The 54,531-nt window shown below is 73.3% G+C and carries 56 protein-coding genes (1 of these 56 only partly in view); 29 read left to right on the top strand and 27 right to left on the bottom strand.

The annotated features are described in order from the left end of the window. From VQ02_RS13200 to VQ02_RS13210, 3 genes are all read left to right on the top strand, one after another. The coding region (locus VQ02_RS13200; RefSeq protein WP_048444665.1) for a DNA translocase FtsK at window positions 1-346 on the top strand (346 nt) is incomplete at its 5' end. 148 nt (window positions 347-494) lie between these two features. After that, on the top strand, window positions 495-1,445 hold the full coding sequence (locus tag VQ02_RS13205; protein WP_048444666.1) for an outer-membrane lipoprotein carrier protein LolA: 951 nt from the start codon (window positions 495-497) through the stop codon (window positions 1,443-1,445). Between the two features lie 29 nt (window positions 1,446-1,474). Then, a complete protein-coding gene (locus VQ02_RS13210; protein WP_048444667.1) occupies window positions 1,475-2,284 on the top strand; it encodes an exodeoxyribonuclease III in 810 nt (269 codons plus the stop codon). Between the two features lie 639 nt (window positions 2,285-2,923). Here VQ02_RS13210 and VQ02_RS13215 read toward each other — a convergent pair. After that, the gene (locus VQ02_RS13215) at window positions 2,924-3,472 is read right to left on the bottom strand and encodes a ferritin-like domain-containing protein (protein ID WP_048444668.1); all 549 of its coding nucleotides are present in this window, start codon (window positions 3,470-3,472) and stop codon (window positions 2,924-2,926) included. A 311-nt stretch (window positions 3,473-3,783) separates the two neighbouring features. On the opposite strand from VQ02_RS13215, the gene rpsO reads away from it, so the two are divergent. From rpsO to VQ02_RS13235, 4 genes are all read left to right on the top strand, one after another. Then, complete coding sequence (gene rpsO, locus VQ02_RS13220; RefSeq protein ID WP_048444669.1) at window positions 3,784-4,053, top strand: 30S ribosomal protein S15; 270 nt, start codon at window positions 3,784-3,786, stop codon at window positions 4,051-4,053. Between the two features lie 229 nt (window positions 4,054-4,282). Continuing rightward, window positions 4,283-6,454, top strand: a complete 2,172-nt coding sequence (pnp, locus tag VQ02_RS13225) for a polyribonucleotide nucleotidyltransferase (protein ID WP_048444717.1) — start codon at window positions 4,283-4,285, stop codon at window positions 6,452-6,454. 343 nt (window positions 6,455-6,797) lie between these two features. Further along, on the top strand, window positions 6,798-7,436 hold the full coding sequence (locus tag VQ02_RS13230) for a glutathione S-transferase family protein (RefSeq protein WP_048444670.1): 639 nt from the start codon (window positions 6,798-6,800) through the stop codon (window positions 7,434-7,436). A 90-nt stretch (window positions 7,437-7,526) separates the two neighbouring features. Next, window positions 7,527-7,769, top strand: a complete 243-nt coding sequence (locus VQ02_RS13235) for a YgaP-like transmembrane domain (RefSeq protein WP_048444671.1) — start codon at window positions 7,527-7,529, stop codon at window positions 7,767-7,769. 140 nt (window positions 7,770-7,909) lie between these two features. Here VQ02_RS13235 and VQ02_RS13240 read toward each other — a convergent pair whose 3' ends face one another. Beyond that, window positions 7,910-8,182 (bottom strand): GlsB/YeaQ/YmgE family stress response membrane protein, encoded by a 273-nt coding sequence (locus VQ02_RS13240; RefSeq protein ID WP_048444672.1) that lies wholly within the window; start codon window positions 8,180-8,182, stop codon window positions 7,910-7,912. Between the two features lie 195 nt (window positions 8,183-8,377). Here VQ02_RS13240 and VQ02_RS13245 point away from each other — a divergent pair, with 195 nt between their 5' ends. The 3 genes from VQ02_RS13245 (at window position 8,378) to VQ02_RS13255 (ending at window position 10,458) form a co-directional block, all read left to right on the top strand. Then, complete coding sequence (locus tag VQ02_RS13245; protein WP_048444673.1) at window positions 8,378-8,725, top strand: RidA family protein; 348 nt, start codon at window positions 8,378-8,380, stop codon at window positions 8,723-8,725. Window positions 8,726-8,727: 2 nt separating this feature from the next. After that, complete coding sequence (locus VQ02_RS13250) at window positions 8,728-9,858, top strand: polyamine ABC transporter substrate-binding protein (protein ID WP_048444674.1); 1,131 nt, start codon at window positions 8,728-8,730, stop codon at window positions 9,856-9,858. A gap of 105 nt (window positions 9,859-9,963) precedes the next feature. Beyond that, window positions 9,964-10,458, top strand: coding sequence for a hypothetical protein (locus tag VQ02_RS13255; RefSeq protein WP_157080614.1), 495 nt, complete (start codon window positions 9,964-9,966; stop codon window positions 10,456-10,458). A gap of 42 nt (window positions 10,459-10,500) precedes the next feature. On the opposite strand, the gene VQ02_RS13260 is transcribed toward VQ02_RS13255, so the two are convergent. Beyond that, complete coding sequence (locus VQ02_RS13260) at window positions 10,501-10,908, bottom strand: DUF3597 domain-containing protein (protein ID WP_048444676.1); 408 nt, start codon at window positions 10,906-10,908, stop codon at window positions 10,501-10,503. 288 nt (window positions 10,909-11,196) lie between these two features. Between VQ02_RS13260 and VQ02_RS13265 the strand changes: the two genes are divergently transcribed. Together VQ02_RS13265 and VQ02_RS34730 are read left to right on the top strand one after the other, a co-directional pair. Continuing rightward, window positions 11,197-12,231, top strand: a complete 1,035-nt coding sequence (locus VQ02_RS13265; RefSeq protein ID WP_083469195.1) for an aromatic ring-hydroxylating oxygenase subunit alpha — start codon at window positions 11,197-11,199, stop codon at window positions 12,229-12,231. Window positions 12,232-12,356: 125 nt separating this feature from the next. Further along, window positions 12,357-12,863, top strand: coding sequence for a BLUF domain-containing protein (locus tag VQ02_RS34730; protein ID WP_053080357.1), 507 nt, complete (start codon window positions 12,357-12,359; stop codon window positions 12,861-12,863). 110 nt (window positions 12,864-12,973) lie between these two features. On the opposite strand, the gene VQ02_RS13275 is transcribed toward VQ02_RS34730, so the two are convergent. Further along, window positions 12,974-14,050, bottom strand: coding sequence for a hydantoinase/oxoprolinase family protein (locus tag VQ02_RS13275; protein ID WP_048444678.1), 1,077 nt, complete (start codon window positions 14,048-14,050; stop codon window positions 12,974-12,976). A gap of 38 nt (window positions 14,051-14,088) precedes the next feature. Between VQ02_RS13275 and VQ02_RS13280 the strand changes: the two genes are divergently transcribed. After that, a complete protein-coding gene (locus VQ02_RS13280; RefSeq protein ID WP_048444679.1) occupies window positions 14,089-14,787 on the top strand; it encodes a HisA/HisF-related TIM barrel protein in 699 nt (232 codons plus the stop codon). Window positions 14,788-14,938: 151 nt separating this feature from the next. Here VQ02_RS13280 and fae read toward each other — a convergent pair whose 3' ends face one another. The 7 genes from fae to VQ02_RS13315 all read right to left on the bottom strand — a co-directional run bounded on the left by fae (window position 14,939) and on the right by VQ02_RS13315 (window position 21,934). Then, window positions 14,939-15,454 carry a formaldehyde-activating enzyme gene (gene fae / locus VQ02_RS13285; RefSeq protein ID WP_048444680.1) on the bottom strand — a complete coding sequence of 172 codons (516 nt, stop codon included), beginning with the start codon at window positions 15,452-15,454 and terminating at the stop codon, window positions 14,939-14,941. Between the two features lie 213 nt (window positions 15,455-15,667). Continuing rightward, window positions 15,668-16,600, bottom strand: a complete 933-nt coding sequence (locus tag VQ02_RS13290) for a triphosphoribosyl-dephospho-CoA synthase (protein WP_048444719.1) — start codon at window positions 16,598-16,600, stop codon at window positions 15,668-15,670. Then, entirely contained in the window at window positions 16,600-17,520 is a 921-nt protein-coding gene (locus tag VQ02_RS13295) for an ATP-grasp domain-containing protein (RefSeq protein WP_048444681.1), read from the bottom strand. Before VQ02_RS13295 ends, VQ02_RS13290 begins: the two co-directional genes overlap by 1 nt. Window positions 17,521-17,540: 20 nt before the next feature. Beyond that, window positions 17,541-18,530 carry a methenyltetrahydromethanopterin cyclohydrolase gene (gene mch / locus VQ02_RS13300; protein WP_048444682.1) on the bottom strand — a complete coding sequence of 330 codons (990 nt, stop codon included), beginning with the start codon at window positions 18,528-18,530 and terminating at the stop codon, window positions 17,541-17,543. A gap of 175 nt (window positions 18,531-18,705) precedes the next feature. After that, window positions 18,706-19,899: an ATP-grasp domain-containing protein gene (locus VQ02_RS13305; RefSeq protein WP_063838479.1), complete on the bottom strand. Its 1,194-nt coding sequence runs from the start codon at window positions 19,897-19,899 to the stop codon at window positions 18,706-18,708. Window positions 19,900-19,909: 10 nt separating this feature from the next. After that, window positions 19,910-20,809, bottom strand: coding sequence for an NAD(P)-dependent methylenetetrahydromethanopterin dehydrogenase (locus VQ02_RS13310; RefSeq protein WP_048444683.1), 900 nt, complete (start codon window positions 20,807-20,809; stop codon window positions 19,910-19,912). Between the two features lie 156 nt (window positions 20,810-20,965). Next, entirely contained in the window at window positions 20,966-21,934 is a 969-nt protein-coding gene (locus VQ02_RS13315) for a beta-ribofuranosylaminobenzene 5'-phosphate synthase family protein (protein WP_048444684.1), read from the bottom strand. A gap of 305 nt (window positions 21,935-22,239) precedes the next feature. Between VQ02_RS13315 and VQ02_RS13320 the strand changes: the two genes are divergently transcribed. The 4 genes from VQ02_RS13320 to VQ02_RS13335 are packed head-to-tail and all read left to right on the top strand — an operon-like array spanning window position 22,240 to window position 26,745. Continuing rightward, complete coding sequence (locus tag VQ02_RS13320; RefSeq protein ID WP_063838480.1) at window positions 22,240-23,397, top strand: molybdopterin-binding domain-containing protein; 1,158 nt, start codon at window positions 22,240-22,242, stop codon at window positions 23,395-23,397. After that, window positions 23,391-25,031 carry a formylmethanofuran dehydrogenase subunit A gene (locus VQ02_RS13325; RefSeq protein WP_048444685.1) on the top strand — a complete coding sequence of 547 codons (1,641 nt, stop codon included), beginning with the start codon at window positions 23,391-23,393 and terminating at the stop codon, window positions 25,029-25,031. The genes VQ02_RS13320 and VQ02_RS13325 overlap by 7 nt, the downstream gene beginning before the upstream one ends. Next, complete coding sequence (gene fhcD / locus VQ02_RS13330) at window positions 25,019-25,951, top strand: formylmethanofuran--tetrahydromethanopterin N-formyltransferase (RefSeq protein ID WP_048444686.1); 933 nt, start codon at window positions 25,019-25,021, stop codon at window positions 25,949-25,951. The genes VQ02_RS13325 and fhcD overlap by 13 nt, the downstream gene beginning before the upstream one ends. Next, window positions 25,948-26,745 carry a formylmethanofuran dehydrogenase subunit C gene (locus VQ02_RS13335; protein WP_048444687.1) on the top strand — a complete coding sequence of 266 codons (798 nt, stop codon included), beginning with the start codon at window positions 25,948-25,950 and terminating at the stop codon, window positions 26,743-26,745. The genes fhcD and VQ02_RS13335 overlap by 4 nt, the downstream gene beginning before the upstream one ends. Window positions 26,746-26,991: 246 nt before the next feature. Here the strand turns inward: VQ02_RS13335 and VQ02_RS13340 are convergent, their stop codons facing one another. The 7 genes from VQ02_RS13340 to VQ02_RS13370 form a co-directional block, all read right to left on the bottom strand. Continuing rightward, window positions 26,992-27,600 carry a hypothetical protein gene (locus VQ02_RS13340; protein ID WP_048444722.1) on the bottom strand — a complete coding sequence of 203 codons (609 nt, stop codon included), beginning with the start codon at window positions 27,598-27,600 and terminating at the stop codon, window positions 26,992-26,994. A gap of 32 nt (window positions 27,601-27,632) precedes the next feature. After that, entirely contained in the window at window positions 27,633-28,490 is an 858-nt protein-coding gene (locus tag VQ02_RS13345) for an ABC transporter permease (RefSeq protein ID WP_048444688.1), read from the bottom strand. 10 nt (window positions 28,491-28,500) lie between these two features. Then, entirely contained in the window at window positions 28,501-29,268 is a 768-nt protein-coding gene (locus VQ02_RS13350) for an ABC transporter ATP-binding protein (RefSeq protein ID WP_048444689.1), read from the bottom strand. After that, entirely contained in the window at window positions 29,265-29,504 is a 240-nt protein-coding gene (locus VQ02_RS13355; protein ID WP_048444690.1) for a hypothetical protein, read from the bottom strand. The genes VQ02_RS13350 and VQ02_RS13355 overlap by 4 nt, the downstream gene beginning before the upstream one ends. A gap of 67 nt (window positions 29,505-29,571) precedes the next feature. Next, entirely contained in the window at window positions 29,572-29,991 is a 420-nt protein-coding gene (locus VQ02_RS13360) for a cupredoxin domain-containing protein (RefSeq protein WP_048444691.1), read from the bottom strand. Window positions 29,992-30,081: 90 nt separating this feature from the next. Next, a complete protein-coding gene (locus VQ02_RS13365) occupies window positions 30,082-31,065 on the bottom strand; it encodes a YVTN family beta-propeller repeat protein (protein WP_048444692.1) in 984 nt (327 codons plus the stop codon). 99 nt (window positions 31,066-31,164) lie between these two features. Further along, complete coding sequence (locus VQ02_RS13370; RefSeq protein ID WP_048444693.1) at window positions 31,165-32,415, bottom strand: ABC transporter substrate-binding protein; 1,251 nt, start codon at window positions 32,413-32,415, stop codon at window positions 31,165-31,167. Between the two features lie 149 nt (window positions 32,416-32,564). Here VQ02_RS13370 and VQ02_RS13375 point away from each other — a divergent pair, with 149 nt between their 5' ends. From VQ02_RS13375 to VQ02_RS13405, 7 genes are read left to right on the top strand one after another with little or no spacing between them, the layout of a single operon-like run. Further along, window positions 32,565-33,074 carry a DUF3280 domain-containing protein gene (locus VQ02_RS13375; protein ID WP_048444694.1) on the top strand — a complete coding sequence of 170 codons (510 nt, stop codon included), beginning with the start codon at window positions 32,565-32,567 and terminating at the stop codon, window positions 33,072-33,074. Continuing rightward, window positions 33,071-33,778: a (5-formylfuran-3-yl)methyl phosphate synthase gene (locus VQ02_RS13380; protein WP_048444723.1), complete on the top strand. Its 708-nt coding sequence runs from the start codon at window positions 33,071-33,073 to the stop codon at window positions 33,776-33,778. Before VQ02_RS13375 ends, VQ02_RS13380 begins: the two co-directional genes overlap by 4 nt. A gap of 26 nt (window positions 33,779-33,804) precedes the next feature. Next, window positions 33,805-34,422 carry an amino acid kinase family protein gene (locus tag VQ02_RS13385; RefSeq protein WP_048444695.1) on the top strand — a complete coding sequence of 206 codons (618 nt, stop codon included), beginning with the start codon at window positions 33,805-33,807 and terminating at the stop codon, window positions 34,420-34,422. Beyond that, window positions 34,419-35,810, top strand: a complete 1,392-nt coding sequence (locus VQ02_RS13390; RefSeq protein ID WP_048444724.1) for a DUF6513 domain-containing protein — start codon at window positions 34,419-34,421, stop codon at window positions 35,808-35,810. The genes VQ02_RS13385 and VQ02_RS13390 overlap by 4 nt, the downstream gene beginning before the upstream one ends. 3 nt (window positions 35,811-35,813) lie before the next feature. Continuing rightward, window positions 35,814-36,407, top strand: coding sequence for a DUF447 domain-containing protein (locus VQ02_RS13395; RefSeq protein ID WP_048444696.1), 594 nt, complete (start codon window positions 35,814-35,816; stop codon window positions 36,405-36,407). A gap of 26 nt (window positions 36,408-36,433) precedes the next feature. Beyond that, window positions 36,434-36,967, top strand: coding sequence for an SRPBCC family protein (locus VQ02_RS13400; RefSeq protein ID WP_048444697.1), 534 nt, complete (start codon window positions 36,434-36,436; stop codon window positions 36,965-36,967). Then, the gene (locus tag VQ02_RS13405) at window positions 36,967-37,920 is read left to right on the top strand and encodes a YVTN family beta-propeller repeat protein (RefSeq protein ID WP_083469199.1); all 954 of its coding nucleotides are present in this window, start codon (window positions 36,967-36,969) and stop codon (window positions 37,918-37,920) included. Before VQ02_RS13400 ends, VQ02_RS13405 begins: the two co-directional genes overlap by 1 nt. Before the next feature lie 132 nt (window positions 37,921-38,052). Here the strand turns inward: VQ02_RS13405 and VQ02_RS13410 are convergent, their stop codons facing one another. The 3 genes from VQ02_RS13410 to panE form a co-directional block, all read right to left on the bottom strand. After that, the gene (locus VQ02_RS13410) at window positions 38,053-38,295 is read right to left on the bottom strand and encodes a BrnA antitoxin family protein (protein WP_048444698.1); all 243 of its coding nucleotides are present in this window, start codon (window positions 38,293-38,295) and stop codon (window positions 38,053-38,055) included. Between the two features lie 414 nt (window positions 38,296-38,709). After that, window positions 38,710-39,198, bottom strand: coding sequence for a hypothetical protein (locus tag VQ02_RS13420; protein ID WP_048444700.1), 489 nt, complete (start codon window positions 39,196-39,198; stop codon window positions 38,710-38,712). A gap of 145 nt (window positions 39,199-39,343) precedes the next feature. After that, on the bottom strand, window positions 39,344-40,282 hold the full coding sequence (gene panE, locus VQ02_RS13425) for a 2-dehydropantoate 2-reductase (RefSeq protein WP_048444701.1): 939 nt from the start codon (window positions 40,280-40,282) through the stop codon (window positions 39,344-39,346). Between the two features lie 86 nt (window positions 40,283-40,368). Here panE and VQ02_RS13430 point away from each other — a divergent pair, with 86 nt between their 5' ends. Continuing rightward, window positions 40,369-41,703 (top strand): chloride channel protein, encoded by a 1,335-nt coding sequence (locus VQ02_RS13430; protein ID WP_048444702.1) that lies wholly within the window; start codon window positions 40,369-40,371, stop codon window positions 41,701-41,703. Window positions 41,704-42,112: 409 nt separating this feature from the next. Here the strand turns inward: VQ02_RS13430 and VQ02_RS13435 are convergent, their stop codons facing one another. Next, window positions 42,113-43,981 carry a GumC family protein gene (locus VQ02_RS13435; protein WP_048444703.1) on the bottom strand — a complete coding sequence of 623 codons (1,869 nt, stop codon included), beginning with the start codon at window positions 43,979-43,981 and terminating at the stop codon, window positions 42,113-42,115. 551 nt (window positions 43,982-44,532) lie between these two features. Here VQ02_RS13435 and VQ02_RS13440 point away from each other — a divergent pair. After that, window positions 44,533-45,012 (top strand): acyltransferase, encoded by a 480-nt coding sequence (locus VQ02_RS13440; protein ID WP_048444726.1) that lies wholly within the window; start codon window positions 44,533-44,535, stop codon window positions 45,010-45,012. A 92-nt stretch (window positions 45,013-45,104) separates the two neighbouring features. On the opposite strand, the gene aqpZ is transcribed toward VQ02_RS13440, so the two are convergent. Together aqpZ and mutL are read right to left on the bottom strand one after the other, a co-directional pair. Beyond that, window positions 45,105-45,836 carry an aquaporin Z gene (gene aqpZ / locus VQ02_RS13445; RefSeq protein WP_048444704.1) on the bottom strand — a complete coding sequence of 244 codons (732 nt, stop codon included), beginning with the start codon at window positions 45,834-45,836 and terminating at the stop codon, window positions 45,105-45,107. A 419-nt stretch (window positions 45,837-46,255) separates the two neighbouring features. Then, a complete protein-coding gene (gene mutL, locus VQ02_RS13450) occupies window positions 46,256-48,280 on the bottom strand; it encodes a DNA mismatch repair endonuclease MutL (protein ID WP_048444705.1) in 2,025 nt (674 codons plus the stop codon). A 75-nt stretch (window positions 48,281-48,355) separates the two neighbouring features. On the opposite strand from mutL, the gene VQ02_RS13455 reads away from it, so the two are divergent. From VQ02_RS13455 to VQ02_RS13465, 3 genes are all read left to right on the top strand, one after another. Further along, complete coding sequence (locus tag VQ02_RS13455) at window positions 48,356-48,925, top strand: GNAT family N-acetyltransferase (protein WP_048444706.1); 570 nt, start codon at window positions 48,356-48,358, stop codon at window positions 48,923-48,925. A gap of 189 nt (window positions 48,926-49,114) precedes the next feature. Then, window positions 49,115-50,695 (top strand): outer membrane beta-barrel protein, encoded by a 1,581-nt coding sequence (locus VQ02_RS13460; RefSeq protein WP_053080358.1) that lies wholly within the window; start codon window positions 49,115-49,117, stop codon window positions 50,693-50,695. Window positions 50,696-50,906: 211 nt separating this feature from the next. Continuing rightward, on the top strand, window positions 50,907-52,286 hold the full coding sequence (locus VQ02_RS13465) for a TAXI family TRAP transporter solute-binding subunit (protein WP_048444707.1): 1,380 nt from the start codon (window positions 50,907-50,909) through the stop codon (window positions 52,284-52,286). A gap of 4 nt (window positions 52,287-52,290) precedes the next feature. Here the strand turns inward: VQ02_RS13465 and VQ02_RS13470 are convergent, their stop codons facing one another. The 3 genes from VQ02_RS13470 to VQ02_RS13480 form a co-directional block, all read right to left on the bottom strand. Then, a complete protein-coding gene (locus VQ02_RS13470; protein WP_048444708.1) occupies window positions 52,291-52,911 on the bottom strand; it encodes an AprI/Inh family metalloprotease inhibitor in 621 nt (206 codons plus the stop codon). A 207-nt stretch (window positions 52,912-53,118) separates the two neighbouring features. Further along, entirely contained in the window at window positions 53,119-53,901 is a 783-nt protein-coding gene (locus tag VQ02_RS13475; RefSeq protein ID WP_048444709.1) for a succinate dehydrogenase iron-sulfur subunit, read from the bottom strand. Window positions 53,902-53,922: 21 nt separating this feature from the next. Further along, window positions 53,923-54,531 carry the 3' portion of a class I SAM-dependent methyltransferase gene (locus VQ02_RS13480; protein WP_245239721.1) on the bottom strand. The gene runs 180 nt beyond the window's last position, so 609 of the gene's 789 nt are visible here — the last part of the coding sequence; its start codon lies beyond the right edge, outside the window; its stop codon occupies window positions 53,923-53,925.

Consider the following 54,531-nt stretch of genomic DNA (forward strand, 5'->3'; position numbering starts at 1 on the left):
GGTGGTGGCCCACCTCAAGCGGCAGGGCCGCCCCTCCTACCTCGACGCCGTCACGGCGGACGAGGAGGCCGAGGAGGCGGCAGCCGCGCCGGACACCCCGGTCATGGACCAAGGCGGCTTCGGCGACCCGACGGCCGACCTGTACGACCAGGCGGTGGCGGTGGTGCTGCGGGACAAGAAGGCATCGACGAGCTACATCCAGCGCCGGCTGCAGATCGGCTACAACCGGGCGGCGTCGCTGATGGAGCGGATGGAGCGCGAGGGCATCGTCGGCCCCGCCAACCACGCCGGAAAACGCGAGATCCTGATCGAGCCCGCGCCCCAGCCCGGAGGGGACGAGGCGTGAGCGGCCCCGCCGTCGCATATTCGCCACAGGGGGCGGCTCTATGGCGGGAGCGGCCCCTCGCGGCACACCGTCGTTCCGGGCCGGCGCGGCGTCGGCGTGCCGGCGCGGGCCCGTCCCTCCCCGTTCGCCCACACGGAGAACCCTGCCGATGAACGGCCGTCCCCGCTCCGGCCCGCTCCGCGCGGTGTCCCTCGGCGCCGCGCTCTCGGTCGCCGCCCTCGCGGTGCCGGCCGTGCTCGCCGCCTCGCCGGCGCAGGCGCAGGTGTCGTCGTTTCTCGACGGCCTGTTCGGCCGCAAGGACCCGGCCCAAGAGGCGCAGCAGGCGCCGCAGCCGGAGGCCGCCCCGGCGCCGGCCGGTCCCTCCACCGCCAAGGCGCCCCTGCCGCCGCGCCGGCCGTCCTCCCTCGGCGGCGGCAAGGCCGCGCCGGAGCCCGTCGAGACCGCGGCCGTCCCGGCCCCGACCGAGGCAGGGCGGCCGGCCCAGCAGGTTGCCGCCGTCACTCCTGCCGCGGCGGTCGACCCCGCCAACCCGGCGGCGGTGATCGAGCGCGCCAACGCCTACTTCAACGGCGTCTCGACGCTGACCGGCAACTTCGTCCAGATCGGTGCCGACGGGCGCAAGATCGGCGGCAAGCTCTACCTCGCCAAGCCCGGCCGCCTGCGCTTCGACTACGACCAGCCCTCGACCCTTGAGGTGATCGCCGACGGCACGTCGGTGGCGGTGCGCGACCGCAAGCTCGCCACCCAGGACCTCTACTTCATCTCGCAGACGCCGCTGAAATTCCTGCTGCGCGAGAAGATCGACCTCGCCCGCGACCTCACCGTCACCGACGTCGCGGCCGAGCCCGGCGGCATCCGCATCGTCCTCGACGACCGCTCGACGCTCGGCGGCACCTCCCGCATCGCGCTCTACTTCGACGACGCGATGAAGACCCTGAGCCAGTGGCGGATCACCGACCCGCAGGGCTACCAGACCACCGTGCTGCTCTCCAACCTCCAGCGCGGCCGCGCGGTCGACGGCATGATGTTCGTCATCAATTACGGCCGGGCGGTCGACAAGGAGCTCGAGGCCAAGATGCAGCAGGCCCGCCCCAACTGATCACTTTCGAGTTCGCGAGTACCCGACCGTTGCGCCTCACCGTCAGCACCTGGAACATCAACTCGGTCCGCCTGCGCATCGACCTCGTGCGCCGCTTCCTCGACGAGGCGAAGCCCGACGTGCTCTGCCTCCAGGAGACCAAGTGCCCGGACGACCGCTTCCCGCTGAAGGAGCTGCAGGGCTTCGGCTACCCGCACGTCGTCTTCGCCGGGCAGAAGGGCTATAACGGCGTCGCGATCCTCTCGCGCCTGCCCCTCGTCACCCGCGACGTGATGAGCTTCTGCGAGCGCCAGGACGCGCGCCACATCTCGGCGGTGCTCGGGCCCGAGGCCGGGCCTGCGGCCGGCATCGTGCTGCACGACTTCTACGTCCCGGCCGGCGGCGACGTGCCGGATCCCAAGCTCAACGACAAGTTCGCCCACAAGCTCTCCTTCATGGACGAGCTGCGCGCCTGGGGCGGCCGGCGCCCTTCCGGCCCGGCGATCCTCGTCGGTGACCTCAACGTGGCGCCGCTCGAGCACGACGTCTGGTCGCACAAGCAGCTCCTCGACGTGGTCAGCCACACCCCGATCGAGACCGAGCGCCTCGAGACCCTGCGGGGCGAGGCCGGCTGGATCGACACGATGCGCCACCTGCGCCCGCCGCCGGAGAAGATCTACACTTGGTGGAGCTACCGCTCCCCCGACTGGGCCGCCGCCGACAAGGGCCGGCGCCTCGACCACATCTGGGTCACCCCGGACCTCGCCGGCACCGTGAAGGCGGTGACGGTCGCGCGGCACACGCGCGCCTGGGAGAAGCCGTCGGACCACGTGCCGGTCACGGTGGAGCTGGAGCTGTAGGGCCGGCACTCGCACTCGGGCGTGTCCCGGCGGTGCCGCTCCCGCCTGTGAGCAGATCTCCGGCTCGGCGCGGCGGGATCGCGGCCGGGATGGTGCGGCGGCGGGAGCCTTCGGCGTCCCGTCCCGGTTAGTCTCCGGGCTGCGATCGTCATCTGCATCCGCGCAGCCTCCTCTGAAACGGAGACTGGGCGTCGGCATGCCGCTGATCGCAACGACCTCCATCCTCGTGATGATGAGCGCGATGACACGGGGAGTGCCGGCCGACGCGCGGTGATAGCCCCGCCTCCGCGGTGCTGGTCGGCAATGGCCTGCCCGACGGGATCGTCGCTGGTCCGAGCGCGAGCCTGAGACCGAGAGGACCGTCCCCCCTCGTCGACCGCGGCGCAGGACCGGCTGCGTGCCGGGGTCACAGCTTATCGAGCCGGGAAGCATGATCTCGCCCTCGCCGCACTGAACGCCCGCGCTGGAGAAAAAGGATAGCTTCGTGGCAGCCCGCAAGAAGGCCGAGGCCGCTGCCGGGACGGCCTCCGCGGCCGGGTTCGAAGCATCCAGGCCGTAGCCGCCCGGCGCCCGACATACGGGTCGTACGCCGCGAAGCCGCCGGGCGCGACCGTCGCAACCCGGCGGCTCGCCGCGCTCCTACCGGTCGGCCTTCTGACCCTGGACCTCGCGGGCGACGTAGCCCTTCGTCACCGGCACGATCTGCTTGAACACCGCCTCGGCCATGCGCTCCTCTTCCCGAAGCGAGAGGCGCAAGGGCTCGATGTCCCGGCTGTGGCCGGCCTCCTCGGCCAGCGCGATCAGCGAGGTGTAGGCGGCGATCTCGTAGGTCTCGACCGAGTAGTCGGTGTAGAGGTTCTTCAGCACCTCGTCGCTCGTCACGCTGTGGACCAGGGCCGCGACGTTGCCCACCGTCTGGGTCACCACGTCCTTGAGCAGCGAGCGGTCCTCGCCGTGGCCGTGCAGCAGGTCGGAGAGGCGGGTGACCTGCTGGTCGGTCTCGCTCTTGTGCAGCCGCAGGGCCTGGGACAGCTCGGGGTAGTGCTCGTAGCGCTCGATCTGGCGCTGGATCATCTGCGCCGCCTGCTTCTCCAGGGCGTGCGTGTTGCGCAATGCCGTGATGTAGATCGACTGCACGGTCTCGTTGGTGGCCGTGCCGGTCTTGTCCGCGGTCGCGGTGGTCGTCATCGAGAAACCTCGTGGGGTGGTGAATGGCCGTCAAACCACGCGGGGGTATCCTGGGTTCGACCTCGGCTGTTCTCGGGGAGATCGGCGCGGGCGTGACGAAACCGCGCGTTGCGGACAGGGCCGATGAGGAGTGGCAAGGCCCGGCGGATCGTGTATAGGGTCCGGCACCCTCGCCCGCATACGGCGAGGTTTTTCGCCTTGGCAGACCGCGCTGGACGACATCCCGGCCCGGCCGAGCCTCGCGCGGGAGGCGGCCTCCCTCTCATGGAGCCGCGCACCTGATGAACCTGTAGCACCTGAAAGGACACGCGATGTCGATCACGGCGGAGCGCAAGACCGCGCTCATCAAGGAACACGCCCGCGGCGGCAGCGACACCGGCTCGCCGGAGGTGCAGGTCGCGATCCTCACCGAGCGGATCCAGAACCTCACCGGGCACTTCAAGACCCACACCAAGGACAACCACTCGCGCCGCGGCCTGCTCAAGCTGGTGTCGCAGCGCCGGTCGCTCCTCGACTACCTGAAGCGCAAGGACGAGGCGCGCTACCGCGCCCTCATCGAGCGCCTCGGCATCCGCCGCTAAGGCGGGTTTCACGCGGTTCGGGCACCGGTCCGGGCCGCGTTTTGCGAAGGAGCCCGAGGTTTCTTCGTCCCGGGTGGGCCGGAATGGGTCCGGCCGCCCCACTCTGCCGGGACCCGCGAGGAACGCGGGCCGCGACCGCCAGGGCAGGATCGCCGGTGGCTTCTCCTCGGAGCCCCTCGCCGTCTTGCGCTGGCGCCGCCCTCCCGGACCGCAGGAAGGCATGACGAACATGTTCGACGTTCAACGCGAAGAGCTGCTGTGGGGCGGGCGCAAGCTCGTGCTCGAGACCGGCAAGGTCGCCCGCCAGGCCGATGGTGCCGTGGTGGCCACCTACGGCGAGACCTCGGTTCTCGCCACCGTGGTGTCGATGAAGGAGCCGAAGCCCGGCATCGACTTCCTGCCGCTCACGGTCAACTACCAGGAGCGCACCTACGCCGCCGGCCGCATCCCGGGCGGCTACTTCAAGCGCGAGGGCCGTCCCTCCGAGAAGGAGACCCTGGTCTCCCGCCTGATCGACCGGCCGATCCGCCCCCTCTTCGTCGAGGGCTGGCGCAACGACACCCAGGTCGTCGTCACTGTGCTCTCGCACGACCTCGAGACCGATCCCGACATCCTCGCCATGGTGGCGGCTTCGGCGGCCCTGACCCTCTCGGGCGTGCCGTTCATGGGCCCGATCGGGGCTGCCCGCGTCGGCTACGTCGGCGGCCAGTACAAGCTCAACCCGCCCATTCAGGAGATGGAGGGCTCGACCCTCGACCTCGTCGTCGCCGGCACCCAGGACGCCGTGCTGATGGTCGAGTCCGAGGCGAAGGAACTGCCCGAGGATGTGATGCTCGGGGCCGTGATGTTCGGCCACAAGCACTTCCAGCCGGTCATCGAGGCGATCATCCGCCTGGCCGAGAAGGCCGCCAAGGAGCCCCGCGCCTTCCAGCCGGCGGACAATTCCGAGGTCGAGAAGGCCGTGCTCGAGGTCGGCGAGGCCGACCTGCGCGAGGCCTACAAGAAGACGGTCAAGCAGGAGCGCTACGCCGCCGTCGACGCCGTGAAGGCGAAGGTGATGGCCGCGCTGGCCCCGGCCGAGGGCGAGGCTCGCTTCGAGGCCGAGAAGGTCAAGGCCGCCTTCAAGGAGGCCCAGTCGAAGGTGGTCCGCTGGAACATCCTCGACACCGGCTCCCGCATCGACGGCCGCGACGTGAAGACCGTGCGCCCGATCGTCTCCGAGGTCGGCGTGCTGCCCCGCACCCACGGCTCGGCGCTGTTCACCCGCGGCGAGACCCAGGCGCTGGTGGTGGCGACGCTGGGCACCGGCGATGACGAGCAGTTCATCGACGCGCTCGAGGGCACCTACAAGGAGACGTTCCTCCTTCACTACAACTTCCCGCCCTATTCGGTGGGCGAGACCGGCCGCATGGGCTCGCCCGGCCGCCGCGAGATCGGCCACGGCAAGCTCGCCTGGCGCGCCGTGCACCCGCTGCTGCCGCCGGCCCACGAGTTCCCCTACACGATCCGCGTCGTGTCGGAGATCACCGAGTCGAACGGCTCGTCCTCAATGGCCTCGGTCTGCGGCGCCTCGCTGTCGCTGATGGATGCGGGCGTGCCGCTGCGCCGTCCGGTGGCCGGCATCGCCATGGGCCTCATCCTCGAGGGTGAGCGCTACGCCGTGCTGTCCGACATCCTCGGCGACGAGGACCACCTCGGCGACATGGACTTCAAGGTGGCCGGCACGGAGGAGGGCATCACCTCGCTCCAGATGGACATCAAGATCGCCGGCATCACCGAGGAGATCATGCGCGTGGCCCTCGCCCAGGCGAAGGACGGCCGCGCCCACATCCTCGTCGAGATGGCCAAGGCCCTGACCGCGGCCCGGCCCGAGCTCGGCGAGCACGCGCCGCGCATCGAGACGATGCAGATCCCGACCGACAAGATCCGGGAAGTGATCGGCACCGGCGGCAAGGTGATCCGCGAGATCGTCGAGAAGACCGGCGCCAAGATCGACATTCAGGACACCGGCGTCGTCAAGATCGCCTCGTCCGACGGCAAGGCGATCAAGGCCGCCTACAACTGGATCCGCTCGATCGTGGCGGAGGCCGAGCCCGGCATGATCTACGAGGGCACGGTCGTGAAGACGATGGAGTTCGGCGCCTTCGTCAACTTCTTCGGCGCCAAGGACGGCCTCGTCCACATCTCGGAGCTCGCGCCCCAGCGCGTCGCCAAGGTCACCGACGTGGTGAAGGAAGGCGACAAGGTGAAGGTGAAGTTCCTCGGCCAGGACGAGCGCGGCAAGATCCGCCTCTCGATGAAGGTCGTCGACCAGGAGACCGGCGAGGACATCACCGAGAAGCTGAAGGCCCAGCGCGACGCCGACCGCACCCGCGAGAAGCAGTCCCGCGCCGGCGAGTGATCGCCCGATGCGAGGGGTGGAGGCCTGACGGGTCTCCGCCGCGATGAGAGGGAAGCGCGGCCCTTCGGGGCCGCGCTTTTTTCATGTGCGCCGGTCGCATCGACCGCGGCGAGAGCGGAGCGCATCCGGCCGCCGCGGAACGCGGCGGCTGGATGTGAGGCTGCCCGTCGTCCCGGGGCGACGCAGAGCAACCCAGGTGACGGGCCGCTGAAGACATAGTTCGTCGCGCAGACCGGGATCCTGTCCGCTCGGCGGCGTCGAACCCGCCCGCCTTCCCGACCGCGCCCGCCTCTGCTTCAAGGTCTCCGCGGGCGCCGATGATTCGCCCGCCGGGAGACAGCGCATGAGCGACGAACTCGTCTTCTACACCCACCCGATGTCCCGCGGCCGCATCGTCCGCTGGATGCTGGAGGAGGTCGGGGCGTCCTACCGCACCGAGGTCGTCGGGTACGGACCGGCGATGAAGGAGGCGGCCTACCGGGCGATCAATCCCCTCGGCAAGGTGCCGGCCCTGCGCCACCACGGCGTCACCGTGACCGAGACGGCGGCGATCTGCGCCTACCTGGCGGATGCGTTCCCGGAGGCCGGTCTCGCCCCGGGCCTGAGCGACCCCCAGCGCGGCGCCTATTACCGCTGGCTGTTCTTCGGTGCCGGGCCGGTCGAGGCGGCGGTGACCAACAAGGCCCTCGGCGTCGTGGTGCCGGACGATCCGCGGATGCGCGGCATGGTCGGGTACGGCAGCCTGGCCGAGGTTCTCGATGCCCTTGAGGGCGCCGTCTCGGCGGCCGAGTACCTCGCCGGTGGGCGCTTCTCGGCCGCCGACCTCTATGTCGGCGCGCACCTGATGTGGGGGATGCAGTTCGGCTCGATCGAGCGGCGCCCGGCTTACGAGGCCTACGTGGCGCGCCTCGCCGACCGCCCGGCGGCCGTGCGGGCACGGGAGATCGACGACCGCCTGCTCGCCGAGTCGGCCGAGGCCTGAGGACGGGACCGGCAGGGAACGTCCGGCTCCCGCCCGCGTTCGCACCGCGACGCAGCGGAAACACCCGCGCTTTAGCCTGACGGAGATCCCATGGCCAGCGACCTGATCCACGACGTGTTCAGCGGCGAGCGCAACCTGACCACCAAGGAGCGCGCCATCTCGGTCGTGCTCGGCCTCGGCCTCGCCGCCGCGGCGGCGCAGCCGCGGCCGAACAAGTTCCTGAGCCTCGCGGCCCTGGTCGCCGGCTCGCTCCTGGCGATCCGCGGGGCCACCGGCCACTGTGCCGCCAAGTCGCTGATGAACCAGGGCTCGCACGAGCCGGCGCGCATCTGACCTGAATGACCGGGGCGCCCGCGCGGGCGCCCCGGTCCCGAGCCTTGGGTCGAGCGCAAACAGAAGGCCCGCGCCGGCATCCCGGCGCGGGCCTTCTCTCGTCCGCGGGTGAGCCGGCGGACGCCGCCGGCTCGGGAAACTCAGAGGGCCGTGCTGCGGCGGCGGCCCTGGATGAAGCCCCAGATGGCCAGCACGATGATCGCGCCGACGACCGAGGCGATCAGCCCCGCGCCCTGGTTCGGGCTGTACCAGCCGGTGACCTGGCCGAGGAACGTCGCCACGAAGGCGCCGACGATGCCGAGAAGCGTCGTCATGATGAAGCCGCTCGGCTCGTTCGCCGAGCCGGGCATGATGAACTTGGCGATGACACCGGCGACGAAGCCGATGATGATGGTCCACAGGATCTCAAGCATGGGTGCTGCCCTTCGGCTCCGCTTAGCTGAGGGTCAAACGCGCGGGTCGGGCCGTGGTTGCGCAGGACGTGCGACCCGCGCGGGACTCGCGCTCCGCGCCCGCCTCTTCCGGCGCGCCGCGACAGCCCTTTACGCGACCCCAAGTTCGGCGGCACAAGGCGCCGGAGCGCTCAAACTCGGCTCAAGGAGTTCCCGATGACCATCACGCGTTTCGAGACCGGCACCCGGATGAGCCAGGCGGTGGTCCATGGCGGCACCGCCTACCTGGCCGGCCAGGTCTCCGATGCCGAGGGCGTCGAGGCGCAGACCAAGGACATCCTGGGCCAGATCGACGCCCTGCTCGCGAGCGTCGGCAGCGACAAGACCCGGCTCCTCTCGGCCACCATCTACCTTGCCGACATGTCGACCTTCGCGGAGATGAACCGGGCCTGGGACGGCTGGGTCGCGGCCGGCCACGCCCCCGCCCGGGCCACCGTCGAGGCGAAGCTCGCCGGCCCGCAATACCGCGTCGAGATCTCGGTCATCGCCGCGACCGGGGCCTGACGATGACGCTCCTCCGGCGCGGGTTCCTGCGGGCGGCCGCCCGCCTCTTCGCCCTCGCGGCGGGGCCTGTGGCCCTCGCGGCGGGGCCTGCGGGCGCGGCCGCGCCGGAGCGGGTCGTCAACATCTACAACTGGTCGGATTATATCGACCCCAAGATGCTCGACGCCTTCACGCGCGAGACCGGCATCCGGGTCGTGTACGACACCTACGACACCAACGAGATCGTCGAGACCAAGCTGCTCGCCGGCCGCTCCGGCTACGACATCGTGGTGCCGTCCGGCCCGTTCCTGCAGCGCCTGATCAAGGCCGGCGCCTTCCAGCCCCTCGACAAGGGCAAGCTGCCGAACCTCAAGCACGCCTGGCCCGAGGTGACGGCGCGGCTCGCGGCCTACGACCCGGGCAACGTCTACGCCGTCGACTACATGTGGGGCACCACCGGCATCGGGGTGAACACCGCGCTGGTGCGCGCGCGCTTGGGGGCCAACCAGCCGCTCAACACCTGGGACATCGTCCTGCGCCCGGAGCTGGTCGCCAAGCTCAAGGATTGCGGCGTCACGATGCTGGACTCGCCGGAGGACATTTTTCCGAGCGTGCTCCAGGCCCTCGGCCTCAAGCCGGACTCCCGGCGCGTCGACGACCTCGACAGGGCGGGCGATGCCTTGTTCCGCATCCGCGGCGCGGTGCAGAAGTTCCACTCCTCCGAGTACATCAACCAGCTCGCCAACGGCGACGTCTGCCTCTCGGTCGGCTATTCCGGCGACGTGCTGCAGGCCCGCCGGCGGGCCCGGGAGGCGAAGAGCGACGTCGACATCGCCTACTACATCCCGCAGCAGGGCGCCCTGATGTGGTTCGACGCCTTCGCGATCCCGAAGGACGCGCCGCATCCGGCGGAGGCCCACGCCTTCATCGACTTCATGATGCGGCCCGAGGTGGCGGCGGCCAACACCAACTTCGTCGCCTATGCGAGCGGCAACCTCGCGGCGAAGGCCCTGGTGCGCCCCGAGATCCTCTCCGACCCCGGCATCTACCCGGACGAGGCCACCTTCCGCCGGCTGTTCACCAACACCGCCTACGACGACCGCACCCAGCGGGTGGTGACCCGGCTCTGGACCCGCGTGCGCACGGGGCGCTGACGCCGGCGCGGCCATGGCCAAGCTTAGGCCAAACGGCCGCTACAGCCGCGACGGCGCCTGTGCTACTTACGTTGAATGGGCTATCCCTGCGCACCCGTTCTGCTGATGCTCCGGACCGCGGGGGAGGCGGTGGCCCCGCTGGCTGGCCAGCTGGCGGCCAAGGGCTACGACGTCGTCGACGCCGTGGGGGCGGATCTGAGCCCGGCGCTGACCGCCCCCGGGTTCGGCCTGCCGGTGGTCGACATGGCGCTGGTGAGCGCGGGCCTGTCCGCCTCGCCGGACCTGCCCGGGATCGCGGCGCGGCTGCGGGAATCCTGGCCCGGCCTGACGCTGGTGCGCCTGCCCGATGCCGGGCCCGGCTTCGACCTGCCCGCCCTCCCGGGGGATCTGAGCCTCGACGAGATCTGCGAGCAGCTGGACGAGATCGTGCTAGAGACGGCCCGGATCCGCACCGACGCCGACAGGCTGCGGCGGGAGGCCCACGCGCTCACCATCCAGGTGCGGCTGACGCGCGGCGGGCTCGAGGACGCCGTCGCCGACGCGCGGCGCCTCCTGGCCGAAGCCCGGCAACCGGCCGGGCAGGACCATGGCCGGCCGTGAGGACGGCCCGCCCCTTCGCGGGCGGGCCGAGCATCTGCAGTCTTAATCCTTGAGGTCGGCCGGCACCTTGCCGCCGTTCTCCTCGAGCTTGCGGATGACCTGCTTGTGCAGCCACACGTTCATGGTGGCGGAATCCTCGGTGTCGCCGCTGTAGTTCAGCTCCTTCGCCAGCTCCTTGCGGGCCGACAGGCTGCTGTCGAGGTGGAGCAGCTTCATCAGGTCGACGATGGAGGTGCGCCAGTTCAGCGGCTGCCCGGCCTTGGCGGCGAGGTCGTTGAGCACCGCCTCGACGTCGACCTTGCCGTCGACCTTCGGCACCGTGCTGTCTGCCGCACCCTTGTCGCCGCCCGCGGGCGCGCCGGTCGTCGTCTCGCCAGGCGTCTGTGCCTGAGCTTCGCCGCCGCCGAAGGGGTGCAGGATCTTGCCAACAATCGTCCCGAGCAGGCTCATTGTATCATCCTCCGTCATGGGGCCCAGCGTGGGGCCTTTCGAGGCTCCGGCCGCAGCGTGACTCTGGGGCGTGCTCGCCCTGCGGCATGTTCGCCACGGTAACGAACGGTCCCGCTCGGTGTTCCTCACGGGTATCGTCAGGCCGCGCGGCATCCCGGCCCGGCGCCGGGACGTGCGGCAAAGGCGAGCGTTGCGCCCCGCCGGATTGCAACGCGATCGGGCGCTGCTCTAAGGACTGGCGCCGGCCGGAATGGACCCGGGCCGATGAGGTGGGACCGCGGGACAGGCATGACAGGGGATCCGATCCGCCGGGCGCTCGACGACGTCTGGTACTGCGTCGGCGAGAGCCGCAGCGTCCGGCCCGGGGGGATGCGGTCCGTGAGCCTCGGCGAGGAGGCCGTGGTGGTCGGGCGCGAGGAGACGGGGGCGCTCTTCGCCCTGCGCGACCGCTGCCCCCACCGCGGCATGGCCCTCTCGGCCGGGCGCATGGTCGACGGCAACCTCGTCTGCCCGTTCCACGGCTGGCAGTTCCGGCCCGACGGCGTCTGCGCGGCGATCCCCGCCCTCGCCCGCCGGGACGACGCCAACTTCGCCTCGGTCCGCCTCGCCCGCTTCGCGGTGGCGGAGAAGTCCGGCCTGATCTGGGTGAATGCGGGCCGCGATCCGGACGGCGCGCCGCCGATCCCGGAGGTCGATTTCGCCTATTGCGGCCAGCTGGTCGAGATCCTGGAGGTCGAGGCCTCGTTCGACCTCGTGGCGCTCAGCTTCGTCGACCCGGCCCACGTCGCCTACGTGCACGATTCCTGGTGGTGGCGCCCGTCGAAGACGATGAAGGAGAAGGTGAAGCACTTCGCGCCCTCGCCCTTCGGCTTCACCATGACGAGCCACACGGCGAAGACCGCCTCCCTCGCCTACCGCCTGCTCGGCTCGATCCCGGAGGTCGAGATCGAGTTCCGTCTGCCGGGCGTGCGACTCGAGCGCATCACCGCCGGCGAGAAGCGCCTCGCCAACTACACCTTCGCCTCGCCCCTCGCCAACGGCCGCACCGCGCTCATCAACGCGATGTACTGGAACATCCCGGCGCTCAACCTGCTGAAGCCCGTCGCCCGGCCGCTGATGCGCCAGTTCCTGGGCCAGGACCGGGACGTGCTCCAGATCGCGCAGCGCGGCCTCGACCGGAAGCCCGCGATGGTGCTGATGGGCGAGAGCGACGTACAGTCGCAATGGTACTTCAGCCTCAAGCGCGAGTTCCTGCGCGCCCGGGAGGCCGGCTCCGCCTTCGTCAATCCCCTCGAGCCGCGGGAGCTGCGCTGGCGCAGTTGACGCTGGATCGTGATTGCCATCCTGAGTGGCATTCCTTCCACGAAATTGCTCCGGCTGCTCATCCGGGCGCTATCGCAGCCCGCACCGATTGGCCTATACAGTGTGATCTGCCCCCGGAGATTCGGATGTCGAGGGACATCTTCCGCATCATCTACAAGAGCACCGCCGCGCATCGGACGGAGGTGATGCTGGGGCAAGGCCACGTCGCCGACCTGCTCGCCACCGCCCGGCAGCGTAACCAGGCGGCCGATGTCTCCGGCGTGCTGGTCTATACCGGGCTCGGCTTCTTCCAGGTGCTGGAGGGGGCCCGGACCGCGGTGCAGCCGATCTTCGAATCGATCCTGGTCGACCGGCGCCATCACACCCTGGCGGTGATCGAGATGGACTTCGCGGCCGAGCGCCGCTTCCCCGGCTGGAGCATGGGTTTCCTCGGTACCACCCGGGAGCTGGACGACCGGCTCAACGGCGCGGATCTCGGGCCGTCCGGCGGGCCCGAAGTCCTCGATCAGCTCCTGCGCCGGACCCTGCTCCTCCTCGTCGACAGCCCGATCAGCATGCCGTGGCTCGGCGCGCGCGCGGCGCTCGACGACGGCCTCGGGGGACCTGGTCCCTCAGCAGCGCGGCACTCCTGAGCCGGTCCCGCAAGAGGGCTTATCGGCCGGCAGCACAGGGGACGTCCGCAGCGCCGCCCCGTTCGGGATCGTCCGCCGGACGCGGAGCGGGGCGACGCCCGCCGCCGAGGTCACTGCGGCGCGGTGACGGGTGGGGCCGCCGCCAGCAGGCCCACGGCGACCGCCGGTCCGCAGGTCGAGGCGAAGGCCGTCGCCTCGGGGGCGAGGCGCGGCGCGATCAGGCCCGTCAGGTCCTCGGCGGTGCGCCCGAGGCGTGCGGCGAGCCGGGCGGCGACGAAGCGGCCTGCGCCGCAGACCGCCAGGGGGGCGTCCTCCGGCAGGTCGCCGCGGGAGAGGATCAGCCCGGCGGCGTCGTGCAGCAGGCGCAGCTGGGCCTCGGCGAAGTGGCCGGCGAGGCGGATCCAGTCGGGGCCGGCGCCCTCGTGGCGGTCGCGGCCGATCATCCGGGCGAGGCGGATCTCTGTCTCGTGCGTCGACTTGCCCTTCAGGTCGGCGGTGTCCTGCTGGTCCTCCACCTCCGGCAGCAGGCCGAGCAGCCGGTAGGCGTCGGCGGTGGTGGCGAAGCACTCGGCCATCAGCGCGGTGCGCCGGCCGCGGAACGGGGCGCTCCGGCCGAGCGCCAGGAGCGGCGTGCGCACTACGCCGGTATAGACCAGCTCGCCGGTCTCCAGCCGCTCGGCGTCGCTGTAGCCGAGGGCGCGGGGCCGGCCGTCGATGATCGGGATCAGGTCGGCGGTGGTCGAGCCGATGTCGACGAGGAGGGCCGCCGGCCGCGCGAGGCCGACCAGGCAGGCGGTGGCGTGCCAATTGGCGCTGGCGACGTCCGCGGCGTGCGCCGCCGCGGCCTCGGGCGCCACGAAGCCGGAGCGCCCGGCATAGATCGCGACCGCGCCGGGCAGGTGCCCGGCGGCCCAGGCGGCGAGCTGGGCCACGCCCGCGGCGCGGTCCGGGAAGCAGTCGGTCAGTTCGCCGGTCATCGTCACGGCGTGGCGGGCGGGCTCCCGGGCCCAGCCCGGCAGGGCCGCGAGCGTCGCGTCGAGGGCCGGCAGGCCGTTCCAGAGCGGGCACGGCGCCTGCACCACTGCCTGGACCCGCCCGTCCTCCACCAGGGCCGCCTTGACATGGACCCCGCCGAGGTCCCAGCCGATGACGCGACGGAGCGGAGCGGAGGGATGGGCATGGGTCACGGTCGGGTCTCGGTCGCTGCACGTCGGGGCGGGGTGGCATGAGCGCCCCTCCGTCCGCAACCCGGACCGAGGTGGTGCCGGTCCTCGACCTGCGCGGCGGCGTCGTGGTGCGGGCCCGGGCCGGCGAGCGCGAGCGCTACGCGCCGATCGTCACGCCGCTCAGCCCCGGCGCCGCCCCCGCCGACGTGGCCCGCGGCCTCCTCTCCGCCTGGCCGGCGCGCCGGCTCTACGTCGCGGATCTCGACGCGATCGTGGACGGGACGCCGCCCGACCTCGCCGCCATGCGGGCGATCGCGGCGGCCTGCCCGGGGGTGGAGCTGTGGGTCGATGCGGGCTTCTCCACGCAGGCCGGCGTCGACGCCTTCCTGGCCGCCGGCCTCGGCCGGCCGGTGCTCGGCAGCGAGAGCCAGGCCGACGAGACCCTGGTGCGCCGGCTCGCGGGCCGGGCGGTGCTCTCCCTCGACAGCCGGGACGGCCTGCCCCTCGGGCCCGCCTCCCTGCACGAGGACGCCTCGACCTGGCCGCCGGAGGTGATCGTGATGACGCTCGCGCGGGTCGGCAGCGGTGCGGGGCCGGACCTCGCGGGCCTGCGCGCCCTCAAGGCACGGGCGCCGGACATCGCCTTCTACGCCGCCGGCGGCCTGCGCGGGCCCGAGGACCTGCCGGCGCTCGCCGCGGCGGGGGCTGCCGGGGTGCTGGTCGCGAGCGCGATCCACGACGGGCGGCTGCGGGCCTGAAACACGGGAAAGGGAGGGCCCGGGCGGGCCCTCCCGATCGCGATGGTCAGCGTCCGAGGAAGATGGAGGCCAGTCGCTGGAACAGCCCCTGCGGCGGAGGCGGCGGGGGCGGCGGAGGAGGCGCCGCTGACTGTTCCGGACGGTTTCCTGTCTAGGCGACGTTGGCCGCGAAGGGGTGCTGCGCGGTCTTGTACTGCTGCGTGACCTCGGCGGCGGTCGGCGAGCCCTTGATGGCGCGCTGAATCGACAGCTTCGTGGCCTCGTAGTTGTACTTCTCGATCTTGGCGTCGTCCGCGGCTTCCCAGTGGATGAACACGCCGACCAGGATGTAGAGGTCGTCGGCCTCGCTGGCCGGGATGATGCCCTCGGCGACGCAATCCTGCACCGCCTTGGCCACGGCGTGCTGGGCGGGGCCGAACATCTGGACGGCCTGGCGGGCGTCGTTGATGGTGACCTTGTTGAACAGCAGGGTGTTCGGCTTGCAGGGCAGGTTCGGCGCCACCACCGCGAGCAGGCTGGTGAAGCCGTGCTTGTTGTTGGTCAGGCTGTTGCAGAACGCCGTCTCGGCGGCGCTGCCGCGCGGGCCGATGATCAGGTCGATATGCGCCACCTCGTTACCGTCGCCGACGAGGGCCTCGCCCACCATCACCTTATTGATCGTCGCCATGTGGGGTTTCTCCCAGGTGTCGATAAGGTTAGCCGACCGCCCGAACAATGCGGATCGACCCCGCCATCCTTGTTGTCGGCGTTCAGCGGGAGGCCGAACCGGTTGACCGGATAGCGGCCGGACCCTACAGCGCCGCTGAACCGTGAACAAGCCGGCCAAGCCGGTACAATGGTCCATTTCGGGCCCGGCGCCCGAAGGAAAGCCGTACCGAGACTAAGACTTATTGGCGGGTTGCGCGGGATCGGGCCCTGCTCCGGCCTTCAGGCCGCCGATCGCGTCGAGAAACAGGGTCGCCACCGTGAGGTCGGCGCTGGTGCCGGGGTTGAGGCCCGCGGCCTTCAGGGCGGCGTCGTGGGCGAGCAGGACCGCCCGCGCGCCCTCGCCGAGGGCGAGCCCGCCCAGGGCGGCCTCGGCCTCCGCCCGCACCGCCTCGGCCGCGGCGGCGCCGAACTTGCGGACGATGTGGCTGTCGGGGAAGCCCGCCAGGAAGGCGAGGTGCACTGCCGTGGTGGTCCAGGGCTCGGTGAGGCCCCGGGCGCGCGCCGCCGCGAGGGCGGAGAGGCCGGTCTCGAACAGGTCGGCGAAGCCGGTGACGTAGGCCCGGGCGATGCGGTCGCGCTCCGCCGCCTCCGCCATCGCGGCGAGGAGCGGCGGCGGCGGTCCCTCCGCCGTGACGTCGTGGCGCGCGGCCCGGCCGAGGCCGCCGGGGCTGGCGAGGCGGATCGCCGCGTAGATCCCGGCCGCATCCGTGGTGTCGAGCCCCGCCAGCACCGCGGCCAGGGCCGGGCGCAGGGGGCCGGGCCGCTCCGCCGCGGCCGCGAGCGGCGCGCAGAGGAGCACGATGCCGAGATTGGTGTTCTGGCCGATGCCGACCCGGGTGGCGGCGACCGCGCCTTCCGCCCGCGCCCCGACCCGGGCGCCGGCCGCGGCGATGTGGGGCGCGGAGAGGACCGCGCTCGCCTCGAAATCCGCCACCGTCATCCGGTGCCCGGCGGCGTGGACGTGGACGTTGCCGGGCTTGATCGCCGCCAGCTCCGCCCGGCAGGCCGCGAGGTAGGCCGCGGCGATCGCCTCCGGGCCGAGCGCCGGTTCGCCAGGAGACACCGGCGCCTCGGGCGGCGGCACCGGCGCCTCGGGCGGCGGCATCATGGCGGGCCGCCGGCGGCCACGAGCCGAGGCGGATGCCCGGCCCGCACCGCCGCCAGGAAGCCGGCCGCGACCTCCCGGGCGATGTCGACCGGGGTGACCTGCTGCAGGCCCGACCAGGCCGGCATGCTGTTGACCTCCAGCACCAGGAAGCCGCCCTCCCCGTCCTCGACGAGGTCGACGCCGGTATAGCCGCAGCCGACCGCCGCGGCGGCCTCCTCGGCGAGCGCGGCGGCCCGGGCCGGCGGGCGCCAGGGCAGCGGCCGGCCGCCCCGGTGGACGTTGGTGATCCAGCCGTCGCCCTCGCGGATCATCCCGGCGACCGCCCGGCCGGCGCAGACGAAGATCCGGTAGTCCTGCCACGCCGCGTCGCGCCGGGCGACGTAGCGCTGGAGGTAGTAGACCCGGCCGACCAGCTCCTCGGGCGGCAGCTCCTCGGGCCGGACGATGAGCTGGAGGCCCTCCCCCTGCGAGCCGAACAGGGGCTTCAGCACCAGTGGCCGGCCAGGCGCCGCCTCCCGGGCCACGACCTCGGCGGCGGCGTCGCGGCGCGAGAGCACGAAGGTCTCCGGCGTCGGGATGCGGCGGCGCGCCAGCAGCAGGCTCGTCATCGCCTTGTCGACCGAGCGCTCGATGGCGGTCGGTCCGTTCCACACCACGGTGCCGGCGGCCACGAGGGCGTGCAGGGCGCCGAGCCGCATCGTCGTGGCCTCGAAGGTGCCGCCCGCGATGGTGCGCAGCAGCACCCCGTCCGGCAGCCCGCCGCCGAAGCCCGGCACCCGCAGGGGCTCGTCGTGGCCGGTCTCGACCGTGACCTCGGCCAGCGAGAACAGCACCGGCGCGGCGCCGAGATCCGTCAAGGCGGCGAGGAGCCGGGCCTTGTGCCAGGCGCCGTTATCGGCCGCGAGCCCGATCCGCATGGGTGACCTCAAGGGGCGGCTCAGGCGAAGGAGCGCGCCACCAGCTCCGGCACCAGCCGGCCGGCCCGGTGGCTGTGGCCGGAGCGGAGCGAGGTCACCACCACCTCGGCCGGGCTGAACAGGTGCTTGTCGATAGCGTAGAAGTCGCCGTTGAAGCGGGAAAAAATCTCCGCGAAGGGCGCGCCGTGGTCGCGCGAGGTGGTGCTCGGCAGCGCCTCGGCCAGCCCCTTGGCGTCGGCATCGTCGGCCTCGACGAAGAGCTGCACCCGCCCGCCGTAGATGATCGCGTCGTTGGTGCGGCCCATGGCCTGGATGAAGTCCGGGTGCGGCGGGCTCAAGGGCGCCGCCCCGAGGCCGTCGACGATCGCGCCGAGATCGAACCCGACCGAGTGCGCCTTGTGCAGGGCGACCTCCAGCACCCGGGCGACCACCTGGGTCGCACCGGCGAGGCTCTGGGTCGGGGCGTACACGAAGGTGACGTCGGCCGGGCGGACGCCCGCGGCGGCCGCCACCTTGGCGGTGACGGAGGGCGGCGGCGGGCTGCCCGATTCGAGCACCAGGACGATGCGGTCGGCGGGGTCGCGGTAGGCCAGCTCCTCGAACAGGTGCTCCGTCCCGGCGGCCGCCCGGCCGGGGCCGGACCCGAGGGCGAAGAAGCCCGAGCCGCCCTCCTCGTCGGCCAGGTTCCAGCCGGCATACTGGCTGCCGAGGCAGGCCAGCACCGGGTCGGTGCTGTGCACGGTCACGGTGAAGGGCCAGGCCTCGAGGGGCCCGGCGGGTCCGACCGTGACGGTGCCGAGGCCGCCGAGGCAGATCTCGGCGATGCGCCGCCCGGCCTCGATTGAGCCCCGCGCCTGCGCCCCGGCATCGATCAGCCGCGAGCCGTCCGCCGCCCGCGTCACGCCGAGGCGCAGGCGGACCGCCTCGGCGGCCAGGGCCTCGACCAGGGGAGCGGCGAGCGCGTTCACGCTCGGGCGCTGCGGGACGGCGGACGCGGAGGCTGCACTCATCGGGTTACTCCCTCGGGCCAAGTCGGGGCGGGTGGCTCCCCGGGGCAGGCGGACAGATCGGTCGGGGGCCTCTGCGGGCCCGTCTTGCTCTCTCTTGCGAGTGCGGCGCGGGACCCCCTCTCCCGCGGGCGCCGTCGCAGTCACACAACGCCGCACGGCCCGATGTGCCTCTCTGCTAGCCCACACAGGAGAGAGGATCCTGCGAGACTTTGCCGAGGGTGAAGGGGTGGCCGGCGAGAGCCCGTGCGGTGTCGGCCGGCCCCTCCTCCAACCTCGCCCGCAGGGCCTTGGCCCGCAATGCGACGGCGCGCCGGGCCGAACGCGCATCCGGTCCCCCGGCCAGCACCGTGCAGACCGGCGCGCCGGCCTCGACGCGACTTCCCGCGGCGGGCCGGTCCATCGCCCAGTCGGGCCAGTCGAGGAGCGGCACCGCGGGGATCGCCGGGCCGGCATAGAGGATCTCGCTCGCGGCGGCGCCCTGCGGCAGGGCCGAGGTGTTCGGCAATCGGCCGGAACTCGCCGCGACGTGGGCGGAAAAGAGCGGTGCGGGCCCGCGGTCGAGCACGTCCAGGGTGGCGCCCGGGCGCGGATTGACCTCGAGGAGCCACCAGCGCTCGCCATCGACCAGGAGGTCGGCGCTCACGAGGCCCCGCAGCCCCGTCGTCGCGACGAGGCCGGCGAGCGCCCGCTCGGCACCACATTGCACCGCCGCCGGCAGCGTGCCCGGCCCGGCGGCGCCGGCGTAGCGGAACGGCCGGCCGGGCCCGGGGGCCGCCCACTGCTCCGTCACCGCCAGCACGGCGACCGTTCGGCCGTCCGCGAGGGCGTTGAGCGAGCGCGGCAGGCCCGGCACGCGGCGCTGGAGATAGGCGCCCGCCGGGAGCCGGCCCGGGGTGGCCGGGCGGATGTGGCCGCCGCCCGAGGCGCCGCGCCACTTCGCCAGCCAGGCCTGCGGGTCGGGCACCGGCGCCAGGGCGATCTCCGGGTGCGGGATGCCGAGGCGTCCGCACAGGGCCGCGAAGCCGACCGGATCCTTCAGGGCGGCGACCGCCTCCGGCGCGGCTCCGAGCAGGCGGTGACGCCCGGCGAGGCGCCACATCAGGCCGGGCGCCCCCTCGAACCCGGAGCCGAGGACGAGGCCGACGGGAGCGCCCGCCTCCGCGGCGAGGGCGGCGAGCGCCGCCTCCACGGCCCGGGCCCCCAGGCCGGTGCCGAGGCGGCCCGGCACGCGGCGGTAGCCCTCCGCGAGGGCGCGGGTGTCCTCGTCGCCGAACAGGTCGGCGACGAAGGGGCGGTAGCCCGCCCGCCGGGCCGCGGCGGCCAGCGCCCGGCCCGACTGCGCCGCGATCAGCACCGCCTCGCCGGTCATGCCCGCCTCGTCACGCCTGGCCGGTGATCTCGACGGCGAGCCGGTAGGCCTCGCGGAAGTCGAGGACGAGGGGCTGGTCGGCCTGGAGCAGGCGGCGGAAGAGCCCAGCCTGGGTCTTGTACTTCACGTTGCCGACGGCGAGGGCCCCGATGCCGACGCCTCGCCCGCCCGGCAGGGGCGCGGCGTCGGCGTGGACGTCGATCCCGGCGATGCCGGCCGGCGGCACGGCGTTGACGTCCGAGGCGACGAGGAGGCGTCCGGCTTGGCCCAGATCCTCCGCGTCCAGGACCTGCACGCCCGCGGCGGCGGCGGCGAGAATCACCTCGGCCTCCCGGGCGGCGGCGACGCGGCCCGCCGCGCTGGCGCCGTCCGCGGCCTCGACCGTGACCCCGAACCGCGCCCGCATGCCCTCGGCGATCGCCGCCACCCGCTCGCGGCCGTCGTAGCCGACGAGGACCGGGTGTGCGCCCTCCAGCGCGGCGATCACCGCGGCGCAGTAGGCGACGACGCCGGTGCCGCCGAAGATCGTGACGCGCTTGGCCTCGAGCCCCTCGCCGAACGTGTCGCGCAGCGCCTTGCGCACGCAGGCCACCATGGCGGCCCCTGTGGTGAAGGAGCCGGACGGATCGGCGAAGACGTGGTTCCGGAACGGCGGCACGAAGGCGCCGGTCGCCTCGTCCACCATGTCGAGGGCGGCCTCGGCGTTCTTGCCGCCGATGAAGATCGCCGTGCGGGTGCCGTGCTCCGGCGCGCGCGAGAAGATCGAGTCCTGGACGAGGGGCACCACCTCGCCGGGCAAGACCCCCGTATAGGTCGCCACGACGTCGAAGCCCGCGTCCACGGCCATGTTTACGTCGAACGGGCTCATGTGCTTGAGCGGCGTCAGCATGTGCAGGATCGACCGGGCCATCCGAACCTCCTCCGCAGCGGCGAACGCGACGCCCGCTCCACGGCACCCCGCGGCGCGACGGCGCGCGGGTGCCGTCCTGCTTGTAAGCCCGCCGGCTCCGCCTGTGTCCTGTACGTTGGTGCCAGTCAGCCGGCTTACGCCGGTGGTGGGCAGGGATCAGGCGACGTCGGCGCCGCGGTTGCGCCCGCGGGCGATGCGGTAGGCGAGGTTAGGGTGGCGGGTGCGAAGCCGCGCGACCAGCAGCTCGGCCTCCTCCGCGTCGCCGGTGAGGGCGAAGCCGGTGGGTCCCCAGGAGCTCTGGCCGAAGCCGGCGACGCCGGCCTCCTCCACGCTGGCGAGGGCCGCCGCCACCGCCGCGCTGGCGTAGCGTCCGCCCTGGTGGGGCGCGAAGTAGTCGCCGATCCGGCGCTGGATCGCCGTGATGCCGGCGCCGAACGGCGCGAGATCCGCGGCGACCGCCGCCGGCAGCACCTGCATCAGCACCGTGCGGCAGATCTCGGCCGCCTCCGCGGCGGGGAAGCGGGGCAGCTCCCGGAAGGCGCGGCGCTCCTCGGCCCCGTGCACGCCGGTGCGGCCGGCATCGAGGATCAGCACCACCCGCCAGGCCTCCGGGAAGGGCAGCCGCGAGATCACCGGCGGGGCCGCGTCGCTCTCATCCCGGCCGCCGTCGACGATCAGGCCGCCGGTGACGAAGGCCGCGAGCCCGACGCCGGAGCGGTTGCCGCGGTCGAGGGCGTCCGCGAAGGCCGCCGGGGAGAACGGGGCGCCGTGGAGGGCGGCGAGGGCCGCCGCCACCGAGAGGGCGAGCTGCGTGCCCGAGCCGAAGCCCGCATGGGCCGGAATCGCCTCGGCGAGGTGAAAGGCCCCGGCCTCCGGCACCCCGAGGTGGCGGGCCGCGAGGGCCGCATAGGTCCGCACCCGCTCCAGCTCGGCGGCGATGCCGGGGCCGTCCGCCCCCGTGACCCGCAGGGTGTCGGCGCGGGCGGCCGTGAGGTCGATGCCCGGCGCGTCGAGTCCGAGGCCGATGCTGCCGAAGCGCCGTCCGAGCCCGCCATGCAGATCGAGGAAGCCGAAATGCAGCCGGGCCGGGGCACGCACCCGCACCTCCGCCCACGCCGTCCCCATCCCGTGCGCCAAACCGGCCTCGCTTCCTGCCCCGGTGCCGCGGCTCTCGCGGGGCCGCCCGATCGTCGGCGGATTCTTCCACATCGCCCGCCGGCTGGGCAACTCGGGGTCGGCGGATATTTGCCGGCCCCGGCCAGGCTCTGTGCAAGGCGGGGATCCGGCCCCGTGCCGCATCCCCGCGCCGGCCGCGGGCCGGACTTTCGGGGGACTTGCATGCCTGGGCGCCCGGATGCGACCGTCCCGGCTGCAACGACCGGACGCGTCCGGCACCGGGCCTGCGGGCCGGTCAAAGTGAGCGAGGGCGGATGACGGCCTGGATCGACGGGCAGGCGGCGGACCGGAACGAGGCGGTCGCGGCGGCGGCCGCGCTGCTGGCAGGCGCGCGCAGCCCCCTGATCGCCGGTCTCTGCGCCGAGGTGGCGGCGGTGCAGGCGGCGTTCGACCTCGCCCGCGCCATCGGCGCATCCCTCGATCCCGCCGCGGGCGCGGCCCTCTACGACGATCTCGGGGCCCTCGCCGCCGGCGGCGCCATGACCACCACGCCGGCCGAGGCGCGGGGCCGGGCCGACCTGGTGCTGGCGCTCGGGCGCGCCCCCTGGGAATCCGGCCTGATGCGCGACCTGGCGGCGGAGGGCCCCGGCCGCGGCCGGGCGGCCGGGCGGCCGCGCGCGCTCCTCTCCCTCGGCGGGCCCGGTGACGGCGCCATCCAGCACGTCGCCTACCCGGTGGACGAGGCCGGGCTTCCGGCTGCGGTCGGCCTGCTGCGCGGCCTCGTCGCCGGTCGCATCGCCGGCACCCATCCCCTCGCCGATCTCTCGGTGCGCCTGCGCGAGGCCCTCTACGGCGTCGTGCTGTACGACCCCGCCGAGACCGGCGCCCTCGGGGCCGAGATGCTGAACGGCCTCGTCAAGGACCTGAACGAGTCCACCCGCTGCTTCGCCCTGCCCCTCGGAGATCCCCACCAGGGCCGGGCGGTGGCGCAGGTCTCGGCCTGGAGCACGGGCCAGGGGCCGCGGGTCGGCTTCGGCCGCGGCACCCCCGAGCACGATCCCTGGCGCTTCGATGCGCAGCGCCAGGTCGCCGCCGGGGAGGTCGACGCCGCTCTCTGGCTCGCCTCCCTGCCGGCCCCCCTGCCCGCCTGGACGCGCACCCTGCCGACCGTGGCGCTCCTCGGGACGCCCAAGGGCGGGGAGATCGGCGGCGACGCGGCGCGGATCGTCATCGGCGTCGGCGTGCCGGGCGAGGCGTTCGGCGCCGCGCTCTGGCACCCGCGCCGCGCCGCCATCGCGTGGCAGGACCCCGCGCCCGGAGCCGAGCCCCAGGCGCTGCCGCCCGCCGCCGCGATCCTCGCCGATCTCCTGGCCCGCCTCACCGCGCCAGCGACCGGCGGGCCGGCGAGCCCGCCGGCCGCACGGTCGGCGGATGAGCCGACCGCACAACCGGAGAGCCCCGCCTCATGCTGACCCGCATCGCCGGCGGCCGGGTGATCGACCCGACCACCGGGCGCGACGCCATCGGCGACGTCTGGATCGAGGACGGCCGGATCACCGGCCCGTCCGACCGCGCGCCCGATCGCACCATCGACGCCGCCGCCTGCGTCGTGATGGCGGGGGGCGTCGAGGTCCATTCCCACATCGCCGGCGGCAACGTGGTGCTGGCGCGCCTGCTCCTGCCGGAGCTGGGCCTGTCCGAGCCCGACACCCCGAACCCGCACGGCTCCGGCCGCGACGTCGGCCTCCTCTACGCGCGGATGGGCTACACCACCGCGGTCGAGCCGGCGATGCCGCCGGTCAACGCGCTCGCGACCCAGCTCGAACTCGCCGAGATCCCGCTCCTCGACCGGGGCGGCCTGTGCGTGATGGGCAACGACGACCACCTGCTCCAGCTTCTGCGCGACCGGGCGGGGAGAGATGCGGTGCGCGACCTCGTCGCCCTCAACCTCGCGACCTCGCGGGCGCTCGGCGTCAAGGTCATCAACGCCGGCGGCGCCGAGGCCTTCAAGGACGGGGCGGTGCGCTTCGGCCTCGACGACGAGGTGCCGGCCTACGGGCTGACCTCGCGGACGATCCTGAGCGGCCTGCTCGACGCCGTCGAGGCGCTCAAGGTGCCCCACCCGCTCCACGTCCATTGCAGCAATCTCGGCCTGCCGGGGGCCGACGACAGCCTGATCGAGACCCTGGAGGCGGCCGAAGGCCGGCGCATCCACTTCGCCCACGCCCAGTTCTACGCCTACGCGGCGGTCGACCGGGAGAATCCGCTGACCGGCGGCTTCGCCTCGGCGGCGCCGCGCATCGCCGAGGCGTTGCGCCGCCATCCCAACGCCACCCTCGACGTCGGCCAGGTGGTGTTCGGCCAGACCGCGACCATCTCCCTCGACATCCTGCGCCAGTTCTCCGGCCGCAAGGCGGCGAGCCCGCGGAAGTGGATCGTCAATGCCGGCGACGCCGAGGGCGGCGGCATCGTGCCGTTCCGCTACCGCGACCGCGGCCCGACCTCCGCGCTGCAATTCGCCATCGGGCTCGAGCTGATGCTGCTCTCGCCGGATCCGGAGCGCACCATCCTGACCACCGACCACCCGAACGGCGGGCCCTTCACCGCCTATCCGCGCATCCTCCACCTGCTGATGGACAAGGAGGCCCGCGACCGGGAACTCGCCTCCCATCCGAAGGTCGCGGTCGAGCGCTCCGGACTCGCCGGCATCGCGCGCGAGTACACGCTCTCGGAGGTGGCGCAGCTCACCCGCTCCGGCCCGGCGAAGCTCCTCGGCCTTGACGACCGCGGCCACCTGCGCCCCGGCGCCAGGGCCGACGTCGCGATCTACCGCGACCAGCCCGACCGGACCGCGATGTTCGCCCGCGCCCACCGGGTGCTCAAGGACGGCGCGGTGATCGTCGAGGACGGCGAGGTCGTGGCCTGGCCCCGCGGCCGCACGCTGCAGCTCGCGGTCGAGGCCGATGCCGACATGGCGCGGCGGACCGACGCCTACCTCCAGGGCCGCTTCGGCGCCGGCCTGTCGAGCTTCTCCGTGCCGGACGCGGCCTTCCCGGGGCGCCGAGGATCCGAGCCAGTGTTCGAGGCGGTCGCATGCCGGACCTGATCCTTCACGGCATCCGGGTCGAGGACACCTTCGCGGAGGCCTTCGACATGGCCGGCACCGCCCTGGTGCTGACCGCCGGGACGGCCGAATGGGCGATGATCGCCGCCGTCACCATGACGGGCTTCGCCACCTCGGTGATCGGCTGCGGCGCCGAGGCCGGCATCGACGCCGTGCTCTCCCCCGACGAGACCCCGGACGGGCGCCCCGGCGTGCGCGTGCTGCTGTTCGGCTTCGATGCCGGCGGTCTCAAGGACCAGCTCCTGCGCCGGGTCGGGCAGTGCGTGCTCACCTCGCCCGGCAGCGCGGTCTATGCCGGCATTTCCTGGGACGATCCGCACGCCGGCAAGGCGCTCAAGCTCGGCGGGGCGATCCGCTACTTCGGCGACGGTTTTTCCGTGGCCAAGCGCGTCGCCGGCCGGCGCTACTGGCGCACGCCGGTGATGGACGGCGAATTCCTGTGCGAGCACTCCGTGCCGACGATCGAGGGCGCGGTCGGCGGCGGCAACCTGCTCTTCCTCGGCCGGCGCTTTCCCGACACCCTGCGGGTGGCCGAGATCGCGGTCGCGGCGGCGCGCAGCGTGCCGGACGTGATCCTGCCCTTCCCGGGCGGCGTGGTGCGCTCCGGGTCCAAGGTCGGCGGGCGCACCAAGGGCATGATGGCCTCGACCAACGACGCCTACTGCCCGACCCTGAAGGGCCGGGCCGGCTCGGCCCTGCCGCCGGAGGTCGACGTGGTGCTGGAGATCGTCATCGACGGGCTCTCCGCCGGCGCGGTTGCGGCGGCGATGCGGGCGGCGCTCCACGCCTCCACGGAGGCCGGGGCCGAGCTCGGCCTCGTCGCGGTCACGGCGGGCAATTACGGCGGCAATCTCGGCCGTCACCACTTCCACCTCCGGGACCTGCTCGGGGCCGCCGCATGAGCACCCTCACCCTGCGCGAGGCGCCGCCGGAGCGCCTGGACCTCGGCGGCCTCCATCCGGCGGCGCTGGCGGGCCTGTCGGAGACGGAGGTTGCCCGCCTGCCGGTCGGCACCAGCCGGCGCGGCCTCACCCTCGGCGACTGCTTCAAGGTCAGTCTCGACGGGTCGGACGAGCTGCGGATCGTCGGCGCCACCGAGCGCCTCGACCGGGTCGGGGCCGGCCTCGGCGCCGGGCGGATCGTGGTCGAGGGCGATGTCGGCCAGCGCCTCGGCGCCGGCATGCGAGGGGGCAGCCTCACGGTCAGCGGTTCCGCCGGGCCCTTCGCCGGCACGGCGGCCCGGGGCGGCACGATCCGCATCGCCGGAGACGCCGCGGAGAGCGCCGGCGGCGCGGTCCACGGGGCGCAGGCCGGGCTCGACGGGGCGACCCTGCTGATCGGCGGGGTCGCGGGCGACCGCCTCGGCAACCGGATGCGCGCCGGCCTGATCGTGGCGAAGCGCGCCGGCACCCACGCCGGTGCCCGCATGATCGCCGGTACCATCGTGGCGGAGGAGATCGGCGACCATCCGGGTTACGGCATGCGCCGCGGCACCCTGATCGCCGCCCGCCACGGCGCCCTGCTGCCGACCTTCGCCGAGACCGGCCGCCAGGACCTCGTCGTCCTGCGCCTCCTGGCGAGATCCCTGGAGGGCTTGTCGCCGGAGGCGGCGGCGCTCCTGCGCGCGCGCCAGCGCCGGTACTCGGGCGACCTCGCGACCTTGGGCAAGGGGGAGCTGTTCACCCCGGCGGGGTGAGCGGGTGACGCCTGGACGGTCCGGTTCGTCGACGGTGGTGAATCCTCCATCGTCAGCCCGGGGCCGCGCAGCGGAACCCGGGATCCATCACCGCTGAGGATGCAGGATGAAGCGGAACGCGGACCGCCTCGTTCTCCGATGCCAGCAGTGACGGATCCGGGGTTCTTCGCCTTCGGCGAGCCCCGGGACGACGTGGGAGGGTGGTAGGATCGCGCGTGAAGCTCGCCTCCGGAGCCGTGCGGTCGTTCACAGCCTCTCCTGGATCTTCCGCGCGATCGCCCCCAGGCGCTGCTCGAGCAGGGTCGGCACCTCGCAGACGTAGGTCAGGGACTGGCTGCGCTCCTGGAAGATGCGCTTGTCCCAGGTGAAGCGGGTCTCCAGCTCGGCGAGCTCCTTGGTGTCGGGCACGTCCGGGGCGGTCTTCACCTCGCTGATCCGGCCGGCCTCGTCGCGGATGCGCTCGGCCAGCAGGCGCTGGCCGCGGGCGTAGCGGCCGATGCCGGCCACGACCTTGTCGCGCTCGCCGTTGAGCACCTCGAACACCCCGGCGAAGACCCGGGTCAGGCGGACCTGCTTCTGGCCCGGATCGAGGGTGCCCACGAAGGCGTCGAGGAGACCGTCGACCTCCTCCAGCGGCAGGCGGCGCGAGGCGATCTTCTGGGCGAGGAGCGCCGCCTCGGTGTCGCTGCCCCACTCGGCCAGCGCCTGGGTCGGGTCGGGCCCGGTCCAGACCGTACCGGGGCCCAGCGTCGAGACCTTGCGCTGGGCGCAGGGCCAGTCGGCGTCGGGCCGGGGCTGGGCGAGCGCCGGGGCGGCGCCGAGGACCAGGAGCGTGGCGAGGAGGGTGCGGAGCATCGCGGGCATCTCTCGAGGCTGGCGGCGGGCGGTCAGCCCGCCTCCCCGGCCGGGCCGCCGCGGCGGGCGATGAGCCCGCGGCCGGGATCGTAGGCCGCCACGGCCAGGACGAAGAACACGATCCCCGTCCCGACCACGACCGCGCAGGCCACCGGGTTGAAGGCGCCGTAGAGGGCGAAGCGCACCAGCTCGACGGCGTGGGTGAAGGGGTTGGCCTGGCAGATCCAGTACAGTGCCGCGCTCGACTCGTTGACCCGCCAGAGCGGGTAGAGCGCCGAGGAGGCGAAGAACATCGGGAAGATCACGAAGTTCATCACGCTGGCGAAGTTCTCGAGCTGGCGCACCAGGGAGGACAGGAACAGCCCGATGGCGCCGAGCATCAGCCCGGAGGCCAGGAAGGCCGGCAGGGCGAGGAGGTAGCCGCGCCACGGGATGTCGGTCTCGAACCAGCTCGCGATCCCGAGGAAGACGTAGGCCTGGATCAGCGACACGACCACGCCGGCGATCAGCTTGGCGAAGAGCAGGCTCCAGCGCGGATAGGGGCTGGTGAGCAGCACCCGCATCGAGCCGACCTCGCGGTCGTAGACCATCGAGAGCGAGGATTGCATGCCGTTGAACAGCTGGATCATCACGGCGAGGCCCGGCACGACGTAGACCTCGTAGAGCACGTAGGTCTCATAAGGAGGCGTGATCGACAGGCCGAGCGTGTTGCGAAACCCCGCCGCGAAGATGAACAGCCAGACCAGCGGCCGCACAAGGGCGGAGAAGAACCGCTCCTTCTGGTTGAAGAAGCGCAGTAGCTCCCGGCGCACGATGCCGGACAGCGCGATGAAGTAGCCGCCGGCATCGAGACGGCCGCGCACGGGGGTGAGGGACGTCCCGGCACTCATGCGGCTCTCCTCACGCGACCCTCCTGGGGTCGTCTCGTCTGGGACCGTCCGGCCGGCGCTCGGCGGTCATCTGGCGGAACGCGGTCTCGAGGGAGCCCGAGGGCTCGCTCAAGGCGCCGGCGACGCCGCGGGCGACGATCCGGCCGCGATGCAGCACCACGACCCGGTCCTCGGCCTCGATCTCGTCGAAGATGTGGGTGGCCCAGAGCACCGACAGCCCCTCCTCCCGCACCAGCGCCCGCACGATGGCGACGATGTCGGCGCGGGATTCGAGGTCGAGGCCGACCGTGGGCTCGTCGAGGAGCAGGAGGTCGGGAGAGTGGATCAGCGCCCGGGCGATCTCGACCCGCCGCGACTGGCCGCCCGAGAGGGTGCGGATCTTGTCGTCCCGCCGCTCGGCGAGGCCGATGCGATCGAGCAGGGGCGCGATTCGGGCGAGCGCGGCCTTGCGGGGGATGCCGTGGAGCGCCGCGTGGTAGAGCAGGTTCTGGCGCACGGTCAGGTCGGTGTCGAGGGTGCGGGCCTGGAAGACCACGCCGAGGCGGGCGAGCGCCTGCGAGGGCTCGCGGCCGAGGTCGTGCCCGAGCAGCACCACGCGGCCCGCCTGGCTGGCGTAGAGCCGGGTGACGACGGAGAACAGGGTGGTCTTGCCCGCCCCGTTCGGCCCGAGCAGCGCCACGAACGCCCCCCGCGGCACGGCGAACGACACGGCGTCCAGCGCCGTGCGGGCGCCGAAGCGGTGGCTGACCGCCTCGACCGCGAGGGCGTCGCCGCTCATCGACCCAGCGCCCGGCGGGCGTCCCGCACCGCGTCGAGGCACTCGTCGTACTCCGTCTCGCCGAGTTCGCGCTCGGCGATGCGCAGCTCCTTCCGCAAGGTGCGCGCGATCGGCTCGGCGGGGGATCTCGCCAGCTCCGCCTTGATCATCGCGATGCCGTCCCGGCACGCGGCCGCGTCGTCGGCGCGGGCGGGGATCGCCGGCAGCAGGAGCAGGGCGGCCAGGGCGAGGCGCATCCGTGGGGGTTCCTCCGTCGTTCTTGCTGCCGGTGTAGGCTGGTCCGGCATCGCCCGCAAATGCCTGCTACTTCACGATGAAGCGCCCGGTCATGCCCCGGCTCTCCAGCCCCTGGACCGTCCACGGGAACTCCCCGGCCCGGACGGGGACGAACTCCACCGCGATCGTGCCCTGGTCGTCGAATTCGAGGTGGTGCGGCGGCCCGGCCATGTGCACCTCGAGGTGGTTGATGACGATCTGGTTCATCCACACGCCGCGGAAAAACTCGCTGGCGAAGAACTTGTACTCCTTCTGCCCCTTGGCGGTGATGCGCAGGCGGTAGGACTTGCCGGCCTCCATCTCGATGTCCTTCACCGGCACGGCGTAGTCGTTGTCCTCGGCGCCGAGGACCAGCTCGGGCAGTTCGGTGCGCCCCCGGGTGAGGTCGCCGGCGAGGGCGTGGGAGTTGAGGAGGGCGGCCAGGGCGGCGGCGAGGAGCGGGCGCATGGGCGATCCGGGTGAGGAGACGAACTTTCATCCCTCTCCCGTGTGGGAGGGGGATCCCGCGCCCGTCATTTCGGGGCGCGGCACGTGATGTCACTGCGGCGAGATCGCGACGCCCCAGGGCAGGAGGCCGACCGGGATGCTCTTCGTGACCTTCAGGGCCTCGACGTCGATCACCGAGACGTCGTTCGAGGTGCCGTTGGTGGTGAACAAGAGCTTCTGGTCCGGCGTGAAGGCGAGCTGCCACACCCGCTGGCCGACCGGCAGGTACTTCTGGACCTCGTAGCTCCTGGCATCCACCACCGCGACCCGGTTGGCGGGGCCGAGCGCCACGAAGGCCTTGGTGCCGTCCATGGTCAGGCGCACGCCCACCGGCTGGATCTGCTCGTCGGTGACGCCGGGGATCTTGAAGGTGATCTTCTTCACCACCTTGCGGGTCTCGACGTCGATCACCGAGACGGTGCCGCCGACCTCCGCCGAGACCCAGAGCCACTTCCCGTCCCGGCTGAACTCGGCGAAGCGGGGCCGCGCGTCGACCAGCACGTTGTCGATCACCTGGAAGGTCTTGGTGTCGATGAAGTGGGCCATGTTGGTGGTTTCGGAGGTGTTGACCAGGATCGAGCCGTCCGGGCTCAGGCCCATCCCCTCCGGCTCGACGCCCACCGGCACCTCGGCCAGCACCTTGTTCTTCTCGATGTCGAGCACCGTGACCTGGCTGTCGTCCTCGTTGGCGACGTAGAGCGGGTTGCCGGACGGATGCGCGATGAACTGCTCCGGGTCCGGCCCCGAGCGCAGGGAGCGCACGATCTTGCCGGTCTTGGTGTCGACAACGTCGATGCGGTCGTCGTCGCTGGCGCAGACGTAGAGCAGGCTCCCGTCCTTCCCGACCGCGATCCCCCGCGGCCGCCGCCCCACCGGCCAGGTCGCCGTGACCTTGAGCGTGTCCACGTCGATGACGCTGACCGAGTTGCCCTTCTCGTTGCTGACGTAGACCGTGGCGGCGTGGGCCGGCGCGGCGGCCAGGAGGGCGGCCGCGAGGGCTGCGGCTCGCGCCGGTCTGATCCGGTGACGGCTCATTCGTCCTCCCTCCGGCCGCGGTCTTCGCCCGCGGTCCTTGGCGTCATACCTGACCTGCCGCGTCGCCGCGGGCGAGGCCGACTTATGGCCGAGGCCGGGTCACGACTTCGTCAGCCGGCACTGCGTCTCCGGCAGGTCGATGCCCAGCGTATCGAGCGGCGTCCTCTGGTGCAGGTAGCCCTGCTCGGGGGCCACCGCCACGAGTGCCTGCGGCTGCACCAGCAGCAGCGGCTGGCGCAGCTGGTGGTCCCAGGGGCGGAAGCTCAAGGCCACGCCCTTGTAGCCCGGCAGGGTGAAGGCCGGGTCGGCGATGGCGGCCGCGAGGGCCGCCGGGTCGGTGGTCTTCTTCTGGAAGGCGGCCTCGCCGACCGCGCGCATCGCGGCCCAGACCTGGTAGTCGAGGGGGCGCATCAGCCGGCCGGCGAGGCGGCGGAAGCGGTTCTGGGCCTGGGCGGCGCCCCAGACCTCCAGCGTCGGGTGCCAGGTGGTGGGAATCAGCCCCTGCGTGCCGACCACGGGCCGCGGATCGACGGTATGGAACGGCACGTAGTCGCCGAAATCCCCCGCCTCGTCCGCCACCACGGCGACGTCGTAGTCGAGGCCGCGGGTGAACACGAGGGCCTCGGCCCGGGTCGGGGTGTCGCCGCGCGCGCGCGCCAGGGGCCCGAAGGTCCAGGGCCGCTCCGCCGCGAGCTGCAGGCCGAACTTCTTCGCCGAGCGCTTCATCGCCTCGGCCCAGAGCTTGTCGCCCTCCTGCGGGCCGGTGATGAGGAACAGCTTGCGCCAGCGCATGAAGGCCAGGAACTGCGCCAGCGCGTCGGTCTGCATCGCCCGGCTCGGGGCGACGTGGAAGAGGTCGGCCCGGCACTCGGCCCCGCGCAGGCGGTCGTCGGGGGCGCTCGCGTTGAACAGCATCACGCCCGAGCCCTTCAGCGCGTCGGCCACCGCCAGCACCTCGTCGGCAGGCAGCGCCAGGACGAGGAACCGCAGGCCCCGGGCGGCGAGGTCCCGGGCGGCGTCGGTGGCGCTTTGCGGCGGCGGCTCGCCGGGGGCGGCGGGCCTGAGGGCCATCGCGTCGAGGGCGTAGCTCTGGCGCACGAAGCGGCCGGTGGTCGCGTTGTCCTGGATCGCGAGCCTGGCGCCCGCCAGGCCCTCGTCCTCCGGCGCCGCCTGGGCATCGTAGGAGGACGGGGCCGGGGCCGGCCGGTAGATTAGGCCGAGGCGGATCTCGGCCGCCTGCGCCGCGGCGGCGGGCGGGGTCGGCGCCTGCTGCGCGCGTGCTCCGGGCGCGGCCGCCAGGGCGGCGAGGAGGCCGAGGGCGGCGAGGGTGGGCGTTCGGGGATCGACCATGCGGGCGGCAGGCTACCAGGGTTTTTCGCGCCCCCTCAACGCCTCATCGATGAGGCTTCTCTAAGAGGCGCGCCCTCCCCCGAAAGTCCGAAGTCGGGCCCCGGGCGACCGCGTTGCGCGGGCCCGCATCGCCGTGCGAGGGTCGGGCGATGCTGGTTCCCCGCGCCCTCCCCGCCCTCGCGGCGCTGCTCCTGAGCGTGCCGGCCGCGGCCGCGCCCGACGCGGCGGCGGTGTTCGGGATCGAGCTGGCGGAGCCCGGCACGATCGGGCCGCGTCCCCTGCGCCCCGAGGATGCGAGGCGCCTCGCCCTCGCCAGCGAGGCCCTGCGCCGGGAGGTGGCGGGCCGCGGCCTCGAACCGGTGGATCTCGGGCCCCAGGCCGCCGCGATCCGGCGCGATGCGCCGCTCTACAAGTGCGAGGGCTGCGCGGAGACGATCGCGAAGGCCGCCGGCGCCGCGCTCGTCGTCTACGGCTACGTCCAGCGCAGCGCCCCCCAGGTCCTCAACCTCACCATCACCATCACGGATGCCGACAGCGGCAAGGTGCTGCGCGGCGGCCAGGTGGTGATCCAGGGCGACACCGACGACACCTGGCTCCACGGCGTGCGCTCGCTCGTGAAGAACCGCCTGTTCGCCGAGCCGCTGCCGAACCGGTCCTGAATCCCGTGCCCGACCCCTCTCCCTCCCGCGCTCGCCTCCTCGTCAGCGTGCGCGATGCCGCCGAGGCGGCGCTCGCCCGCGACGCGGGTGCCGACCTGATCGACGCCAAGGATCCCGACCGCGGCGCCCTCGGGGCTCTGCCGGCCGCGACCGTGCGGGCGATCGCGGCGGCGGCCGGCGGCCGGCTCGCGAGCGCGGTGGCGGGCGAGCCGCTCGACGCGGCGGAGGCGTCGTCCTGCCTGGCGGCGCTCGCCGGGACCGGCGTCCACTACCTCAAGATTGCCTGGGCGCCCGGCCGCGACCCCGCGTCCTTGAGCCTCCCTGCCGGCCTCCCGGTGATCGCGGTGCTGTTCGCCGAGGACGGGCCGGACGGGGCCGACGTGCCGGCCCTCGCCGCGGCGGGTTTCTGCGGCGCGATGATCGACACGCGGGGCAAGGACGGGCGGCGCCTCACCGACCACCTGACCCTGCCGCGCCTCGCCGGCTTCGCGGCGTCGTGCCGGGCGGAGGGCCTGCTCTCGGGCCTCGCCGGCTCGCTCAGCCTCGACGACATCCCGGCCCTCGCGGCGCTCGGGCCGGGCTATCTCGGCTTCCGCGGCGGATTGTGCGCGCGGTCCGACCGGACCAGCCGCCTCGATCCGCAGAGGATCGCCGAGGCGGCGCGACGCCTCGCCGCGGTCACGCCCCGCTTCGAGGCGGCGTAGGTGTGTCCACGCACGGGACACGGACCATGAGGGACGGAACCAGCGTCGTGAAGGTCGGCGGCAGCCTCGTGGCCGAGGGAGGCCGGCTGCGGCGCCTGCTCGGTGGCCTGGCGGACGGGGCCGAGGGGCCGGTGGTGATCGTGCCCGGCGGCGGGGCGCTCGCCGAGGCGGTGCGGACGACCCAAGCGGCCCTCGGCTTCCCCGATCCCCTGGCGCACCGGCTGGCGCTCGGCGCCATGGCCGGCATGGCCCGGATCTTCGCCGCCCTCGAGCCGCGCCTCGCGGTGACCGGCGACCCCGCGGCTTCTCTCGCGGCCGGCGGCGTGCCGGTCTGGGATCCCTCCGCCCTGGAAGCGGGCCACCCCGAGATCCCGGAGAGCTGGGACGTCACCTCCGACAGCCTGGCGCTCTGGCTCGCGACCCGGCTCGCCGCAACGGCCTGCCTGCTGGTGAAGGCCGTCGATCCGGCGCCCGGCGCCGGGCCGGCGGAGCTCGCCCGGTCCGGGCTGGTCGACGCCGCCTTCCCGGCCTTCGCAGCCCGCTTCCCCGGGCGGATCGTGCTGCGCGGGCCCGGCGGCGACCGGCCCTGCTGCTCCGCCCCGGCGGCGGCGTGCACCGCCCCGGCGGCGGAGCGCGCCGCGTGAGCGAGCACCTCGTCTTCGTCACGGGGCGGCTCGCCAAGGCGCGGCTGGAGAAGATCGCCCGGAGCCTGCCGCCGGAGCGCTTCGCCTGGACCATCGCCGATGCCGGCGTGAAGGTGGCTGCGCTGATGACGGAGGAGATCATCCGCCGCCGGGTCGCCGTGCCGGAGGGGGCGACGCGGATCATCCTGCCGGGGCGCTGCCGGGCCGACCTCGCGGCGCTCTCGGCGCATTTCGGCCTGCCGGTGGAGCGCGGACCGGACGAGATCGTCGACCTGCCGGTCCATCTCGGGCTCGCCGGCCGAAAGGTCGACCTCACGCGCCACGACGTCCGGATCTTCTCCGAGATCGTCGACGCGCCGCGGCTTTCACCAGAGGAGATCCTGGCCCGCGCGAAGGACCTCGCCCGCCGCGGGGCCGACGTGATCGACCTCGGCGGGCTGCCGGACACGCCCTTCCCGCACCTCGCCGACAGCGTGCGCCTGCTGAAATCCGAGGGGCTGCGGGTCAGCGTCGATTCCTTCTCCGCCGACGAGCTGCGCCGGGGCGCCGAGGCCGGGGCCGACTTCCTGCTCAGCCTCAACGAGGACACCCTCGACCTCGCCGTCGAGACCGGGGCCGTGCCGGTGCTGGTGCCGCGGCGGCCCGACGACCTGCCCTCCCTCGACCGGGCGATCGAGCGGATGCAGCGGGCGGGACGTCCGTTCATCGCCGACCCGATCCTCGAGCCGATCCATTTCGGCTTCACCGCCTCCCTGGTGCGCTACCACGAGACCCGCCGGCGCCACCCCGACATCGCCATGATGATGGGCACCGGCAACCTCACCGAGCTGACCGAGGCCGACAGCCTCGGGGTCACGGCGCTCCTGATGGGTGTGTGCTCCGAGCTCGCGATCGGCAACGTGCTGATCGTGCAGGTCTCGAACCACACCCGCCGCACGGTCGAGGAGCACGACGCCGCCCGCCGGGTGATGTACGCGGCGAAGGCCGACGCGGCCCTCCCCAAAGGCTACGGCCGCGCGCTGCTCGCCCTCCACGACAAGCGCCCCCACACCCAGACGTCCGAGGAGATCGCAGGCCTCGCCGCCGCGGTCCGCGACCCCAACTACCGCGTGGCGGTCGCGGAGGACGGGGTCCACATCTACAACCGCGACGTTCACGAGGTGGGCCGCGACGCGATGGCGTTCTTCCCCGAGCTCGGCGTCGAGGGCGACGGCGCCCACGCCTTCTACCTCGGCGGCGAATTGACCAAGGCCGAGCTCGCCTGGCGGCTCGGCAAGCGCTACGTGCAGGACGAGCCGCTGGACTGGGGCTGCGCCATGGACGCGGAGGTCGAGGACGCGACCCGCTTCAAGGCCCCGGGCCACACGCGCCACAGCGGGAAGCCCTGAGCCATGCCGCTGATCCTCGAGACCATCGTGACCACGGCCTCCGCTGACGGTGCCCTGCACCTCGTGCCGTTCGGGCTGATCCGGGACGGCGAGGATTGGTGGGTGGCGCCGTTCCGGCCCTCGCCCACCATCGCCAACCTCGAGGCGGTGCCGTACTTCGCGGCGGCCGCGCCCGCCGACGCGCGGGTGATCGCCGGCTGTGTCACCGGCCGGCGCGACTGGGAGACCGTGCCGTGCCGCGCGATCCCGGTGCCGCGCTTGAGGTGCGCCTACGGCCACATGGAACTGCAGGTGGTGGAGGTGCGCGACGATCCCGTCCGGCCGCGCTTCCGCGGCCGGGTGGTGCACGACGAGGCGCACCGGCCGTTCCTCGGCCACAACCGGGGGGCGAGCGCGGTGCTGGAGGCGGCGATCCTGTCGACGCGCCTGCACATGCTGGAACCCGCCACGGTGCTGGCCGAGCTGCGCCACCACCGCATCGCCGTCGCGAAGACGGCCGGGCCCGCCGAGCGCGAGGCCTGGAACTGGATCGCCGCGAAGGTCGCGGCCGCCCTGCCCGAGGCGGCTGCCGCGTCCCTCGCGGTGGAGGACGCGTGACACGAAGCGTTGAGAGGAGACACCCGATGAAGCGCATCTTCGCGGCCGCATTGCTCGCTGCCCTCGCGGCCGCGCCGGCCCAGGCCCACGGCCCGACCCGCAAGAAGGTCGAGGAGAAGGTCACGATCGATGCCGCCCCCGACAAGGTCTGGGCCGTGGTCGGCAACTTCCAGGACATGAGCTGGCTGCCGCCGGTGGAGAAGACCGAGGGCAAGGGCGGCAACGAGATCAAGGCCACCCGCGTCCTCACCCTGAAGGGCGGCGCCACCGTCGACGAGGAGCTGTACAAGTATTCGGCCGAGCAGAAGAGCCTGTCGTACCGGATCAACAAGGTCGACGTGAAGGTGCTGCCGGTCAACAACTATTCCTCGACGATCAAGGTCGAGCCGGCCGAGGGCGGCAAGTCGCAGGTGGCGTGGGACGGCGCGTTCTACCGCGGCTACATGAACAACGATCCGCCGCCCGAGCTGAACGACGAGGCGGCGATCAAGGCGGTCAAGGCGCTCTACCGCGCTGGCCTCGACAACCTGAAGGCGAAGGTCGAGAAGGGCGGCTCGTGATCCCCGGCACGGCCCGGCGCCTCACTGCGCTCTGCCTCCTGGTCGGAGCCGGTCTCCTGCCGGAGCCCGCGGCGGCGGCCGAGGCGTTCGTCACCGCCCAGAACGCCGACGCGGTCGACGTGGTCGACCTCGACGCCCTGAAGGTGGTGGCGACGATTCCCGTGCCGGGGGCGCCGGCCGGCATCGCCCTGTCGCCGGACCGGTCGCGGGCCTACGTCACGGCGCCCGAGGGCAAGGCGCTCGTCGTGATCGACGCCGCGTCACGGCAGGTCGTGCGGAACGTCGTTCTCGGCGGCGGCCCGCTCGGGGTCGGGGTGAACCCGGTGAGCGGCGCGGTCTACGTCGCCGACTGGTACGCCAAGCGGCTGTGGGAGGTGGATCCCAAGAGCCTCGCGGTCGCGGCCGAGATCCCGGTCGGCACCTCGCCCTCCGGCATCGCGGTGACGCCGGACGGGCGCCATCTCCTGGCGGCGGACCGGGACGACGACGCCCTCTCCCTCGTCGACGCGGCGACGCGGCAGCGGATCGCGGTGATCCCGGTCGGGACGCGGCCGTTCGGGGTCACGATCGACGCGGCGGGCCAGCGGGCCTACACGGCCAATGTCGGCTCGAACGACGTCTCGGTCGTCGATCTCGCGACGCGCCGGGAGGTCGGCCGGGTGAAGGTCGGCGAGCGGCCCTACGCGGTGGCGCTGGCCGGCGGCCGCGTCTTCGTCACCGACCAGTACGGCGGCACCGTCAGCACCTTCGACGCCGCCACCCTGGCGCCGGGCCCGCGCCTCGACGTCGGCGAGTATCCGGAGGGCATCCAGGCGAGCCCGGACGGCCGGGCCGTCTACGTGGCGAACTGGGAGTCGAACACCCTCACGGTGATCGATGCCGGATCCCTGACGGTGACCGGGACGGTGCGGACCGCGGACGGGCCGCGGGCCTTCGGGCAGTTCCTGCGCTGAGACGCGGCGGGGCGACCCGCTCGCGGATCGGCTCGGAGCGGAAGTTCGACGCGAAGGGGTTGGTCACCAGCCCGCCTTGCGCCCGGGCCGGGACGGCGAGGAGGAGCAGGAGCGCCGCGACGCGCAGGCGCATCAGAGCCCGGCGGCCCGCCGCAGGGCGGCGTTGATGCGCTCCTGCCAGCCCGGCCCGTCCTGCTGGAAGTGGTCGAGCACGTCGCGGTCGAGGCGCAGGGACACGGTCTCGCGCAGGCCGGGCACCGCCGGCTTGGCGGCCTGCGGCGCGGGGCCCTCGGGCGTCTTGCGGGTCACGGCCCGGAACGCGGCCTCGGCGGCCTGCCGGGGATCGCTGCCGCGGCGGGAACGGTCGAATGTCATCGGGGTCCTCCTGAGGACCGCCTACCACGGCATCGCCAGGGCCCAAAACGACGGAGACCCGCCGGCGACACCGGCGGGCCTCAAGGGGCAGGGTCCACGTTTCAGGGTGCGGGTATGGTCGCACGGCACGATTGCGATGGCCGACTCGGCCCCGTACCGTATTCAGCCCGCCCTGAAGCCACTATCCCTGTCGAAACTTGTCCGGTGGAGTATCCTGGTCACCGGCATCGGTATGTGTCGCGTGAGGGCTGCAACCTTGAGATCTCATGGCTACCTCCTCGAGTTCGACTCGACGAGGACTATGCTGCCCCTCCGCCGGAGGATGGTCAAGAGGGATTTGTAGCCGACTTTTTTGAACTGCCGCGCTGGAACAAAAACCTAAGGACAGGTTAAGGGCGTTCCCCTGCCCCGCCGTCACGCGACGTGCAGGATCGCGTCCTTCACCACCCGGGCGACGATGTCGCAGTTCAGGTCGCTCGCGGCGCAGTGGGTCACCTGCCGGTCGTGATGGTCGTGGTCGAGGCGCGGGTCGCAGGCGCTGGCCAGGAAGTAGCCCGAATCCGTGATGCTCATCACGTACACGTCCGAGGCCTGGCCGGTGTGCCGGTTGATCAGCATGAACTGGGTGTAGGCCTGCTCGAAGTCGGGCCGGCCGCGTAGGGACGGCCCGCGCTCGATCAGCACGCCGTGCGGGGCGAGCTGGGCTCCCGCAGCCTCAAGCACTTCGGCGGCGATGTCGCGCAGGAGCGCCACGCGCTGCGCGTCCTCTGGCGAGAGCGCTGCCTCCGGTTCAGGCTCCGGCGCCGTGTAGGCCTCGCGCCGCCGGCGCTGCTCCTCGAAGAAGGCCCCGAAATCGGACAGCACCACGTCCGGGCACCGGGGAACCGCTACGCTCTCCGTCATCGCTCCGCGCTCCTTTCGGTTTCGAGGTGGCCCTCTTGTTCGAGGTGGCTTCCTTGCCGGCCCGAACCATGCCGGCCCGATTCCGGATCCCGGCGTCGCGCCGATTTCGTGATCGGATGAACCGCAGGATCGGTCGCGCGGGCGCTCACCCCTGCTCCCGCGCCCGCCGGTTCTCGTAGGCTTTGAGATGCGTGTAGGCGGTCGCGAGGCGCGGCCAGGCGCCGTCCGGTGCGGCGGCGCGGCCGCGGGCCAGGAGGTCGCCGACGATGTGGTCGGCCTCGATCCGGGCGCCGCGGGCGATGTCGCGCAGCATCGAGGCGGTGAAGGCCGAGCCCGGCGCCGTCAGGGTGCCGCGGCTGGTCTCGAGGAACTTGTCCCGCGGGGCGTGGCCGGCGCCCGCCGCGATGCTGCGGCACTCGTCGAGCAGGCCCAGCATCAGCTCGCGCCCGCCCGGCGCCGCGACGATGTCGCCGACGGTGGCCCGCATCAGGCAGGTGCCGCTCGCCAGCGTCGCGAGGAAGACCCACTTCTCCCACATCTCGAGCAGGATCTTGTCGCTGAGCCGGGCGGCGAAGCCCGTCCCCTCCATCAGGGCGGCCACGCGGGCGATGCGCTCCGTGCGCGTCCCGTCCCGCTCGCCGAAGGTCAGCGCGTGCAGCTCGCTCATCTGCACGATCTCGCCCTCGGGCGAGAGCGTCGCCGCGATGGCGCAGGAGCCGCCGAGCACCCGCCCGGGCCCGAAGCGGGCGTCGAGGGCGTCGAGATGCGCCATACCATTGAGGATCGGCAGCACCATCGTGTCGGGGCCGACCGCCGGGGCCACGTCGTCGAGGGCGCCGTCGAGGTCGTAGGCCTTGCAGCTGAGGAGAACGAGGTCGAACGGGCCCGGGATCGTCGCCGCCGTCACGGTCGCGGGCGCCGGAACGGAGAAATCCCCGAGCGGGCTTCTCACCGACAGGCCGGCCTCTGCGAGGCGCGCCGCCCTCCCCGGGCGGACCAGGAAGGTCACGTCGCGGCCCGCCGCGGCGAGGCGTGCCCCGAAATACCCGCCGGTCGCGCCGGCTCCCACCACCAGCACCCTCATGCCGCGCTCTCCCGTCCGTTCCGTCGGGGCCGAGCTTCGCATTCCCGGCGGTTTCGTCCAAGCTGCCCGCCGGTGCCGGCGGGGGAATGATGCGCGTGCGGGATTGGATGGGGCGGCTGCCCGGGTCGCAGGACCTCGTCGGCCTCTGGGTCCGGCGCGGGCTCTTCCTGGTCGGGGGCGTGGCGGTCGGGGCCGCGGCGGTGCTGATGGCAGTCCTGGCGGACGCGGCCCAGGCGGGGTTCCGGGTGCTGCTCGCGGTCTCGCCGCTGGTCGCCCTCGCCGTGACGCCGCTGGGCTTCGCGCTCGCGGCTTTGCTCGCCCGCACGGTCTTTCCGAACTCGCAGGGCAGCGGCATCCCGCAGGTGATCGCCGCCCGCGACGTCGAGGATGCCGCCGCGCGCCACACCCTGATCTCCCTGCGGGTCGCCTTCGGCAAGATCGTGGTGATGACCCTCGGGCTCGTCTGCGGCGCCTCGACCGGGCGCGAGGGGCCGACCGTGCAGGTCGGCGCCGCCCTGATGGCGGCGGCCGGGCGCCTCGCGCCGGAGCGTCAGCGCGGCCTCCTGCTCGCCGGGGGCGCCGCCGGGGTGGCGGCGGCCTTCAACACGCCGCTCGCCGGCATCGTGTTCGCCATCGAGGAGCTGAGCCGCTCCTACGAGGCCAAGACCTCGAGCCTGATCCTCGGGGCGATCATCGCGGCGGGCCTGACCTCGCTGGCGCTGGTCGGCAACTACACCTATTTCGGCACCACCGCCGACACCCTGCCCCTCGGCCGGGCCTGGGTCGTGGTGCCGGTCTGCGGCGTGCTCGGCGGGCTGTTCGGCGGTGTGTTCAGCCGCATCGTCATCGCGGTCGCCCGCGGGCTTCCCGGGGTCGCAGGACGGTTCGTGGCACGCCGGCCGGTGCTGTTCGCAGGGCTCTGCGGCCTCGGCGTCGCCCTGTGCGGCCTGGCGACCGACGGGCACGTCTACGGCACCGGCTACGAGCAGGCGAAGGCCCTGCTGCACGGCAATTCGGACACCCACGCCTGGTTCGGCCCGCTGAAGTTCGTGGCCACCACCCTGTCGTCGATCAGCGGCATTCCGGGCGGGCTGTTCGCCCCCTCCCTCGCCGTCGGGGCGGGCCTGGGGGCGGAGCTGGCCGGCCTGTTCGACGGGGTGCCGGTCGGCGCCCTGGTGCTCATCGGGATGGTGGCCTACCTGACCGGCGTGCTGCAGGCGCCGATCACGTCGTTCGTCATCGTCTCGGAGATGACGGAGAACCACGCCATGGTGATCCCCCTGATGGTGGCGGCGATCATCGCCGACGCGACCTCGAAGCTGGTCTGCCCGGAGGGGCTCTACCACGCCCTGGCCGCGCCGATGGTCGAGTGGCTCGTCGGGCGCCCGGCCCACCCGCCGACCTTGAGCGGTCCGGCCTGACGCCGGCCGCAGATGCCGCACTGGCCCGGCGAGGGCTCTTACGCGTCGAACGCCTCACCGGTGCCGGTGAGGCGGATGGAGGTCAGAGCGGCAGCATCCCGGCCTGGGCGAGGCGGCGGTTGTGGGCGAGCCAGTGACGCAGCAGCTCGGCGAACAGGCCCGGCTTGGCGGGGGCGGCGACGGTGCGGGGCGAGGAGGCCATGGGTTCGGCTCCGGAGTGAGGAGGTGGCTGGAACTCTGTGGTTCCTGGGCCCGAACATGACCCTCATGGTGCAGCGCAACAATCGCTGATCTCGCAGCTGCGATATGCACCCATATCATGCAAGTGGCGGGATGGTGCCGAATTGCCCGTCATCCATGCATGATATGCCTATCTGGTGGGCTGCTCGCCGAGTCTCCGGCGCCGCGGTCAGCTGTCGAGGGCGGTCCGGTCGACCTCGGTCGTGACCGTGCCGAGGATCCGGGCGCGGGCGTGCTCGAGGGTCTCGCAGGCCTCGGTCAGGGTCCGGAGCGGGGTCCGGCCCCACTCGGTCATCAGCACCACGCCGTCGAGCAGCGGGGCGAGCGCCAGCACGGCGGCGGAGCGGCCGACCGGCGGCAGGTCGACGATCACCACGTCGTAGGTGTCGCACAGGCTCCCGAGCAGCGCCTCCATGGCGGGGGAGCCGAGCCAGTGCGGCGAGGGCAGCGTCTCGTGGGCGAGCGGCAGCACGTCGCAGCCCTCCGACAGCGTCGTGATGCAGGGGCGCCAGCTCTCGGCCGCCTGCCGCCCGCGGCCGCTCAGGGCCGCGACCAGGCTTCCGCCTGCCGGCTCCGATGCGGCGCGGAGCACCGGGTCGGCGGCGTCGGCGTCGATCACCAGGGCCCGCGAGCCCGAGGCGGCGTAGAGCCGGGCGAGCTCGATCGCCGCCAGCGCCTTGGTGCGTCCGCACGCCCGCCCCGCTGCCGTGAGCCCGATGGTGCGCAGGGGCGCGGCGTGCCCCGCCGCCGCGAGCGAGAGGCGGGTCCATTGCAGGCCCTCCGCCAGCCCGGCGCAGAGCCGCGCCTCGTCGCCGAGGGCGCGCCGCCGCCGCGGCGCCGGCCGGTGGGCGATCCAGCCGAGGCAGTCCCGCCCGGTCGCGGCCCGGACCTGGCGCCGGGAGCGGGCGCGCCCGTCGAGCAGCAGGCCGGCGAGCCCGACGGCGACGAACAGCCCCGCCCCCGCCATCGCCCCGGCCGGCATCGTCAGGCGCAGGCCCGGGTTGGAGCGGAACAGCGGCCGGGTCGCCGGGGTGATGACCCGCGAATCGGCCACCGGGGCGCTCTGGCGCTGCACCGCCTCGGCCAGCACCACGAGCAGGCTCTCGTAGACCTTGCGGGAGGTCTCGGCGGCGGATTCGAGCTCCTCCAGGGTGCCGGGCTCGTCGTCCGCCGGGGCGCGGGAGATCGTCTGCGTGCCGGTGGCCGCGCCCGCCGCGTCGGTGTCGTCGCGCCGGTTGCGCCGGATGCGGTAGTTGTGGGAGGCGCGGAACTCCTGCACGGCCCGGATCGCCGTGTTCATCTGTGTCCGGAAGCGGTCGACGCGCTCGTTGAGCCACTCCGTGGCGAAGCGCGAGGCCTCGACGCGCGCCTCCATCTTCTCGCGCAGGAACTGCTCCACCACGGCGTTGACGATGTCGGCCGCCTTCTGCGGGTCGCGGGCCGAGAAGCTGATGTCGAGGGCGTAGGCGAGGCCGGCGCGGCGCACGTCGAGCCGCGCCGCGAAGGTGTTGAAGAGCCGCCGCTCCGCCTCGAGGCCGCGGTCGGGGGTCTCGCCTTCGCCGCGGCCGGTCGCGCCCTTGAGCGCGGTGCGGGCGGTGTCCAGGAGGGCGCCGAGGCGCTCCTGCGCGGTGGCGAGCCAGCCCGGGACCCGCGCCGCCTGGCCGCCGAATTCCGGATCCGACGCCAGGCCGAGCTTGTCGATCGCCATCCGGGCGACCTTCTCGGAGCGCAGGATCGCGATCTGGTTGGCGATCTGGCCGGTGTCGAGGGCGAGGCGCGCGTCGCCGCCGGGCTCGGCGAAGAGCGGCGGCATCTTGGAATCGATCACGAGCTGCGCCCGCGCGGTGTAGACCGGCGCCGCCGTGAGCGAGTAGAGGGCGCCGAGGGCCGCCCCCGCGACCGCGCAGGCGAGGATGCGGATGCGGCGGCGGCGCAGGAACGCGAGGATGTCGCGGACCTCGAGCGTGCGCGTCTCCGGCGGGTCGTCCCGGAGGCGCGGGGCCAGGGACGGATCGGTCCAGATCGGATTGTTCAGCAAGGATCGCGCTCTCTTCGGCTCGACCGGCGGGGGACTCCGGAATCCGGCGGCTCCCCCGCGGGCGCTGATGGCCGCCGTGGGCGGCGCGACGGGATCTCTCGAGCCCGCCGAACCGCCTGCGACCCCGGAATGTGTACGTCCGGCCACGGCGTGGCCGGAACGTCGCGGAACGGCGTAGGGCCGGTGGCCGCCCGCCCGGGCGGCGGAGGCGGCGTACGCCTTGATCGAGCCAAGTCCCGCCCTTCGGGCGCCGCGCGGGCGGCGGGGCTCCTGCCGAAGGGGGAGCGGCCTCCCCCGAAGGCGTAGGCCCGGCGCGGGGCCTCCGCCCCGGCCGGTGGAGGGCGGCCGTGCCCGGCGCCCCGAAAGCCTGTGCTGCGAGGCGGCCCGCCGCCCGCTTAGGCTGCCGCCGAGCCTCGAGACGGGGAGTGCGCATCGGCGTGGCCGTGCGCCGCTCCTCCGGGTCTCGATCGTACCGCACCCGCCGCGGCGAGCCGGTCGTCCCGACGGCCATCCCGTCGCCGGATCATCCCGTGGACTCGGAGCCCGCCCGCATGCCGATCACCGACGTCACCCTCGACGAAGGCGCCAGCCTCACACATCCGGACCTCGTCGACCTGCGGGGGTGCCGCATCGGTGCCGGCGCGCGGGTCGGGCCCTTCGTGCAGATCCGGCCGGGCAGCACGGTCGGGCCGCGCTGCAAGGTCTCCTCGCACAGCGCCCTCGGGCCGGGGGTCGAGCTCGGCGAGGGCGTGTTCGTCGGCCACGGGGTGGTGATCGGTGACGCCGACGAGGAGGCCGCCCCCCGCACCCGGATCGGCGCCGGCGCCTCCCTGGGCTCCCGGGCGACCGTCCTCTCCGGCGTCACGATCGGCCGGGGGGCGATGATCGGGGCCGGCGCCGTCGTGGCGGACGACGTGCCGGACTTCGCCCTGGTCGTCGGCGTGCCCGGCCGGGTGATCGGCGATGCCCGCGACCGGGGCGGCCTTGCGCCGCCGGATCCGGCCGGACGGCTGGAGGCGGCGGCGGGCTGACCTGCCGCGAGGCGTCGAGGGAGAGGCGGCGGCGAGACGCCGGCGCCCTCTCGGGCTCGCGCCTTCGAGGCCGGTCGAAGGCGCGGCGGTCCTCAGTGCGCGGCCGCCGTCGGCACGCCGGTGACCTGGGCCGCGGGCTCCTCGCTCAACCAGCGGTACAGGATGCCGCCGAGCGCACCGCCGATGATCGGCGCGACCCAGAACAGCCAGAGCTGCGCCACGGCCCAGCCGCCGACGATGAGGGCCGGGCCGGTGCTGCGGGCCGGGTTGACCGACAGGTTGGTGATCGGGATGCCGACGAGGTGGACCAGGGTCAGGCAGAGCCCGATGGCGAGCGGCGCGAAGCCGACCGGTGCCTTGCCGTGGGTCGCCCCCATGATCACGAACAGGAACAGCAGGGTCAGCACCACCTCGGCGAGGAAGCACGCGACCAGGGAGTACCGCCCGGGCGAGTGCTCGCCGTAGCCGTTGGCGGCGAAGCCCTTGGCAAGGTCGAAGCCCGGCGCGCCGCTGGCGATGACGTAGAGCAGGCCCGCCGCCACGATCGCGCCGACGAGCTGCGCGACGATGTAGGAGCCGACGTCCCGGGTCGGGAAGCGCCGCCCCGCCGCGAGCCCGATCGTGACCGCCGGGTTGAGGTGGCAGCCGGAGATGTGGCCGATCGCGTAGGCCATGGTGACGACCGTGAGGCCGAAGGCCAGGGCGACGCCGGTGAACCCGATCCCGACCTCCGGGAAGGCCGCCGCAACGACGGCGCTGCCGCAGCCGCCGAAGGTGAGCCAGAACGTGCCGATCGCCTCGGCCGCGCATTTGCGGATGTCCATGGAAAGCGTCTCCTCGTGCGGGACTCGCGTCCCGGGCCGGACTTCGGGCCCGCTTGGACTGGGCGCGGGGACGTCGGCCGCAGGTATCCGGCCCGGATTCGGCGCCGTGCGCCGCCCGGATTCGTCGAAGGAGAGGCTAACCCAATTGCTTTTTGCGAGCTTTGATGTTTGCTCGATCTCTTCATAACGGAAATCTCATCGCAGCAAAACCAGGAGGCCCTGCCTCTGTACTGAAAGGTGCTGCGACCGATTGGTCGGGAGGTGCTTGGGTCGATCCTGACCTCAATCCAAGCAGCGCGCGTCTGCACCGACGCACTGAACGCGGAACTATGCGGCGCAGCGGTCTCGGGCAGTATCACGGTGGTCCGCGCAGGATCGCGTCCGGCCTGTGATGCAGCCTCTCCGGAAACACTGGCAAATCAGCGTCGGCCGAACAGGCGCTCCACGTCCGAGAGCTTCAGCTCGACGTAGGTCGGGCGGCCGTGGTTGCACTGGCCGGAGAACGGCGTCGCCTCCATCTCGCGCAGGAGGGCGTTCATCTCCTCCGGGCGCAGGCGGCGGCCGGCCCGGATCGAGCCGTGGCAGCTCATCCGCGACAGGACCGCGTCGAGGCGGCGGGCGAGCGGGTCCGCCCCGCCCTCGTTGAGCGCGTCGACCACGTCGGTGAGGAGGGAGCGCAGGGCGCCGCCGGCGAGGGCCGCCGGCACCTCCCGCACCAGCACCGCGCCGTGGCCGAAGGGCTCGAGCACGAGGCCGAGATCCTGGAGCGACTCCGCGGCCTCGGCCAGCCGGTCGGCCTCCGCGGGGTCGAGCTCCACCACCTCGGGGATCAGCAGGATCTGCCGGGCGATGCCGCCCCCTGCCCGCTCGCGCTTGAGCCGCTCGTAGACCAGCCGCTCGTGGGCGGCGTGCTGGTCGACGATGACGATGCCGTCCCGGGTCTGGGCGACGATGTAGGTCTCGTGCAGCTGCGCCCGCGCCGCGCCCAGGGGATGCGCGGTCTCCTCGGGCGGCGGCGGCCGCAGGTCGGCGCTCGGCAGGGCGAGGTCGCCGGAGAAGCGCGCCTGCGCCACCTCGCCGAGGCCGCCCGGCGTAAGGCCGTTCTCAGATGCGCCCGGCGGCGGCTCGTAGGCGGCCTGCTCGGGCTCGCGGGCCTCCCAGGGCGCACGCCCGAAATCCTGCTCGAAACGCTCTGGCCTCCCGGAGCCGGCGGGCCGGGCCGGCACCGTCTCGTCGCGGCGCGCGAACAGGCTCGGCGATGCGGCCGGCCGCGCCGCGGGAGGCGCCTGTATCGGCGCGTGGGCCTGCACCGGCGTTGCCGCCGGCACTGGCACCGGCACCGGCACCGGCACCGGCATCGGCGTCGACGCCGGCCGCAGGCTCTCCAGGGTGCGGGCCGCCACCGTGGCGGAGCTGCGCCCGCCCTCCCGGCGCAGGGCCTCGTGGATGGCGCTGACGATGAGGCCGCGCACCAGGCCGGGATCGCGGAAGCGCACCTCGGTCTTGGCCGGGTGGACGTTGACGTCGACGAGGGCCGGGTCGCAGGTGAGCGCGAGCGCCAGCACCGGGTGGCGGTCGGAGGCCATCACGTCGGCATAGGCTCCCCGCACCGCCGAGAGCAGCAGCCGGTCGCGCACCGGCCGGCCGTTGACCACGAAGTGGACGTGGGTCGCCGCGGCGCGGTGGAAGGTCGGCAGGCCGACATGGCCGTCGAGGGCGAAGGCCTCGCGCTCGAGGCTCAAGGGCGCGGAGTTCTGGCCGAATTCGGGCCCCAGCACCGCCACCAGGCGGCGCAGCCAGGAGCCCGGCCCGGTCTCGGCCGGGAGGACGAGGCCGCCTGACGACGACCCCTCGGCGCTCAGGGTAAAGCGGATCTGCGGGTGGGCGACCGCGAGGCGGCGCAGGATCTCCCCCACCGCCCCGGCCTCGGCCCGGTCGGATTTGAGGAACTTCAGCCGCGCCGGCGTGGCGGCGAACAGCTCGGTCACCTCGATCCGGGTGCCGGTCTGGCTCGCCGCCGGCCGCACCGGGCCCTTGTGGCCGGCATCGACCACGATCGAGTGGCCGGTCTCGGCGCCCGGCACCCGCGAGGTGATGGCGAGGCGCGCCACTGCGCCGATCGAGGGCAGCGCCTCGCCGCGGAACCCCAAAGTGTCGATGCGGTCGAGGTCGCCGTCCGGCAGCTTCGAGGTGGCGTGGCGCTCGACCGCGAGGGCGAGGTCCTCAGGCCCCATGCCGCCGCCGTCATCGACCACCCGGATCAGCTTGCGCCCGCCGGCCGCGATCGTCACCGCGATGCTGGTCGCGCCCGCATCGACGGCGTTCTCGACCAGCTCCTTGACGGCCGAGGCCGGCCGCTCGACCACCTCGCCGGCGGCGATGCGGTCGACGAGCACCGGGTCGAGGCGGCGGACCGGCGGGCGTCCGGGGGGTGAATGGGCCATGACCGGAATATAAGGAGTTCCGGCCCGGGCCAGAAGGTGCGGGCCCGGGCGTTTCCACCGGAGGGATGCGGCGTGATGGCGGAGCGGGACGACGGGTTCGAGGGTGGCGTCGGCGAGGACGGCGTGGTCCTGCGCCCCTGCACGGACGAGGACCTCGCGGCGGTGACGGCGATCTACGCCCACGCGGTCGCCACCGGCCGGGCCTCGTTCGAGCTCGCGCCGCCGGGCGAGGCCGAGATGCGCCAGCGCCGCGCGGCGCTCGTCGCCGGCGGCTATCCCTACCTCGTGGCCGAGCGGGACGGCGCGGTCGTCGCCTACGCCTATGCGGGGCCCTACCGGACCCGGCCGGCCTACCGCAACACCGTGGAGACGTCGGTCTACGTCAGTCCCGACATGGCCGGGCGCGGCCTCGGCCGGCGCCTCCTCGAGCGGCTGATCGCGGAGGCCACGGCCTCGGGCTTCCGCCAGATGGTGGCGGTGATCGGGGATTCGGACAACGCCGCCTCGATCGGCCTCCACGCCGCCCTTGGCTTCCACCACGTCGGGGTGCTGCGCGCCGTCGGCTGGAAGCACGGCACCTGGCTCGACACCGTGCTGATGCAGCGCGCCCTCGGCCCCGGGGACGGCGTCCCGCCGGCCGGGTGACGGGGCGCCGGAGCCCGGCGCGACGCCGGCTCCCGCGGCGCGGCGCGACCGCCGGGGGCTCGCCCGGAGATCGGACGAGAGGCTCTTTCCCGGCGGCAGTTACGGGGGCTTAACCCTGTCGGTTGTAACGCTCTTAACCATGATGGTCCGGCGCCCCGACGGGCCCGGGTGGAGCGGAGCGGCAGGCCCGTGGCGGACGAGCGGCGAACACGCGCAAGCGCCTGCCTGGGCGTCCCGGTCCCTGTCCTGATCCCGGCTCTCGCCCTCGCCGCGTTCCTCGCCGCGGGGCCGGCCCTGGCCCAGGCGACGGATCCGGCCCTCGCCGGTCCGCTGCCGGGCGGCCAGGATCCCGACACCTTCGCGCTGCGGGGGGCCAATCCGGCGCTCCCGCGGGTCGTTCCCCGGAACGGCGCCCGCCCGCCGGCCGGCCAGGCCTCCCGGTCCGGCGCCCGGCCGCGCACGCCGCCGCAGCGGCAGACGCGCCAGCCCACCACTGCCCTCACCCGGCAAGCGACCCAGCAAGGCCTGAGCGACGAGCTGCGCCTGCGCCCGACCGTGCAGATCCCGGTCTCGGGCCTGCCCGACATCGCCGCGGCGGGGGTGCCGCTGCTGCGCCGCCGGCCGATCGACCCCCTCGACCCCTACGCGCCGCTCGGCATCCGGATCGGCGGCCTCACCCTGTTCCCGGCCCTGCAGCAGAGCGTCGGCTACGACACCAACCCCGACCGCTCGCTCCTCCGGCGCGGCTCGCTCGCCCTGCGCAGCCAGGGCGAGCTGCGCGTCGAGAGCGACTGGTCGGTCCACGCGCTCACCGGCGAGCTGCGCGGCGGCTACTTCACCTACCCGGACAACCGCAACGCCAACCGCCCGGACGGCGACGGCGCGATGCGCCTGCGCCTCGACGTCGCCCGCGACACCCAGGTCAACGTCGAGGGCCGCTACGCGATCTCGACCCAGCGCGCCGGCAGCCCGGACCTCAACGCCCAGGTCCGCGACCGGCCGCTCGTCACGACCTATGGCGGCACCGTCGGGGTGACGCAGAGCTTCAACCGGCTCCAGGTCACGGTGGCGGGCCTCGTCGACCGCCAGACCTTCGAGAACGCCGAGCTCGCCGACGGCTCGTTCCTGCGCCAGGACGACCGCAACGCCAACCAGTTCGGCCTGCGCCTGCGCACCGGCTACGAGATCCGGCCCGGCTTCACGCCCTTCGTCGACACCCTGGTCGACACGCGGGTCCACGACTTCGCGGTCGACCAGTTCGGCCTGCGTCGCGATTCCGACGGCATCACCGTGAAGGGCGGCACCAGCTTCGAGTTCAGCCGCCTGCTCATCGGCGAGGTCTCGGGCGGCTACCTGTCGCGCCGCTACGCCGACAGCCGCCTGCGCGACATCACCGGCCCCGTGGTCGACGGCGCGGTCACCTGGATCGCGACCCCCCTCACCTCGGTCCGGCTCGCCGCCTCGACCGGCGTCATCGAGACCATCGTCCCGGGGGCGAGCGGCATCCTCACCCGCACCGCCACGGCCGAGATCACCCACGACCTGCGCCGCAACCTGCGCCTGACCCTGACCGGCACCCTCATCAGCAACGACTACCAGGGCATCAGCATCCGCGACCAGGGCTACAGCGCCGGCGTCCGGCTCGACTACCGCCTCAACCGCTGGCTGGGCTTCCGCGCGAGCTATGCCCGCGAGTTGCTGCGCAGCACCGCGGTCGGGTCGAGCTACCACTCCGACACGTACCTGGTGGGGGTGCGGGTCAACCCGTGATGCCCGCGCGCTCTTGCAGCGACGCGTCGATGCGAGCGCGTCCGGCGCACGGTCACCGGCTGGACTGCCATACCGGCACCCGTTCGCTCGACGGCGCGGCGGTATAAGCCGCCCCGCGACACGCGCGCCGCGCAACCCGGACCGTCCTGCCGCCGTTGCTGTCGATCGGGGCCGCGAGGCCCCGCCCCTCGAGGGAGCGTCCGCCCGCGCGATGTCGATCCGGCCCGAGCGCATCTTCCTGGTCACCACGCTGGTGCTGACCGCCGCCGCGGCGGTCGCGCTCTACCTGCTGCAGGCGACCACGCTGACCATCGCGGTGGCGCCCAAGGACGGCACGGAGCCGGCGCTGATCCGCGCCTATGCCGAGGCCCTGAAGAGCGCCCACAAGGGCGTGCGCCTCAAGATCCTGCCGTTCGACGACGTGCGCGAGAGCGCCAAGGCCCTGGAGCAGGGCGAGGCCGACCTCGCGGTGGTGCGGCCGGACGTCGACCTGCCGGCGAACGGCCTGACGCTCGCGATCCTGCGCGACCAGGCGATGCTGATCGCCTCGCCGGCGCCGTCGGGCATCACCAGCTTTCCGGCGCTCGCCCGCAAGCGCCTCGGCATCGTGGCCCACCGCGACGCCGACCTGTGGCTGCTCAAGAGCCTGATGGCCTATTACGGCCTCACCCTGCAGGAGGGCGACGCTGCGGCCGGGCCCGTCCCCGCCGGCCAGGTGCGCCTGGTGCCGGTGGCGGAGGACGACCTCGCGCGCGCCTTCGCCGAGAAGCGCATCGACGCGATGGTGGCGGTGATCGCGCCCGCCGCACCCACGGCTTTGCGCCTCGTCGGCATCGTCCAGGCGGCGAGCCGGACCCGCAAGGTCGATTTCGTCGGCGTCGAGGACGGGCCGGCGATCATCGAGCGCCTGCCCCGGCTCCAGGCCGTGACGGTGCCGGCGGGGCTGTTCGGCGGCAGCCCGAAGGTGCCGGAGGAGGAGGTGAAGACCGTCGGGGCCTCGTACCGGCTGATGGCCAAGGCCTCGATGAGCCGCACCGTGGCGGCCGACGTCACCCAGCACCTGTTCGAGCTGCGCTCGCGCCTCTCCGACGCGACGCCGGCGGCCGACTACGTCGCCGCACCCGCCTACGAGACCACCGCCGAGGCGACGAGCGCGCGCCTGCCGATCCATCCCGGCGCCATCGACTATTACGAGCGCGAGCAGCAGGGCTTCATCGAGCGCTACGGCGACTGGATCTACCTGCTGGCGGTGCTCGGCGGCGGCCTCGGCTCGGCGCTTGCCTGGCTGCGCCAGCGCCTGCGGCGCCTGCGGCGCGAGCGCATCGACGTGGTGATGGACCGCCTGCTCGAGATCCTGGCCGAGGCCCGCCGGGCGGACGCGGCCGGCCTCGACCGGCTGACCGGCGAGGTCGACGCGCTCGCCGCCGACGTGGTGCGCTACACCCGCGAGCGCGAGACCGACACCCGCACGATGGCGGCGGTGATGATCGCGATCGAGACCGCCCGCTCCACCATCGCCGATTGCCGCCGACTCGCCGGCGAGGAGGTTCCTCCACGCCGGTCGGCCTTCCGGCTCACCGCCGCGGAGTAGATCCTCAGCGCACCATCGCGAGCGGTGCGCCGGACTTCGACAGGGCGCCGTCCATCGCCCCGCCCGCCGGGCGCAGGCGCGCCGCCACGGTGCCGCCGGGCTGGTAGAGGTAGACCTCGCCGTCGCGGTAGTCCCAGGCCGTGACCTTGGCGAGGTCCTTGTTGGTGCAGCCGGCCGAGGAGGCCTTGTAGAGGTCGAGGGCCGGCGTGCTCGCCAGGGTGACGCGGCAGCTCGCGCCGGCGGCGTCCTTGGCGGTCCAGCTGCCGACCACCGCCGAACGCCCGCCGCTCGCGACCACCGGCGCCGCGGGCGGCGCGATCGCTGCCTGCTGCTGCACCGGCGGCGGGCTCGCTTCCGCGACGATCGGCCCGCCCGGATTGGCCACCACCGGCCCCGAGGGCGCCGCCGCGGCGCCCGGGGGCGGGGCCAGCGGCTCCGAGGTCACCGGCCCGGAGGACAGGCCGGGGCCGAGATCCGGCTCCTCCGGCGGCAGCGGCCGGGCCGGGCGGCCGGCCGGACGCGTCGGGGCGCTCAAGCCCGCGGTGTCGAAGCGCGACGAGGAGCAGGCGCCGGCGCTCGCGGCGAGGGCCAGGGCGGCGACGGTGCAGAGGATCTGACGCGGCATCGAGGGGTCCTGCGAGGAAGTCCTGATCAGGCGGCCCGGCCCGGGCAGGCGGCGGCCATTTCGAGAGATCGTTCGTTCCCGGCAAATACGATCCCGCGAAGGCGCGTGCAGGGCTTTCCCCAACGACAAAGGCGCCCGAAGGCGCCTTTTCGAGGGGGTGTGGCCGAGGGGACCCAGTCGGCCGCACCAGGGGGGACGCGCGGCGGATCAGACCTCCCGCGCGATCATCATCTTCTTGATCTCGGCGATCGCCTTGGCCGGGTTCAGGCCCTTCGGGCAGGTGTTGGCGCAGTTCATGATGGTGTGGCAGCGGTAGAGCCGGAACGGGTCGTGCAGCCCGTCGAGGCGCTCGCCGGTGTTCTCGTCGCGGCTGTCGATCAGCCAGCGATAGGCCTGGAGCAGGGCCGCCGGGCCGAGGAAGCGGTCGCCGTTCCACCAGTAGCTCGGGCACGAGGTGGTGCAGCAGGCGCACAGGATGCACTCGTAGAGCCCGTCGAGGCGCGCCCGGTCCTCAGGCGTCTGGCGCCACTCCTTCTCGGGCGACGGGGTCTCGGTCTGCAGCCAGGGCTCGATCGCCGCGTGCTGGGCGAAGAACGAGGTCAGGTCGGGGACCAGGTCCTTCAGCACCGGCATGTGCGGAAGGGGGTAGATCTTGATCTGGCCGGACTTGCAGTCGTCGATGCCGAGCGTGCAGGCCAGGGTGTTCTGCCCCATGATGTTCATGGCGCAGGAGCCGCAGATGCCCTCGCGGCACGAGCGCCGGAAGGTCAGGGTCGCGTCGACCTTGTTCTTGATCCACAGGAGCGCGTCGAGGACCATCGGGCCGCAATCGTCGCGGTCGACGTAGTAGGTGTCGATCCGCGGGTTGGCGCCGTCGTCCTGGTTCCAGCGGTAGATCCGGAACTCCTGCAGGTTCTTGGCTCCGGCCGGCTTCGGCCAGGTCTTGCCCTCGGTGTACTGCGAGTTCTTGGGAAGGTTGAACTGGGCCATGGTTATGCGAGGCTCCGGAACTCAGAAGATGGTGCGGCGGCCGACGGTGCAATGCGTCGCCCTGGTCTTGCGACGCTTCTCGAACACCACGATGCCGTCGTGAAAGGAGATGCCCTGCGTCATCGCCGCGAAAGCGGTGTCCTGAGCAAGAGGATCGTCCTCGACGATGTAGTCGGCGTGAAGCCGGTCGAGCAGGCCTTTGGCGTACTCCATGAAGGTGCCCGGCCGCCGCAGGCCGCCGCCGAGGTCAGGCCAGTACGAGGCGTGCACATCCTCGACGATGTAGATCCCGTTCTCTGCCAGCCGGGGATAAAGGTGCTCGAAGGTCGCGATCTGGTGAGGACTCGAATGGCTCGCGTCATCGATCACGACGTCGAGGCCGCCCATCTCCGAGACGACCCTGTCGAGCAGCGCTTTGTCGGTTTGATCCCCGACATGCACCCGCAGATCCAGATCGTCGATTGACGCGCAGGCTGGATTGATGTCGAGGCCGTGAATCCGGGCCCTATCGCCGAAGTAGCGGCGCCAGACCTGCAGCGAGCCGCCCTGAAACACTCCCAGCTCGAGAAAGCGAACCGGCGTGCCTCGGTAGCGCGCCAAGTGCTGGTCATAGATTTCCAGATAGTGCTG

It is taken from the genome of Methylobacterium variabile, from assembly GCF_001043975.1.
GTDB classification, from domain to species: domain Bacteria; phylum Pseudomonadota; class Alphaproteobacteria; order Rhizobiales; family Beijerinckiaceae; genus Methylobacterium; species Methylobacterium variabile.

Coding starts and splice junctions, on each gene's coding strand:
- VQ02_RS13205 (WP_048444666.1), top strand. CDS start 495: ATGAACGGCCGTCCCCGCTCCGGCCCGCTCCGCGCGGTGTCCCTCGGC.
- VQ02_RS13215 (WP_048444668.1), bottom strand. CDS start 3,472: ATGACGACCACCGCGACCGCGGACAAGACCGGCACGGCCACCAACGAG.
- rpsO (WP_048444669.1), top strand. CDS start 3,784: ATGTCGATCACGGCGGAGCGCAAGACCGCGCTCATCAAGGAACACGCC.
- pnp (WP_048444717.1), top strand. CDS start 4,283: ATGTTCGACGTTCAACGCGAAGAGCTGCTGTGGGGCGGGCGCAAGCTC.
- VQ02_RS13230 (WP_048444670.1), top strand. CDS start 6,798: ATGAGCGACGAACTCGTCTTCTACACCCACCCGATGTCCCGCGGCCGC.
- VQ02_RS13235 (WP_048444671.1), top strand. CDS start 7,527: ATGGCCAGCGACCTGATCCACGACGTGTTCAGCGGCGAGCGCAACCTG.
- VQ02_RS13240 (WP_048444672.1), bottom strand. CDS start 8,182: ATGCTTGAGATCCTGTGGACCATCATCATCGGCTTCGTCGCCGGTGTC.
- VQ02_RS13245 (WP_048444673.1), top strand. CDS start 8,378: ATGACCATCACGCGTTTCGAGACCGGCACCCGGATGAGCCAGGCGGTG.
- VQ02_RS13250 (WP_048444674.1), top strand. CDS start 8,728: ATGACGCTCCTCCGGCGCGGGTTCCTGCGGGCGGCCGCCCGCCTCTTC.
- VQ02_RS13255 (WP_157080614.1), top strand. CDS start 9,964: ATGCTCCGGACCGCGGGGGAGGCGGTGGCCCCGCTGGCTGGCCAGCTG.
- VQ02_RS13260 (WP_048444676.1), bottom strand. CDS start 10,908: ATGAGCCTGCTCGGGACGATTGTTGGCAAGATCCTGCACCCCTTCGGC.
- VQ02_RS13265 (WP_083469195.1), top strand. CDS start 11,197: ATGACAGGGGATCCGATCCGCCGGGCGCTCGACGACGTCTGGTACTGC.
- VQ02_RS34730 (WP_053080357.1), top strand. CDS start 12,357: ATGTCGAGGGACATCTTCCGCATCATCTACAAGAGCACCGCCGCGCAT.
- VQ02_RS13280 (WP_048444679.1), top strand. CDS start 14,089: ATGAGCGCCCCTCCGTCCGCAACCCGGACCGAGGTGGTGCCGGTCCTC.
- fae (WP_048444680.1), bottom strand. CDS start 15,454: ATGGCGACGATCAATAAGGTGATGGTGGGCGAGGCCCTCGTCGGCGAC.
- VQ02_RS13290 (WP_048444719.1), bottom strand. CDS start 16,600: ATGCCGCCGCCCGAGGCGCCGGTGCCGCCGCCCGAGGCGCCGGTGTCT.
- VQ02_RS13295 (WP_048444681.1), bottom strand. CDS start 17,520: ATGCGGATCGGGCTCGCGGCCGATAACGGCGCCTGGCACAAGGCCCGG.
- mch (WP_048444682.1), bottom strand. CDS start 18,530: ATGAGTGCAGCCTCCGCGTCCGCCGTCCCGCAGCGCCCGAGCGTGAAC.
- VQ02_RS13305 (WP_063838479.1), bottom strand. CDS start 19,899: ATGACCGGCGAGGCGGTGCTGATCGCGGCGCAGTCGGGCCGGGCGCTG.
- VQ02_RS13310 (WP_048444683.1), bottom strand. CDS start 20,809: ATGGCCCGGTCGATCCTGCACATGCTGACGCCGCTCAAGCACATGAGC.
- VQ02_RS13315 (WP_048444684.1), bottom strand. CDS start 21,934: ATGGGGACGGCGTGGGCGGAGGTGCGGGTGCGTGCCCCGGCCCGGCTG.
- VQ02_RS13320 (WP_063838480.1), top strand. CDS start 22,240: ATGACGGCCTGGATCGACGGGCAGGCGGCGGACCGGAACGAGGCGGTC.
- VQ02_RS13325 (WP_048444685.1), top strand. CDS start 23,391: ATGCTGACCCGCATCGCCGGCGGCCGGGTGATCGACCCGACCACCGGG.
- fhcD (WP_048444686.1), top strand. CDS start 25,019: ATGCCGGACCTGATCCTTCACGGCATCCGGGTCGAGGACACCTTCGCG.
- VQ02_RS13335 (WP_048444687.1), top strand. CDS start 25,948: ATGAGCACCCTCACCCTGCGCGAGGCGCCGCCGGAGCGCCTGGACCTC.
- VQ02_RS13340 (WP_048444722.1), bottom strand. CDS start 27,600: ATGCTCCGCACCCTCCTCGCCACGCTCCTGGTCCTCGGCGCCGCCCCG.
- VQ02_RS13345 (WP_048444688.1), bottom strand. CDS start 28,490: ATGAGTGCCGGGACGTCCCTCACCCCCGTGCGCGGCCGTCTCGATGCC.
- VQ02_RS13350 (WP_048444689.1), bottom strand. CDS start 29,268: ATGAGCGGCGACGCCCTCGCGGTCGAGGCGGTCAGCCACCGCTTCGGC.
- VQ02_RS13355 (WP_048444690.1), bottom strand. CDS start 29,504: ATGCGCCTCGCCCTGGCCGCCCTGCTCCTGCTGCCGGCGATCCCCGCC.
- VQ02_RS13360 (WP_048444691.1), bottom strand. CDS start 29,991: ATGCGCCCGCTCCTCGCCGCCGCCCTGGCCGCCCTCCTCAACTCCCAC.
- VQ02_RS13365 (WP_048444692.1), bottom strand. CDS start 31,065: ATGAGCCGTCACCGGATCAGACCGGCGCGAGCCGCAGCCCTCGCGGCC.
- VQ02_RS13370 (WP_048444693.1), bottom strand. CDS start 32,415: ATGGTCGATCCCCGAACGCCCACCCTCGCCGCCCTCGGCCTCCTCGCC.
- VQ02_RS13375 (WP_048444694.1), top strand. CDS start 32,565: ATGCTGGTTCCCCGCGCCCTCCCCGCCCTCGCGGCGCTGCTCCTGAGC.
- VQ02_RS13385 (WP_048444695.1), top strand. CDS start 33,805: ATGAGGGACGGAACCAGCGTCGTGAAGGTCGGCGGCAGCCTCGTGGCC.
- VQ02_RS13395 (WP_048444696.1), top strand. CDS start 35,814: ATGCCGCTGATCCTCGAGACCATCGTGACCACGGCCTCCGCTGACGGT.
- VQ02_RS13400 (WP_048444697.1), top strand. CDS start 36,434: ATGAAGCGCATCTTCGCGGCCGCATTGCTCGCTGCCCTCGCGGCCGCG.
- VQ02_RS13410 (WP_048444698.1), bottom strand. CDS start 38,295: ATGACATTCGACCGTTCCCGCCGCGGCAGCGATCCCCGGCAGGCCGCC.
- VQ02_RS13420 (WP_048444700.1), bottom strand. CDS start 39,198: ATGACGGAGAGCGTAGCGGTTCCCCGGTGCCCGGACGTGGTGCTGTCC.
- panE (WP_048444701.1), bottom strand. CDS start 40,282: ATGAGGGTGCTGGTGGTGGGAGCCGGCGCGACCGGCGGGTATTTCGGG.
- VQ02_RS13430 (WP_048444702.1), top strand. CDS start 40,369: ATGATGCGCGTGCGGGATTGGATGGGGCGGCTGCCCGGGTCGCAGGAC.
- VQ02_RS13440 (WP_048444726.1), top strand. CDS start 44,533: ATGCCGATCACCGACGTCACCCTCGACGAAGGCGCCAGCCTCACACAT.
- aqpZ (WP_048444704.1), bottom strand. CDS start 45,836: ATGGACATCCGCAAATGCGCGGCCGAGGCGATCGGCACGTTCTGGCTC.
- mutL (WP_048444705.1), bottom strand. CDS start 48,280: ATGGCCCATTCACCCCCCGGACGCCCGCCGGTCCGCCGCCTCGACCCG.
- VQ02_RS13455 (WP_048444706.1), top strand. CDS start 48,356: ATGGCGGAGCGGGACGACGGGTTCGAGGGTGGCGTCGGCGAGGACGGC.
- VQ02_RS13465 (WP_048444707.1), top strand. CDS start 50,907: ATGTCGATCCGGCCCGAGCGCATCTTCCTGGTCACCACGCTGGTGCTG.
- VQ02_RS13470 (WP_048444708.1), bottom strand. CDS start 52,911: ATGCCGCGTCAGATCCTCTGCACCGTCGCCGCCCTGGCCCTCGCCGCG.
- VQ02_RS13475 (WP_048444709.1), bottom strand. CDS start 53,901: ATGGCCCAGTTCAACCTTCCCAAGAACTCGCAGTACACCGAGGGCAAG.